Genomic DNA, 55,150 nt, shown 5'->3' with positions numbered 1-55,150 from the left:
CCGCGGCCGGAAAGTGCACGCGTATGAAAAACTTCGGCGCCGCCAAGCTTCCGCAATGCAATCCGTGGTCTCGGGTTATTCCAGCCGGACGGCAACGCTGTCACTCGCTCCGGTTGAATCAAGGACGGAGATACGCGCGAAGCCGACCCCTTGGGGAAACCATTCGGCACGGCGACGCAGCGTTTGCGCGACTGGCTGACCATCGATCAGCCACGTCAGCGGTGGCACCCCGCCCAGCGCTTTGAGGGCGACGGCGTCGCCGTCTCGGCCATGCCCGCCTGGCGCCAGACCGAGGTCGATCCGTGCGCCATCGGGGGGATAAGCAATTCGCAAGGTCGGACCCCGTGCACCGGCCGCGTCGCGACCCAGCCGCTGCAGCGGCGGCGGCAGGCTGCTCGATCCGGCCATCAGGGTGTTGGCCGGCCGGGGAACCGGCTCGGACTCGCCGCCGAACCGCGCGAAGGCGTCGAACAGGATCGGCGCCGCGACGACCCTTCCGACGAGGCCTGGAACCGCCGCCCCGTCCGGACGTCCGACCCACACCGCCACCGTCACACGCCGGTCGAACCCGGCCGCCCAGGCGTCACGATAGCCATACGACGTGCCGGTCTTGTAGGCGATGCGGTTCGGGAGGGCGTTCTCGGGCGGCGGCGTCCCGCGCAGGATGTCGGCAATGTACCAAGCGGCTACGGGGCTCGCCACCTGGCGGCCGGATCCGGGCGCCCCCGCCTCGACGCGGCGCTGGATGCCGAGCAATGTGCCGCCGCGGGCGAACCCGGCATAGAGCCGCGCGAGGTCGGTGAGTGTGATGCCGAGCCCGCCGAGCGCCACCGGCAGGCCGGGCGCCGCTTCGCGCGGGAGTTGGATCCCGGCGCCGGCCGCGCGCAGCCGCGCGATGAAGCGGGCCGGGCCGACCGCCTCCATGAGCGCGACCGCGGGGACGTTGAGCGACAATTGCAGCGCGCGCCGGGCCGTGACCGTGCCCTGGAAAGACAAGTCGAAATTCTCCGGGGCGTAGCTCGCCGAGAAGCGCGTCGGGCGATCCTCCAGCAGCGTTTCCGGATGGGCCAAGCCATCCTCGAACGCCATGGCGTAGACGAACGGCTTCAGGGCGGAACCGGGGGAGCGGATCGCCAGGGTCATGTCGATGGCGCCGCGCCGGGTCGCATCCAGGTAGCCGGCGCTGCCCACCTGGGCGAGGACGCGCCCGTCCCGATTGTCGAGGACGAGGATCGCCGCCGAGAGGTCGGGTCCCGTTGCGGCGGCGCGCTCGGCTGCCAGCGCCTCCAGCCGCTCCTGCAGGGGGGCATCGATCGCGAGGCGGATCACCGGATTTGTTGGATCGGCTGCCACCGCTTCCTCGGCGGCGTGCGCGGCCAGCATCGGGAAGGGCTTTCGTGCGGTCGGAACCGGCTCCGCCTTCGCGGCCTCGGCCTCCGCCGCGGTCAGGACGCCCCGGGCGCTGGCGATGTCGAGAACGCGGTCGCGGGCGGCGCGGGCGCGCTCCGGGAACCGGTCCGGACGGCGGGCCTCGGGGGATTGCGGCAGGGCGACGAGCAGCGCGGCCTGCGCCGCTGTCAGCCGCGCGGGCTCCCGTCCGAAATACGCGAGGCTCGCCGCCCGGACGCCCTCCAGCGGACCGCCATAGGGGGCGAGCGCGAGATAGAGGTCGCGCATTCCGGCCTTGCCGAGGCGCCGTTCGAGGGTGACGGCCCGGACCATCTGACGGAGCTTCGCATTGAGGGAGCGTTCGCGCCGCGGCTCGATCAGACGGGCCACCTGCATCGACAGGGTCGAGCCGCCCGACACGATGCGCCCCCGCGCCAGCCACTGCCCCGCGGCGCGCAGCAGGGCCGCCGGATCGATGCCGAAGTGATGCGCGCAGCGGCGGTCCTCGTAGGCGAGCAGCATCGCCTGGAAGCGCGGATCGACCGCGTCCGCGATGACCGGCAGGCGCCACCGCCCGTCCGCGGTCGCGAAGGGGCGCAGCAGCGCTCCGGATCGATCGAGCACCACGGTGGAGCGTGTCGCCGCAGACGAGAGGTCCACGGGTGGCAGCGCCGCGGCATAGACCCCGGCGGCGCCAAGGCCGGCCGCCAACAGGCCCAGCCCCAACCCCACGGTCACGAGACCCGAGCGGACGGCCAGACGCCGCGCCGGGGGCGCTCCTCCGTCGGGGTCGAACCCGTCCTGCGGCACGTCTCCTCCGGGGTCCGGACCCGCCTTACGGCACGTAGGATTCCCGGTTCCCGCAGCGCAGGCAAGCCCGTCCTTGCGCGGCCCCGGCTACGCGATGCCGATGCTGCGCTGATCCGCGAAGTTCGGTCGCTCGGGCCGATCGAACCGGATCGGGAACGGCACCACGTTCGATGCGAGCGGTGCGACCGCAGCGTCGTAAGTCGAACCGGTCCCGCGAGCCTTGCCAGGCTTCAACCAGCGCCCGACGCGCCTGAAATACGTCCGCCTCGCCAACCAAGCCGGAACTTGCCCGTCCTTCGACATGATCTGCCTCTCTCGATGCAACCCGCGGCGACGATATCCAGCCCGGTCGCTCGATCGCGTCATCGGACCGAATCGGAGCTGTATTCGTGATACGAATTCATACCGGGAGTCGTTGCATCCTCCGTTTGGGTGATGCCGCCCCACGGCTCTGAGGCAGTCGGGCAAAACCGTCAGAGCGCTCTCCGCCGAAGTAGATGCCGGTTCGGCGCGAGAGAGCGCGTCACGACAAAGGCTTAGGGCCGTGCCCGATCGCAATGCGCCCAGTACACGACAGTCGTCTGTCGACAGGGTTGGCAAGCGCGACCTGCCCCCTCTCCCGCACGGGAGAGGGGACCCGTGTCCAATTCGGCGGCGGTGGCGTCACTGTCGTGTACTGTGCGCAATGCGATGGGCACGGCCCTAAGCGGCAGCGGTTTCCTTCGCCCGCTCCAGCGCCAGCTTGGTGACCGCTATTTGATCGACCTTGCCGGTGCCGAGCATCGGGATCGCCTCCAGCACCACCACCTCGGCAGGGATCGCGACGTCGGAGGCGCCGCGATCCTTGGCGAAGCTCTGGTAGGTTGATCGCGTCGCGTCCTTCGCCTGCGTGAACAGGATCAGCCGCTCGCCCTTGCGCGGATCCGGCACCGCGGCCACCGCGCTCAGGTGGTCGGGCCAGAGTTCGGCGGCCAGCGACTCGATGCCCGCGAGAGACACCATCTCGCCCGCGATCTTGGCGAAGCGCTTGGCCCGGCCCTTGATCGTGACGAAGCCCATCGCGTCGATCGCCACGATGTCGCCGGTGTCGTGCCAGCCCCCCGGCGGCGGCTCCAGCACCCCCGGCGTCTCGGCGCGCAGGTAGCCCAGCATGATGTTGGGCCCCTTCACGGACAGTCGGCCGCCGTCGTCGATCCCCGGTACCGCCTCGAGCCGCGTCTCGATGCCCGGCAGCATCCGCCCGACCGTGCCGAAGCGGTTGAACATCGGCGTGTTGAGCGCGACCACAGGCCCGCACTCGGTGACGCCGTAGCCTTCTAGGATGCGCAGGCCGAATTTTTCCGCCCAGGTCTTCCGGGTGGCCTCCTTCACGGCCTCGGCGCCGGCCACGACGTAGCGCAGCGAGCGCAGGTCGTAGGAATGGGCGGACCGGGCATAGCCGGTCAGGAACGTGTCGGTCCCGAACAGCACGGTGCTGTTCGAGCCGTAGATCAGCTCCGGCACGATCCGGTAGTGCAGCGGTGACGGGTAGAGGTAGACCGGTACGCCCGAGACCAGGGGCAGCACCAGCCCGGCCGTGAGGCCGAAGGCGTGGAACACCGGCAAGACGTTGAACACCTTGTCCATCGGGCCGAAATCGATCCGTGCCGCCACCTGGGCCACGTTGGCGAGCATGCAGCGATTGGCCAGAACCACGCCCTTCGGCGTGCCCTCGCTGCCCGAGGTGAACAGCACCGCCCCCGGATCCTCGCCGGAGCGCGCCACAAGGGGCCGGCGGGGCGCCAGCAGGCCCCGGATCTTGTCCCCGGTCGTGATGCCGGCGCGCACGTCCTCCAGGTAGATCAGCTCGACCGATCCGCGGATCGCCTCCACGAGCGGCCCGAGCCGCCCCTTCTCGATGAAGGCCCGGGAGGTGAGAACCTTGCTCACCTCGGCGGCCCGGCAGGCCGAGAGGACGTTGGCGGGACCGGCGGAAAAGTTGATCATCGCCGGCACCCGGCCCGCGGAGGCCAGCGCGAACAGCGTGACGGCGGCACCGTTGGCGTTCGGCAGCATCACCCCTATCCGGCCGCCCACGGGGGCCAGCGGCATGAGCTTGCGGCCCAGGATGTTGGCGCCCATCACGAGCCGGCTGTAGGAGAGCCGACCGCCGACAGGGTCCTCCAAGGCGTTGCGACGCCAGCCGTGAAGATCGCCCGCCTCGATCAGAGCCGCCATCAGGCCACGGTCGATATCGGCGGTGCGGAACACGAGGTCGGACATGATCCCGTAGAGGGCCGCGCCCGCCGCCTGCCGCCGCGCCTTGCCCTTGAGGGCGGGATCGACGGTCAGGCGCACCGGCGGCATCACCGTCACGATCACCTTCGGCCACCACGTGCGGCTGACCTGCCTGCGCGACAGGCGCGAGAAGATCGTGCGCTCCAGCCCGTCGATCTTGACCGGCACGACCATGGCGCCGGACTTGTCGGCGATCAGCCCGGCGCCGTCATAGACCTTCATCAGGCTGCCGGTGACGGTGAGCCGGCCCTCGGGGAAGATGATCAGGGTCTCGCCGCTTTTCACGGCGTTGATCAGCGTCCGCGTCGCGAGCGGGCGCGTCGGGTCCAGCGGCATCGCCTTGGTGACCCGCAGGAACGGCCGCACCCACCAGCGCTGCGCGATCCCGCTGTCGATCGCGAAGACCGGCTCCTGCTCCAGCAGGGACAAAGCAAGCGGCGCATCGAGGAACGACACGTGGTTGAGCGCCACGATGGCGTTCGGTCCGGCGGCCGCGACGTTGTCGAGACCGCGGACCTCAAGCCGGTAGAAGGCCCGGAACAGGATCGACAGGGCGTCCCGGAACGGGCTGGTCGGCAGGGTCATGAACACGATGGCGCCGACGATCAGGTTCAGCACCGCGACGACGGCGAGCAGGCTCGCGATCGACAGGCCTGCCCCCTGTAGAGCCGCGAGCGCCAGGGTGCCGGCCACCATGAAGGCCGCCGTCACCACATTGACGGCGCCGATGATGCGCGCGCGCATCGCCTTCTCGGCCCAGGCCTGCACGGCCGCGAAGGACGGGACGATGTAGAGGCCGCCCGCCATGGCGAGACCCAGGAAGCCGATGGCGACGCGCAGGCCGTCGCCGGTCCGCAGGAAGTCGAACGGACCGATCGCCTCGGCGGATGGCGGCGGCAGGTGGCCGATCGTCCAGGCGAGGTCGAGGCCGAACAGGCCCATCAGCACGGCGCCGACCGGCGTCGGCAGCAGAACGATCCGGCCGCTGGCGAGCCATGAGGCCAGCCCGGAGCCCAGCGCGATGCCGATGGAGAACAGCGCCAGCAGCAGCGTGATCACCGTCTCGGTGCCGTTGAAGGCGCCGCGCACCAGAACAGGCAGGAGCGACAGCACCACGACGCCGACCAGCCAGAACCAGCTCACGATCAGCGAGCCGCGCCACAGGCGCGTGTCGGCCCAGAGGTCGCGCAGCAGCGACAGGGTCGAGCGGGCGATGTTGGGATCGACCCGCAGGTCCGGCGCCCCCTCCCCGGTCGCCGGGATCATGCGGGCCGAGAGCCAGCACAGGATCGCGAAGCCCATCACCAGGGCGCCGAACAGGACGCCCGAGCCGCCCAGCGCCGAAGCCGCGCCGGCCGCGATCGTGCCGAGCAGGATCGCCAGGAAGGTCGCGGCCTCGACCAGCGCGTTGCCGGCGGGCAGCTCCTCGCGGCGCAGGTGATCGGGCAGGATGCCGTACTTGATCGGGCCGAACAGGGCCGCGATCGTCCCGAACAGGCCGAGCGCAACGAACAGCACTGGCACGGACTGCAGCAGGAAGCCCAGCACCGCGGTGCCGGCCGCGAAGATCTCCGCGAATTTGAGCCGCCGCGCCATCAGCGCCTTGTCGTACCGGTCGGCCCATTGGCCGCCGAGGCCCGACAGGAGGAAGAACGGCCCGATGAACACGGCGCTCGCCAGCGTCACCAGCACGCCCGCATGGGCATCGGCCTCCCCGCCGATCCCGAACAGGATCAGGAAGGCGAGCGCGTTCTTCAGGAAATTGTCGTTGAAGGCCGAGAAGAACTGGCACCAGAACAGCGGCGCGAAGCGCCGCGCGGTCATCAGGTTACGGAACATGGCGGTCTCTCGTTCCGAACCTGACTGGCCCACCCGGCATGGTCAGGTCAAATCGGAGCGCGGACAACGCACAGCGAACACGGCGGCGAGGATAGCTCGCCGTGCGGGTCCGCACCGCTGTGCGAGGTTCACGCATCCGGTCTCGAAGGCCGCGAAGCCCTCCTCTCCCCGCGTGCGGGGCTACCGGATTCACAGATCGGAGTTGGATAGGGCTGAGGGGCGGCCGCGCATCTCCCTCCCCCCTCCGCGGAGGGGGGAGGGTGGGCGCGTGTCTCAGTCGGACTGCGATCTGTGAACATCGAAGCCCCCAAGCGGGGCGAGGGGTTTTCAGCGGCCATTGATGGCGGAGCGGGCGAATTCTGAACCCGCAAACGACTGCGCCGGAGGTGTCCTGCGCGCCGGGTGGATATTCAGACCTTCCGGACCACCCGGCCACGACGGCCCGGGATGACAGCGTGCCGGACGATGACGCCGCGCAGGGCGGCGCCGAGGTCGTAGGACCAGGAGATGTACATCGCGACCACGGCGATCACGAACAGCGCCGCCCCGGCCGCGCAGGCCGGAAGTAGAAGCAGGAAGGTCAGCACCATCCCGACCGCCGTCCGCTCGGCCAGCGAGGCCTGGGGCCAGGGATCGATCGGCAGGGAGAAGCGTCGTCTGGAGCGCATGACTTCGACCTTCGGTGGTTCGGCATGACGCAACACAAGCGGTTAACAGCGGCCGGACTCGGTCGTTGCGTGGCGGAACGCGAAATCGTCGCCCCCCGTGACGTTCCGGCCCGATGCCGCAGGGCAACCGACCGGCGCGATCCGGGTTGCCGTTCGAATTCCTGACGACGATGAGGTGGATATGGCTCGGGTTGCGGTCGTGACCGGCGGTACGGCCGGGATCGGACTGGCGGCGGCGCATGCCCTCGCCGAGCGTGGATGGTCGGTGGCGGTGATCGCGCGCGATCCCGACCGGCTCTCCGCGGCCGAGCGGGCGCTGGCGGCCTACGGGCAGCCGGTGCTGGCGATCAGCGCCGACGTCGCCGATTCGAAGGCCGTGGACGCCGCCGCCGCGCGGATCGAGGCCGAGCTTGGGCCGATCCGCGCCTGGGTGAACAACGCGATGTCGACCGTGGTGAACCCGGCCGACCAGATCACCCCGGACGAGTACCGGCGGGTCACCGAGACGACCTATCTGAGCCAGGTCTACGGGACGCTCGCCGCGCTGCGCTACATGAAGCGGCGCAACCGGGGCGCGATCATCCAGGTTTCGTCCGGCCTCGCGGTCCGGGCCGCGCCGCTGCAGGCGCCTTACTGCGCAGCGAAGTTCGCGGTCTCGGGCTTCACCGACGCCCTGCGCTGCGAATTGCTGCACGACCGGGTGAATGTCAGCCTCAGCGTCATCTACCTGCCGGCGGTCAACACGCCCCAGTTCAACTGGGCGCGCAACCGGACCGGGCACCGGCAATACGCGCCGGATCCGGTCTTCGACCCGCGGCTCTGCGCCGAGGCGATCGCGTACGCCGTCGAGAATCCGCGCCGGGAGGTCTGGGTCGGGCGCTCGTCGATGATGATGGCGGCCGCGCAGGCCCTGGCTCCGGCGCTCGCCGACCGCAAGGCCGCCTCCATGTGGTCGGCCCAGCTCTCGGACGAGACCATCCCCGAGATGAAGGGGAACCTGTTCGAACCTGTGCCGGGCCCGGTCGGGATCGACGGCCGTTTCTCCGGTCGGACCAAGGCGAGCCGCAGCGAATTCGTCACGAGCCGCACCCGCGACCTCGTGGTCGGCGGGCTCGCCGGGCTGGCGCTGATCGGGCTCGCCGGTACCGTCCACGCCGCCCGCTCGGCTCGCCGGCTGCCGGATCGGACATAGGCGGCTGCACCCCGTCGCGCCGCCTGCTCCAGCCGCCCCGAAGAAGGTTCAAGAAAATGCCCGGCTATCTGCCCTTCGCGGGCGCCCTGAAGCTGCCCGCCTACACCTGCGACAATTGCGGGTTCTGGCAGCGCCATTTCGAGACCCCGGCCGCCTGCCCGATGTGTCTCGATGCCCGCCACGTCGTGCCGCAGGACGGCTGGCGCTTCCGCACGGCGCGGGAGGCACAGGATGCCTTTCCGTGCCACTGGCAGGAACTGGAGCCGGGCGTGTGGCGGTTCTGGAACGATCCGGTCTCGGGCATCGGCCCGTCCGCCTACCTGATCCAGACCGAGCGCGGGAACATGGGTTTCGAGGGCTGCCCGGTGTTCAGCGAGGCCGCCCTCGACCAGATCGAACGCCTCGGCGGCATTGCGGTGCTCTCCGCCTCGCATCCGCACGCCTACGGGGCATTGCCGCAATTGCAGGACCGGTTCGACCCGGAACTCTGCCTGGCCGCGGCCGACTTCACGTGGAGCGCGGCGCTGCAGGTGAGCTGGCCCTACGACGATTTCCTGGAGCCGCTGCCGGGGCTGGAGCTGCATCGGACCGCGGGTCATTTCGACGGCCACGCGGTTCTCTACGATCGATCGCGAAAAATCTGCTTCTGCGGCGACGCCCTGAAGTTCGAGCTCGATCCGACCGATTTCCGCCGGGCGACCACGATCTCGGCGCACAAGGCCTTCGTGCGCGGCGTTCCGCTCACCCCGAACGAATTGCGCCGCTACCGCGACGTGTTCGAGCGCCTCGATTTCGTGCAGACCTGGACGCCGTTCGAGCCGGCGCGCAATTGCGGCCGGCCGGAGGTGCTGGCGCTCCTCGATCAGCTGATGACCGGCCGGTCGCATGCCGCCCCGGTGCCGCTCGAGAGCCTGCGTGGTCAGGGTCGGTAGAGCGGGTCATTCTCCAGGCGGATCGGCTCGCCGTGCGGCGTGGCCTCGGCGGCCCGCCGGAAGGCCTCCGTCCGCGCCGCGACGGTCTCGGGGCCGGCCACGCGGCGCTCGGCGAGGATGCCCTCCAGGGTGGCCAGCCACGCGCCGTAATCGGCGGCGCGCTCGGGCGCGCCCGCCGGGCGGATGCCCTGGCCGAGACGCTCCGCCCATTCCGACCACGTGAACAGCCCGGCCTCGCGCAGGCTGACCACCATGGCGAAGACCTGGGCCTCCCAGGGGGCCGAAAAGGGGCTGGGCGATAAGTCGGTCACGCGGGTTCCAGATAGGGTTCGAAGGCCGCCACCGTGACGGTCCCGCCGGGATCGCCGCTCTCGCCCCACAGGTCCTGCGCGCTGAACGCAACCGTGTAGAGCCAGACCGGGTTCTCGCCCGTCTGATAGGCGTTGGTGTCGGGAAAGACGAAAGCTCCGTCGACGCGTACGATCCGCCCGCGCTTCCCGCGGACGTAGCGCGGCAGCCGAGTATGCGTGGTCGGGTGGATGTTGCGGGCCCGGACCGCGTCGCCGAGCGCGAAGCGGGCCGGGGCGTCGGTCGCCCGGCTGCTCGGGAAGCCCGCCCGGAAACGTTGCTCCAGGCCGTCGCGCGCCAGGGTCCGCGCCACGGGCTTGGCCGGCTCTGCAGCCCGGCCGGCCTCCATCTCGGCAGGCGTGGCCAGCCCGGTGGCGGCGAGCTGCTTCTCCAGGGCCTTCAGCCAGATCGCGTAGTAGCTCGACGCGAGGTATTCGGCCGGGGGCAGCGACTCGCGGGCGGCGCGGCTGCCGTCGAGGTTCCAGGCGCCGGTGTAGCCCATGGCGAGCGCCATCGCGAAGACGCGCCGCTCCCACGCGGCGTGGAACACCGGCTCGTCCGGCTCCGGCACCACCGGCCCGAAGCCGTGCGCGCCGCCGAGATCCTGGGCACCGTTCATACCGGCATCTCCGCGGGTTCGACCGGCAGGGCCCTGGGCAGCCCGGTGCCGATCATGGAATCGCGCGTGACGAGGGCAGCCAAGGCCTCTTCGGAAAAGCCCTCCGTCCCCGCGGGGCGCATCGGCAGGACCATGTAGCGGGTCTCGGCGGTCGAATCCCAGACCGTGATGCGGGTGGTCTCCGGCAGCGTCACCCCGAACTCCGCCAGCACGCCGCGCGGATCGATCACGGCCCGGGCCCGGTAGGGCGGCGCCTTGTACCAGACCGGTGGCAGGCCCAGCACCGGCCAGGGATAGCAGGAGCACAACGTGCAGACGACGAGGTTGTGCATCTCGGGCGTGTTCTCCACCACCACCATATGCTCGCCGCCGCGCCCGCCGATGCCCAGTTCCGCGATCGCCGGCGTGGCCTCGGTCAGCAGCCGCGTCCGGAATGCGGGATCGACCCAGGCCCGGGCCACCACCCGGGCGCCCAGATGCGGACCGACCTCGGTCTCGTAGAGTTCGACCAGCGCGTCGAGGGCGGCCGGGTCGAGATACCCCTTCTCGGTCAGCAGCGATTCCAGCGCCCGCACACGGGCTTCGACCGGCGAGATTTCGCTGCCGTGATGCACATGATCGTGATCCCCGTGGTGCTGATTCATCGCGCGCTCCTCACGATGCGCAGTCTGCACCGCCGGACAGGCCGCTTCCAGCTCAGAAGCACGGATGGATTAACCTCGGCCGTTAGGCGCCCGTTGCCTCTACCCCCCGATACCGCTGGGAGCGTTTGGTATCGGTTCATATTTCCACCGGTACGGATGTTAGAGCAGTTCCAGTATACAAGTAACGGGATCCGGATACGTCCATGATCGAAGACGCCACGAAGCCGTCGAGCAGGGCCGAAATCGACCGCAAGGCCGATGGCTACGCCACGGCCATCGGGCAGCACCTCGCCCTGCCGATCCGCGACTATTTCAAGCTCGTCGAGCTGGAGCCTCTGCCGGCGCAACTCGGAGATCTGGTTGCGCGGTTCGAGGTCGCGGTCGCCGCCCACGGCCAGCTTGTGCCCTTCGATTTCCGGGGCGACATCATCAAGGCGCTGCCGGCGCTGCGGACCTTCGCGCTGTCCCTGGCGGGGGACGTCAACCGGGCCGACGATCTCGTCCAGGAGACCTTCGTCAAGGCCTGGGCCAACCAGACACGGTTCCGCCCCGGCACGAACTTCACCGCGTGGCTGTTCACGATCCTGCGCAATCAATTCTACTCGGAGTTGCGCAAGACCCGGCGCGAGATCGAGGATGTCGACGGAACGCATGCGGGCCAGATGACCAGCCTCGCCGATCAGGAGGATGCCAGCACCCTCAAGGTCGTATGGGCGCGCCTCGAAGGATTGCCGGTGGCGCAGCGGCAGGCGTTGCTGCTGGTCGGCGCCGAAGGCCATACCTACGAGGAGGCGGCGAGCAAGCTCGGGTGTCAGGTCGGCACCGTGAAGAGCCGGGTGAGCCGCGCCCGATCCTCGCTGCTCGGCACCCTCGGCGTCGTCGTCGCCGGGCAGGCTCCGGCAGCCTGAGCAGCGCCTCCGAAGGACGGCGGCGAGGCGCGAAGATCATCAGTGCTGGGCCGCACAGGCGTCCGCGGTCATGCCTGTCGCCAAGAGGACGGACAGTCGCAATCCCGTATGATCGGCCCCGCTCATCGATTCGGGTGGGGGCATGGACGGGTCATCTCAGAATAACCAGGCCGTGGCCCAATGGTGCGCGGCACACCCCGCCCTTCTCGCCTTGGGTTTATGCCTGTTCGGTCTAGCCACCGTCACGGGGGCGTGGTGGATCGGCATCCTGTCGGACGCCACGGCCAGCGTGATCGGGGTCATTGACGTAGGCTGCCTGTACGCCTTCCTGATGGTCCATTTCGGCGTCAATGCTGTCATCAGCAACGTGACGCTCGTCTGGTGGTGCCTCGCGTCGATCAGGGGGTTGTTCAACCGCTGACGCGCAACCCCGCATCCTGATCGCGTCCGCCGCCGCAGGCCTCGATCCTTACGGGGATGGCTGACGCAGATGCCAGTCGGTGGCCTGCTGGAAGGCCTGCCCGATCCGCAGCGCCATCGCTTCCTCGTAGCCGCCGCAAACGACTTGCAGCGAAAGCGGAAGGCCCTCGGCCGTGAAGCCGTTCGGCAGCGCCAGGGCGCAGAGATCGAGCAGGTTGCCGAACCGGGTGAAGCGCGAGGGCAGGTGCGCCTCGTCGACCGCGGCGAGCGCCACGGCAGCCGATTCTGTGGTCGGCGTCAGCAGGGCGTCGATCCCCGCCAACGCCTCGGCATAGGCCTGCTTCATCGCGGCACGGCGGTGAAGCGTGCCGAGATACGCCTGCGCCGAGACCGTGGCGCCGGCCAGGATCCGGGCCCGCACGGCGTCGCCGAGTTGCGCGGACGGGTCCTCCGCCAACGTCCCGTTGACGAAGTAGGCTTCGGCGTTGGTGATCGCGCTCATCGCCACGCAGTCGCTGAACCGGAACGGCAGGGCCACGTCCACGATCTCGGCGCCCTGCCGGGCGAGCCGGTCGAGGGCGTCGTCGTAGGCGGCCAGCATGTCGGCGGCGACGCCCTCCCGCTCGACCACGGGCATGCGGCCGAGGCGCAGGCCGCGCACGCCGCGGTCGAGCGTGGGCCAGGGTGCCTCCGGCTGGATGCCGCGGGTGGTCGGATCCAGGGGATCCGGCCCGGAGATCGCTTCGTAGAGGAGCGCAGCGTCCTCCACCGTGCGGGCGAGCGGCCCGGGCGAATCGAGGGTCGTCGAGAGCGGCACGATCCCCCAGGTCGAGACCCGCCCGACCGTCACCTTGAGCCCCGTCAGCCCGCAGAAGGCAGCCGGCAGGCGCACGGAGCCGCCGGTATCGGTGCCGATGCCCCAGGGCGCCATCCGGGCCGCCACCGCGACGCCGGTGCCGCTGCTCGATCCGCCGGGCGTGCGCGGAACCTCCGTGTCCCAGGGGTTCCAGGGCGTGCCGAGATGCTGGTTGGTACCCCAGCCGCCATAGGCGAATTCCACCGTGTGGGTCTTGCCCAGCACGATCATCCCCTGCGCGATCAGGCGGCGGGCGACGGTCGCGGTGCGCTCGGCCCTGCGGGCGCGGTGGGCGGCCGAGCCGCCCATGGTGATCCGGCCCTCCAGATCGATCAGGTCCTTGAGCACCACCGGCACGCCGTGGAGCGGCCCCACCGCGTGGCCCGACCGGATCGCCCGGTCGGCCCCCTCGGCGGCGAGGCGCGCATCGGCGGAGAACACCTCCGTGAAAGCCTGAAGCTTCGGCTCCAGTTGCGTGATGCGCCCGAGCAGCGCGTCCACCGCGTCGACCGGCGAGAGGCTGCGCGCGCGGATCGACCGGGCGAGTTCGGCCGCGGAGGCGTGGACGGGATCGAGATCGGGCATCGGCTTATTTCACGCTGACGAGGGTGAGGTCGACGAACCAGGATTGCGGCGAGACGAAGCCGTGGACCGTCTTCGCCATCCCGCGCGGGTTGAGGTCGTGGACGATGAACAGCCAGGGCGGGTTGTCCACGAGGCGCTCGTGCGCGGCCTTGGTCTGGGCGTCGACCACCTTGGCGTCGGTGGTCTCGGCCAGCGCCTTGAGGGCGGCGTCGAACGCGTCGTCCTTCCAGTTCGGGAAGTTGAAGCCGGCCGGGGGGAAGCGGTCGCTCCCGAAGTAGCGCGCCATCACGGCGGCGTCCGAAGAGGGCGAGGAGACGTTGAGCGCCAACGAGCCCTGCAGGCTCTGCGCATCCGGCAGCGCGCGGCTGGAGTTCAACAGCACCTGCCACTCGACCACGTTGAAGCTGAGATCGACGTTGCAGGCCTGCTTCAGGTTCTCCTGCAGGTACTCGTTCATCGGCATGGGCAGCATCTGTCCCGAGCCGGACGACGAGATCATGATCTTGAGTTTCAGGGGTTTCGTATCCGAATACCCGGCCTCGGCCAGCAGCGCCTTCCCCTTGGCGGCGTCGAACGTGTAGCGGTTCTTCGGGGACCCGAAATTCGGGTCCTTGTCGTTGAGCCATCCCGAGGCCGGTTCGGCCGTTCCGTTGAGCAGCTCCACCAGGGCGGACCGGTCGACGCAGTAGTTCAGCGCCTGCCGGACACGCACGTCCTTCAGGGGGCTGTCTTTCGCGCCCATGTTGTAGATGTAGGGCCAGACATGCGGGTACGAGCCCGTGGTGATGGTGAACCCGGCCTGCTTCAGGGACGGGATCGCGTCGGGCGCCGGCACCTCGATCCAGTCGACCTGTCCGGACCGCAGGGCCGCGACCCGGGCATTCGCCTCCGGGATCGGCAGCAGCCGGACCCGGTCGACCTTGGCCATCCGGTCCGGGTCCCAGTAGCCGTCGAACTTGGCGAGATCGACCGCCTCCCGCGGGGCGACGCGGGTGATCTTGAACGGCCCCGTCCCGGCCGCCGGTAGCGCGGCGACCTTGCTCCAGTCGCGCCCCGCCTTCTCGAAGGATTGGGGTGAGGTGAACAGCAGGTAGACCGCCATGTAGGGGAAGTACGACGCCACCTGCGTGGTGGTGATCTGAACCGTCGCGTCGTCGATCTTCTTGTAAGATCCGACCAGCGGCGCCCGGGCCCGGGAAATGCCCGCGCCCTGCGGCTCGAATTGCGGGCTGTCGTTCTTGAAGTAGCGGTCCAGATTCCAGATCACCGCGTCGGCATTGAACGCGGTACCGTCATGGAACTTGACGCCCTGGCGCAGGTGGAAGGTCCAGACCGCCTTGTCGTTCGGGTCCTGCTCCCAGCGCTCGGCCAGGGCCGGGACGATGCCGGCGAGCTTGGTGGTGCTCTTGAGGTCCCATTGCACCAGCCCCTCGAAGATCGGGTAGCCGAGGAAGCGCATACCCTCGAAGCCGTTGTTGGGCATCCCCGTCGTGGTCGGAATGTCGGTGGCCGTCATGGCGATGCGCAGCACGCTCTCGGCGCTGGCAGGCCCCGCCAGGACGACGGGTCCAGTCGAGGCGACGGAACAGGCCAGGGCGGCGGCAATCAGGCGGCGCGTTTTCATCGGACCCCACGGGTGGAAGGTGCGGCTCGCCTCCGGCAAGTCCCGCGCCAGACCGTGCCATGATGCCAGCGTTTGGCGAACGGGAGATGTCACCCGCCGCCCCTTGCGCTGGACCGCCACGGCGTCACGATAATACAGAATCCATGGCGCCGCCGAGGCCGCCAGCGAGAGGGAGAGCTGCCCGTGAGCGATGGGATGCCGGCTGCGATGAATGGGGCCGAGAGCCTCGTCCGGACCCTCGTGGAGGGCGGGGTCGAGGTCTGCTTCACCAATCCCGGCACCTCGGAGATGCATTTCGTGGCCGCCCTGGACCGGGTCGAGGGGATGCGCTGCGTGCTGTTCCTGTTCGAGGGCGGGGCGACCGGCGCTGCCGACGGCTACGCCCGCATGGCCGACAAGCCGGCCTCGACCCTGCTTCACCTGGGGCCGGGCCTCGCCAACGGGCTGGCCAACCTCCACAACGCCAAGAAGGCGCGCACCCCGGTCGTCAACATCGTCGGCGAGCACGCGACCTACCACCGGGAATACAACGCGCCGCTGACCTCCGACATCGAAGGTCTGGCCTGGCCGATGTCGTCCTGGGTGCGGACCGGCATGAGCGCCGCCGAGATCGGCTCGGACGGCGCCGCCGCCATCGCGGCCGCCCGCACCGCGCCCGGTCAGGTCGCGACCCTGATTCTGCCCGCGAATACCGCCTGGGATCCCGGGACCGGGCCCGCGCCGGTGCCGGCGATCCCGGAGCGGGCCAAGGCCGGAGACGCCGCGATCGCGGCCGCGGTGAGCGCGCTGCAGAGCGGTGAGCCGGTGCTCCTGCATCTCGGCGATTGGGCGGTGCGGAACGAAGGCCGGGTCATCGCCGCCCGGATCGCCCGCAAGACCGGCGCGCAGCTGATGGCGATGACGTCGAATTCCCGGATCGATCGCGGTGCCGGCACCGTGCCGATCGAGCGCCTGCCCTACCCGATCGACCAGGGCATCGACGCCCTGAAGGGTTTCCGCCATATCATCCTGATCGGCGCGACCCCGCCGGTGGGCTTCTTCGCCTATCCGGGCAAGCCGAGCCTGCTGGCGCCGGACGGCTCCTCCACCATCACATTGGCCACCCCCGAGGAAGACCAGATCGACGCCCTGGGGCGGCTGGCCGAGGCTGTCGGCGCCCCGCCCGCCGAGCCGGTCGCCGCCGCACCGCGCCCGAAGCTCCCGACCTCGGGGCCGCTCGATCAGGACACGATCGGGCAGGTGCTTGGCGCGCTGATCCCCGAGGGCGCGGTGATCTGCGACGAGTCGATCACCACGGGCCGCAACTTCTTCGCCCTGACTCGGGACGCGGCGCCCCACACGTGGTTGCAGCTCAGCGGCGGCTCGATCGGGCTTGGAATCCCGATGGCGACTGGCGCCGCCATCGCCTGCCCCGACCGCAAGGTGATCAACCTCCAGGCCGATGGCAGCGGGCTCTACACGGTGCAGGCGCTCTGGACTCAGGCACGGGAACGCCTCGACGTGGTGACGCTGGTCTGGTCGAACCGCTCCTACGCGATCCTGCGGGCGGAGCTGACCAATGTCGGCGCGCTCAATCCCGGCCCGAAGGCGATCGGCATGCTGAGCCTCGACGATCCGGCTTTGGATTGGGTGAGCCTCGCCAGGGGCTTCGGCGTGGAGGGACGGCGCGTCGAAACCCTGTCGGACTTCATCGCGGCGTTCCAGCACGCGCTCGCCAACGCGGGGCCGCACCTGATCGAAGTCGCCCTGTGAGCGGGGCCGCGTACCCCCTCCCCGGGCTCGACGGCCCGGTCGAGATCCGGGTCGACCGCTGGGGGCTGGCGCATATCCGGGCCGGCTCGACGCGCGACGCCTTCCGGGCGCAGGGCTTCAACGCGGCGCGGGATCGGCTCTGGCAGCTCGACCTCTGGCGCAAGCGCGGCCTCGGCCTGCTGGCGGCGAATTTCGGACCCGGATACCTCGCGCAGGACCGCGCCGCCCGGCTGTTCCTGTTCCGGGGCGATATGGCGGCCGAATGGGCTGCGTACGGGCCGCAGGACACGCACGCCATCGTCACGGCCTTCGTGGACGGGCTCAACGCCTACGTGGCGCTCACCGAGGCGCGGCCCGAACTGCTGCCGCCGGAATTCGCCCTCACCGACACGCGCCCGGCCCGCTGGCAGCCGGAGGATGTGGTGCGGATCCGCAGCCACGGTCTGGTGCGCAACGTGCTCTCGGAGGTCGCCCGCGCCCGCGTTCTGGCCCGCGCCGAATCCCGGGCGGCCGGGCTCGCCGCGGACGACCTGCGCAAGCGGATCAGCCCGCCGCACGACCCGGTTGTGCAGGACCGGCTCGATGCCGCCGACTGGCCGGACGATCTCCTCGACGATTTTCGCCTCGCCACTGCGACGGTGGGCGTCTCGCCCGAACGCCTGGCGGCACCCCGCGACGAGGCCTGGACCTGGAGCAAGGTCGACGCGCACGGCGCCGTCACGCGGGGACCCCGCGCCGCCCCGAAGGAGCCGGCGGAAGGCTCGAACAACTGGGTGGTGGGGGCCGCCCGCACCGAGACCGGCCGTCCGATCCTGGCGAGCGACCCGCACCGGGTCTACCTGCAGCCGTCCCTGCGCTACGCGGTCCATCTGACAGCGCCGGGGCTCGACGTGATCGGGGCCGGCGAGCCGGCGCTGCCGGGCATCTCGATCGGCCATAACGGCCACGCGGCCTTCAGCCTGACCATCGCGCCGATGGATCAGGAGGATCTGTTCGTGTGCGAGACCGACCCGGCCGATCCGGATCGCTACCGCTACGGCGAGGGTTGGGAGCCGATCGAGCGCGTCGTGGAGACAATCCCGGTGCGCGGTGGGCCGGACGAGACCGTATTGCTCGGCTACACTCGGCACGGCCCGGTGATCCGCGATGCCGCGGGCCGCGCCTTCGCGCTGCGGACCGTCTGGTCCGAGCCGGGTGCTGCCGCCTATCTCGGCAGCCTCGCCTATCTCGGCGCCACCACCCCGGAAGCCTTCGGCGAAGCCCTGCGCCACTGGTCGGCGCCGTCCGTGAACCAGCTCTACGCCGACGCCACGGGGCGGATCGCGTGGTTCATGGCCGGCAAGGCGCCGGTGCGGCCGGCCCATGACGGGCTGCTGCCGGCGCCGGGCGACGGCCGCTACGACTGGGCCGGGTTCCACGATCCCGGCACCCTGCCCCGCAGTCTCGACCCGGAGGCGGGCTGGCTGGCCACCGCCAACGCGATGAACCTGCCGCCGGATTTTCCCGCGGAGGCGCACAAGGTCGGGTTCGAGTGGGCCGAGCCCTGGCGCGCCCGGCGTATCCGGGCGGTACTCGGCGGCCAGACCCGGCACAGCCTGGAGGATTCGCGCGCGCTTCAGGGCGACACGTTTTCCGAGCCCTCCCGCCGGCTTGCGGATCTGGTCCGGGCCATGTCGCCCGCCTCCGACCCCGATATCGCCTCGGCCCAGGCGCTGCTGGCGTCGTTCGAGGGCCGTCTGGATCCGGATTCCGCGGCGGCCGCCCTCATCGAGGTGTGCTGGGTCCACCATCTGCGGCCGGCCCTGCTCGAGACGCTGGTGCCCGATGCCGGCACCCGGCGCCTGCTGCCGCCCGGTGACACGCAAAGCCTGATCGAGCGGCTGGACGGTGGTCTCGACGTCGTGACACGCGAGAAGCTGCTGGCGAACGCCCTCGGGGCCGCGTTCCGGGACTGCCTGGAGCGGATGGGGTCGGACCCGATGGGAAGGCTCACGCCGGAGGTAGAAGGCCCTCTCCCTCCCCCCTCTGCGGGGGGAGGGAGTGATGCGGAGACGATCGCGCTTCGCGAGCCCCGCATCGGCTGGTCCTGGGGCCGTCTGCACCACACCCTGTTCGCCCATCCCCTCACCGGCCTGAGGCCCGATCAAGCCTGGGATGTCGGCCCGCTGCCGGTCGGCGGGTCCGCGGCATCGGTCATGCACGCGGAGTACCGGACCGACACGTTCCGGCTCACCCACGGCGCCTCGTTCCGCATGATCGTGGACGTGGGCGACTGGGACCGATCGGTCTTCATCAACGTGCCGGGCCAGTCCGGGGACCCGGGCAGCCCGCATTACGCCGACCTGGCCCCGATCTGGGGCCGCCAGGACCATGTGCCGATGCTCTACAGCCGCGAGGCTGTCGACGCCGCCACCGAGACGATCATCACCTTGAGCCCCCCCTGACCGGGCGGCCGGGACGGAGTGGGACGGAACCTTGAAGATCTTCATCGCGGGCCTCGCCACCGAGACCAACACCTTCGCGCCGCTGCCGACGGGCCGCGCGGCCTTCCACGCCGACTATGCCCGCCGGGACGGCACCCGGAACCCGCCGAGTCTCAGCAATATCGGCCTCAAGGCGTGGCGCGAACTGGCCGAGGCCGACGGCCATACGGTCGTCGAGAGCCTCTCGACCTTCGCGCAGCCCGGCGGGATCACGCTCCGGGCCGTCTATGAGGAGCTGCGCGACGCCCTGCTGGACGACCTCAAGGCCGCGCTGCCGGTCGATGCGGTGCTGCTGTTCATGCACGGCGCCATGGTGGCCGAGGGTTATGACGATTGCGAGGGCGACACCCTGGAGCGTGTCCGCGCCATCGTGGGGCCGGACGCGGTGATCGGCGTCGAGCTCGACCTGCACTGCCACCTGACCGAGACGATGCGGCAGAGCGCCGACCTCATCGTGATCTACAAGGAATACCCCCACACCGATATCGTCGACCGCGCCCGCGATCTCTATCCGCTCGTGATGCGGTCGGTCGCAAAAGAGATCCGGCCGGTGATGGCCTATGCCGATTGCCGGATCATCAACATGTGGCGCACCAGCCGCGAGCCGGTCGCGGGCTTCGTGCGCCGGATGGAAACGCTCGAGGGGCGGGACGGCATCCTGTCGGTGTCCTTCGGGCACGGCTTCCCGTGGGGCGACGTGGCCGATGTCGGCGCAAAGATACTCGTGGTCGCCGACGGCGATCCCGGCAAGGCGCAGGCGCTGGCCAACGAACTCGCCGCCGCCGTCTGGGCGATGCGCCAGGAGGCGGCGAGCCGCTGCGACACGATCGATGCGGCCATCGATGCGGCGCTGGCTTCCGACGACCCGCGCCCGACGGTGCTCGCCGATTTCGCCGACAATGCCGGCGCGGGCGCGCCCTCGGACAACACCGCGATCCTTGCGCGCTTGGCCGAGCGCGGGGTGCGGGACGTGGCCCTCGGCCTGATCTGGGATCCCGGCGCGGTCGGGATCTGTCACGAGGCCGGGCTCGGGGCGCGCTTCACGCTCCGGATCGGCGGCAAGTGCGGCGTGACCTCGGGCGATCCCGTGGACCTGCGCGTCACCGTGCGCGGCCTCTCCGAGGACCACAGCCAGACCGGGCTGAGTGGCGGCCGGGCCCATCTCGGCCCCGCCGCCTGGGTCGAGGCCGACAGGCTCCACGTGGTGCTGACCCACAAGCGCCAGCAGGCCTTCGCGCCGGACGCCTTCACGGGGCTCGGGCTCAGCCTCGACGACAAGCGGATCGTCGTGGTGAAGTCGATGCAGCATTTCTATGCCGCCTTCGCGCCCATCGCGAGCGCGGTTCGCTACGTGGCGGCGCCCGGGGCGGTCCCGCCGGATTACGGCGCGATCCCCTACACGAAGCGCTCGGGCCGCTACTGGCCCCGAGTCGCCGACCCCTTCGCCGCGGAGGCCGCCCGATGATCCCGGACCTGCACCTCGACGCGGGTGAGATCCTCGCGACGTTGCGCCCCTGGGTCGAATGCGAGAGCCCGACCTATGACGCGGCCGCGGTCAACCGGATGATGGGTGTGGCCGCCCGGGACCTCGCCCTCCTGGGCGCGCGGGTCGAGACGATCCCGGGGCGGATGGGCCTGAGCGATTGCGTCCGCGCGCGCTTCGCGCATCCGCGCCGGGACGAACCGGGGATCCTGATCCTCGGTCATCTCGACACTGTCCACCCGGTGGGGACGCTCGGCGCCCTGCCCTGGCGGATCGCGGGTGATCGCGCCTACGGACCGGGCATCCTGGACATGAAGGGCGGCAACGTGATCGCGCTGGCGGCGATCCGTGCGCTCGCGGCGGCCGGGATCGAGACGCCGCTGCCGATCACCGTGCTGTTCACCGGCGACGAGGAGATCGGCAGCCCCTCGACCCGCGACCTGATCGAGGCCGAGGCCGCCCGCCACGCCTTCGTGCTGGTGCCCGAGCCCGGCCAGCCGGAGAATGGCGTGGTCACGGGCCGCTACGCCATCGCGCGGTTCGACCTGGAGGCGACCGGCCGCCCAAGTCATGCGGGTGCCTCGCCCCACGAGGGGCGCTCGGCGATCCGCGCCATGGCGCGCAAGATCCTCGCGATCGATGCCCTGTCGGATGCCGATTGCACCTTCTCCACCGGCATCGTCTCGGGCGGGCAATGGGTCAATTGCGTGCCGACGCTCTGCCGCGGCCAAGCGCTCAGCATGGCCAAGCGACAGGCCGATCTCGACCACGGCGTCACGCGGATGCTGGCTCTGGCGGGGGAAGAGGACGGCGTCCGCTTCACCGTGACCCGCGGCGTGACCCGGCCGGTCTGGGAGCCCGATGCCGGCTGCATGGCCCTCTACGAGACGGCGCGGGGCTTGAGCGAGACGCTCGGCCATTCTCTGCCCCACCGCAGCGCCGGCGGCGGCTCGGACGGCAATTTCACGGGCGCCAACGGCATTCCGACGCTGGACGGGCTCGGTCCCCTCGGTCAGGGCTATCACACCTTGGAGGAGCACGTGCTGATCGAGACGCTGCCGCAGCGGGCACGGCTGTTCGCGGCGCTGCTGGCGAGCCTCGGGGCTGCGTGAGTCGTGGTTTCGAAAGGTCGAGACCTTGCGCGGGTCCAGGGCAGAGCCCTGGAGACCATCTCAGGGTTCTGCCCTGAGAACCCGCCAAAGGGCTCAGCCCTTTGGAAACCCAGGTCGAAGGGGTCTCAGGCCGGATCGACCGGCATCTCCGGTACCCCGGCCGCCTCGATCGCGGCACCGGCCGCGAGGCACAGGTCCTCCCGGTAGCGGGCGGCCACGAGCTGCACGCCCACGGGCGTGCGCCCGACGAGGCCGGTGGTCACCGTCAGCGCCGGGATCCCGAGCGGCGCCAGCCCGACCTGAAGGAGGTTCGCCTCGAAGGCCCGGGCGACGCCGGCCTCCGTCCGGTCGAGCCCGTCCGGGAACGGCAGCTCGGCCGAGACCGGCACGAGCAGCACCGGGTTCTCGGCCAGGAACAGCGACCAGTCCCGGACGAGCGTGAGGCGACGCGTCAGCGCCCGGGCGATCGCGTCCGGTGGCATCGCCTCGGCCCGCGCCCGGAAGCTCGCTAGGAGGCCGATCGCCGCCGGGTCACCCTCGCGCTCGGCCGCTTCACGGACAGCCGCGTAGCCGTCGCCCAGCCAGAGCTGCAGCTGCAGCTCGCTCGCCTCACGGATCGGCGGCGTGTCGGCGATCTCGGTGACCGTCCAGCCGGCTTCCGACAGTCGGCGGGCCGAATCCCGCAGGGCGTTCTCGACCTCCGGCACGGTGGCGAGACCGCCCGGCCGCACGCACAGGGCGACCCGGCGCGGGACTTCCGGGCCCACGAGCGGCGCCGGCACCCACCAGGGATCGCGCGGATCGGGCGCCGCCATGGCTTCCAGGCCGAGGCGCACATCCGCGATGCTGCGGGCCAGCGGCCCCGATACGGCCATGAGCTGCGGTCCGATCCCGCGCTCGGGGGAAGACGGGTTCCAGGCCGGGATGCGGCCGAGGCTCGGGCGCAGGCCGTGCACCCCGCAGGCATAGGCCGGGTAGCGCACCGAGCCGGCGATGTCGGTGCCGTGGGCGATCGCCCCGATCCCGGCCGCCACCGCGGCGCCGGCCCCGCCCGACGAGCCGCCCGGCGTCAGAGCCGGATCGCGCGGGTTCTTGGTGTCGCCGTGGAGCTGGTTGGTGGTGAACCAGCGCAGCGAGAAGGCTGGCGTGTTCGTCCGCCCGAGCAGCACCGCGCCGGCCCTGCGGAGATTGGCGACCACGGGATTGTCGTCCCCGGCCATGAGATCGCGTTGGAGCCGTAGCCCGTTGGTGGTCGCGAAGCCGCGCTGGTCGGCGTTCACCTTCACGGTCACGGGCACGCCCGCCAGCGGCCCAAGGGCCTCGCCGCGGCCGCGGGCGGCGTCGATCGCATCCGCCTGCGCCAGCACTTCCTCCGGGCGATGCTCGACCACGGCGTTGATCCGGCGGTTGACGGTGTCGAGCCGGTCCAGGGCCGCCTGCGCGACCTCTCGGGCCGAGACCTGACCGGTCCGAATCAAAGCCGACAGGTCGGTCGCCGTCAGACGCCAAAGCTGCATCGAAATTCCTCTCGCGCGCCCCAAGGGGCCAAAATCCGCCCCTGATTCGCGTCGCTGGGCGGCGTCGCATAGTTGCATTCAATATGCAGGCCAGCCGCCGCTTTTTTGCGCAGCCCGGGATCGTCAGTCCGTACAAGGATTTGCCGCGCCGCAGCAGAAATACCTAAGCATTCGTCCGTATCCGACCCTTGCCACGAGGGGTCTGATCGATAACGTGCTCAGTGTCCGCGCGTTCAACAGAATCATTCACGAGGGAGGGACGATCTCCTCGGTCCACGGCAAGTAACCTCCAACACAGGACAAGACCCATGGCAGAGGTGATTCGCGTCAAGCCGACGCATGACGGCACGTACACCGTGTATCGCGGTACATTGGCCCTGATCTGCGGCCTGACACGGCTCCAGGCCGAGCGCTACGAGGCTAGCCTGACCGGGCAGAAGCTCGCAGCCGTCGTCTGATCGGCTCAGGCCACATCAACGGGCCCGAGGTCGCACATCGTGCCCTCGGCGCCCAGTCCGCGGCGCCGGGCCGCGAGCGCGTAGCCGTCTCCCGCCTGGGCGACTTCGTACACGATGTAAGAGGCCCGGCGCGCCGCGACGGCCCCATGCCCATCGGGCCGGGCCGACGCTGAGGACGCACCCACGACCGGCACGCCGCGCCCGTCGGGGCCCGGGATGCGGGCGGTGCTGGTCACGTGGTTGTGGCCGTGCAGGATCAGGTCCGCACCCGCGCGTCCGATCATCGCCGTGAAGGCCGCCGCGTCGAGCAATTCGCGGCCCGCCGTTGCGCCGCCCGGCTGCGGCGGGTGATGGATCATCACGACCCGGAATGGACGGCCCGGCTCGGTGGCGAGCGCCCGGAGCAGGGATTCAGCGGCCGCCAGCTGCGGCGCGCCCAGGCGTCCCGTAGCCACGAAGGGTTTCGTCGGGATCGCGCTCGACAGGCCGACCAGGGCAAGCGGCCCGCGCCGCCGCAGATACGGGAAGCGGCCGACGGATCCGGAATCGTCGCCCGTGTAGGCGCCACAGGCTTCGAGCAGCCCCTCCAGGGAGCCGCGGACGTAGGCGTCGTGATTGCCCGGCACGAAGCTCACCGCATCCGGTGAGCCCAACGCCTCGAGGAAGGTGCGCGCCGTCGCCCACTCGCTCGGCAGGCCGATGTTGCACAGGTCGCCCGTGCAGGCGACGTGCCCGGCCCCCTGCCCTTTCAGATCGGCGACCAGCCTCTCCAGTACGGTCATGTCGTGGCTGCGCGACCGGCCGCGCCGCCAATTGGCGTAGCCGGTGGCCCGCTTGCCGATGAGCTGATGCAGACGCACCCGGCCCAGGGGGCCGACATGCGGATCGCTGAGGTGGACGAGGCGGAAGGTCAACGCCGGGAATCACGCGCGGGACGGCCCGGGAGCGGCCGAGGAGCGACCCTCGCATCGCGGGCGCGGGCGCCGCCGTCAAGCGGCACCTGTCACGCGCTGCCGATCAGCATCCCCACGGCCAGAACCAGGGCGCCGCCGAGCATGACCTGCAGGGCTGCGCGCGGGAACGGCGTGGCCATGTAGCGGGTGCGGATCGCCGCGATCGCCACGAGCTCCACGATGACGACCACTACCGCGAGGCTCGTGGCAAGCCAGAAGGGATTCGGCCAGCCGGCCGGCAGGGTGTCGGGGATCGCGTAGGGCAGCGTGTGGCCGAGGCCGCCGAGCGTCGTCATCGCGCCGCAGACGAGGCCACGGATCCAGGGGTCGCCGCGGCCGGTGATGCTGCCGTCGTCCGACAGGGCCTCGGTGAAGCCCATGCTGATCCCTGCCCCGACCGAGGCCGCGAGGCCCACCAGGAACGTCGCGTGGTTGTGACCCGTGGCGAAGGCCGCCGCGAAGATCGGCGCCAGCGTCGAGACCGAGCCATCGATCAGACCGGCGAGGCCGGGTTGCACGTAACGCAGGACGAAGGCGCGGCGGGCTTCTGCAGCCAGCGCCGCGGAGCTTTCGAGGACGGCGGCCATAGCGGCTCTCCTTTTCTAGATCGATTCCAATCTATAGTCTGGAATAAATCTAAACAAGCCGGCTCGCCGTGTTTTCGCCGTGCCGCAGGAGCATCCGCGTCACCCCGGGGCAGCAGCTTAGCCGGCGCTTCGCGCGCAGGTTGTGATCTGGGCCGATTGTTTCGTCTGATGCGCGGGGGCTAGAGCATGCGCTGTCGATTCCGATCCGGAACTGATCGGGTGGCGCTCCGGCCACCCCAGGCGTGACATGAGCCTCGGCAAACGTTTCCTTCGTCAGCCCGGCGTGCAGCGCCTGCTCGGCCGCTTCGCGGCGGCCTACCTGCGGCTGGTGCAGCGGACCAACCCTTTCGTGGTCCAGGCCGGCGGCGCGTCGGCCGGGCAGGCCAATGCCTGGATCGACGCGCACACGCCGATGATCGCCGGCATGTGGCACGGCCAGCACATCATGATGCCCCTGATGCGCCGGTCCCACGACAGGGTCGCCACGATCATCTCGCGCAACACGGACGGCAACATCAACACCATCGCGCTGGAGCGACTCGGCGTCCGGGTGATGCGGGCCTCGGGCGCCCGCGGCCGGAATCGGGCCACGGATGCGCGCGCCAAGGGTGGGGCCGAAGGGCTGCGGGCCATGCTGCGGGCGCTCAAGGACGGCGAGTCCGTGGCGTTCAGCGCGGACGTGCCGAAGGTCTCGCGCCGGTGCGACGCCGGCATCCTGACGCTGGCCCGCCTCTCGGGCCGGCCCATCATCCCGGCGGCCGTCGTGACGAGCCGGCATCTGCGCTTCAAGTCCTGGGATCGCGCCTGTCTGGGCCTGCCGTTCGGGCGCGGCGCGATCGTGCTGGGCGATCCGATCTATGTGCCGCGCGACAGCGCGGGCGAAGCCTTCGAGACGCTCCGCCGCTTCGTCGAGGCCGAGATGAACCGGGTCCATGCCCGCGCCTACACCCTGGTCGGGCGCGCCGACCGGGCGGCGCTCTACCGCGATGCGCCCTCGGTCGAGGCCGCCGCGCCGGTGGGAGACGCCGCATGAGGCGTCCCTCCGTGACCCTGCCGCTGCGGGCCTACCGGGTCGGCCTGTGGGTCGGCGAGCCGGCCCTGTCCGGGCTCCTCGCGTGGCGGGCGCAGCGCGGCAAGGAGGATCCGCTGCGTCTCCCCGAGCGGCGCGGCCTGCCCGGGCGGGCCCGCCCGGTCGGTCCCCTGGTGTGGATGCACGGCGCCAGCGTCGGCGAGGCCCTGTCGCTGATCGGCCTCGTGGAAGGCATGATCGCCCGCGGGTTCTCGGTTCTGGTCACCACGGGCACCCGCGCGGCCGCCGACCTGATCGGCGCCCGCCTGCCGGTCGGCGCCGTCCATCAGTACATGCCCCTCGACGCGCCGCGCTGGATGGCGCGCTTCCTCGATCACTGGCAGCCGAACCTCGCGGTCGTCGCTGAATCGGAGATCTGGCCCAACATGATTCTGGCGCTCGATGAGCGCGAGATCCCGCTGATCCTGGTCAACGGCCGCATGTCGGAACGCTCGTTCCGCGGTTGGGAGCGTTGCCCGCGCACCGCCAAGGCACTCCTGTCGCGGATCGCGATCTGCCTCAGCCAGACCCAGGACGATGCGGCCCGCTTCGCCCAGCTCGGCGCGCCGCGGGTGAGCATTTCCGGCAACCTGAAATTCGATGCGTCGGTGCCCCCGGTCGACCCGCAGCAACTCGCGTATCTGGGGTCCATGGTGGCCGCACGGCCGATCTGGATCGCGGCCAGCACACATGCGGGCGAGGATTCCACCATCGCGTACGCGCACGCCTTGTTGAAGGAGCGCTTCCCCCAACTCCTCACGCTCATTGCCCCGCGGCATCCGTCCCGGGGCGCGGAGGTCGTCGAGTGCGCAGCAGCCCTGGGGCTGCGGAGCGCCCGGCGCTCCGCCGGTGGGCGCCCCCATCCATCCGTGGACGTCTACGTCGCCGACACGATCGGCGAGCTGGGCCTGTTCTACCGCCTCGCTCCCCTGGGGTTCCTGGGTGGCTCGCTGGTGAGCCGGGGCGGCCAGAACCCGATCGAGCCGGTGCGTCTCGGCACGGCGGTGCTGCATGGACCGCATGTCGAGAATTTCGGCATGGTCTACCAAGCGCTCGATCGGGCCGGCGGGGCCGTTGCGGTGCAGGACGGCGTCGAACTGGCCGCGGTTGCGGGCGAGCTCCTGGGGAATCAGGCCCGGCTCGCCACCATGGCGCAGGCGGGACAGCGCGCCCTTCAGCCCTTCGAGGGAGCGGTGGCCCGCACGCTCGCGGTGCTCGACCCGTTCGTCGCACAAATGAAGCTGCAACGCCTCGACCGGGGCGGTCGCGTGCGCCCGCTCGCGCGGGCCTGATGCGGCCTCCCGGATTCTGGGCTTCCGGACCGGATCATCCGTTGGCGCGCGTCCTGGCACCCGCGGGGGCAGCCTACGGGGCGCTGGTGGCCCGGCGCATGGATCGGACGGGCGTGCGGGCGGGCTGTCCTGTCCTGTGCCTGGGCAACTTCACGCTCGGTGGGGCAGGCAAGACGCCCGCCGCGCTCACCGTCGCGGCCCTGCTCGCCGAACTCGGGCGTGCGCCCGCCTTCCTGTCCCGCGGCCATGGCGGCCGGACGGCCGGTCCGATGCAGGTCGATCCGCGCCGGCACAGCGCCGGGGAGGTCGGCGACGAGCCGTTGCTGCTCGCCCGCCGGGCGCCGACGATCGTCGCGCGCGATCGGCCGGGAGGAGCCGCCCTGTGCCGGCGACTGGGTGCCGACGCCATCGTGATGGATGACGGGCTGCAGAACCCGTCGCTCGTGAAGGATCTCAGCCTCGTGGTCGTGGATGCGCCCGTCGGCGTGGGCAACGGCCTGCCCGTTCCGGCGGGGCCGCTGCGGGCGCCACTCGCCCGGCAATGGCCCCATGTCGGCGGCTTGATCGTCATCGGTGAGGGGGCGCCGGGCGACACCATCGCCCGGGCCGCCGCGGACCGGGGCGTTCCGGTCCACCGGGCACGCCTCGTCCGGGAGACGGACGATTGGGCAGGCCGGCGCTGCCTCGCCTTCGCGGGCATCGGGCGCCCGGAAAAATTCTTCGCCACCCTGGTTGAGACAGGGGCCACGCTCGCCGCGCAGCGCGCCTTCCCGGATCACCATGCCTATCGGGACGGCGAACTGGCCGCCCTGCTCGAGGCGGCGCGGCGACTCGATGCCGAGCTTGTCACGACCGAAAAGGACGCCGTGCGCCTGCCCGCTTCCTTCGTGGCCCGGGTGCGGGTGCTGCGCGTGCGCCTCGTGTTCGACGATCCGGACGCTGTGCGCCGCCAACTGCAACAGGTGCTCGACGCCGCTCCCTGACGATCAGGGCCGGCCGGTCTCCTTCAACCGCTTCAGGATCGCCTCGGGGGAGGAATAGGCTTCCTGGCGCAGCGCACTCCAGTAGCGCAACCCATCGAGGGGAATCGGCTCGCCGGTCACCGCGCAACGCACGAAGCTGCCGGGCTTGATCACCCGCATGGTGCCGTCGCCGTACTCGACCACCGCTTCGCCGTTGTTCGCGCGCTCGTAACGACCCAGCACGTCCGCCTCCTGCTTGATGCCGCCTTTCTACACGATCGGCGCGGCCGGCGATCCCCCCGGGACCTCAGTCCAGCATCGACCGGGTTGCATCGCGCGCCAGCAGGGATCGCGCCGCGTCGGCGTCGATGTGCATCCGTTCGACCAGCGCCTCGGCGCTGGCGAACCGCTCCTCCCCGCGGATATAGCCCACAAACTCCACGGCGATCTCCTGGCCGTAGAGATCGCCGGAGAAATCGAACAGGTAGGTCTCGAGGAGCGGCGCCCCATCGTCGAAGGTCGGGCGGCGGCCGTAGCTAGCGACACCATCGCGGAACCGGCCCGATGCCATGCGCACCCGCACCGCGTAGATCCCATGCGCGAGACCGCAATCGGGCACCATCACGTTGGCGGTGGGGAAGCCGAGCTGCCGGCCGCGCTTGTCGCCGTGGCGGACGGGGCCCAGCACGAACCAGCGGTAGCCCAGCAGGGCGTTGGCCCGGGCGATGTCCCCCGCGGCGAGCGCCGCGCGGATCGCGCTCGATGAGACCGGGTCTGCCTCGTCGCCGAGGGCGACCGGCGCCACGATGCGGCAGCTCAGGCCCGCCTCCCGGCACAGATCGGCCAGGACCGCGGGTGTGCCCTCACGGCCACGGCCGAAATGAAAATCGTGGCCGACCACCACGCCGGACAGGCCGAGCGATCCCTTCAGGAAGTCGATCACGAAGGCGTGCGCCCCCGTGGCGGCAAGCGCCCCGTCGAACCGGCGCACGATCAGCCCGTCGAGCCCGAGGCGCGCGAACACGACCTCCTTGGCGGCCAGGCTGGTGAGGCGGAACATCGGCGCGTCGGGGGTGAAATAGGCCCGCGGATGCGGCTCGAAGGTCAGCACGACGGCCGGCCGGCCGGCGTCCCGAGCCGCCGCCCGCACGCTCTCCACGAGGACGCGATGGCCGAGATGGACGCCGTCGAAATTGCCGATCGCCGCCACGGCCCCCGCAAGGTCCGGCGGAACCGGCGCGTCAGGACGGCCGATGGTGAAGGACCGCGCCGCCGTCTCGTCGCCTGAGGCCATTGTGTCGGGGTCGGATACGCGAAAGGTCGGGTTCGGATCGCAGGTCATGCCCGCATGGGGCCGACGCGACCGGACCCTGCCGAAAGGCGCCCGGAGGGTCAAGCGAGGGGCGGATGCCGCGGTGCAACACTTTGGTATGCCATGCGCCGCCGGCTGCAATTAACGGCTTCGCAATGCGCAGGCCCTATTCAAAATCACGTGCGGCGCAGCTAAATTGCAGCCATAGCGAAGCGTTAATCTTTCCGGGAGCCGCCGCGGCCTCCCGCCGGGCAATTACGGAGTAGTGGTTCGATGGCTCTCGACTTGAGCATGCCGATCCTCGTTGTCGACGATTATCAGACGATGGTCCGCATTATTCGAAATCTTCTGAAGCAGCTCGGCTTCGAAGAGGTTGATGACGCTTCTGACGGTACCGAGGCACTGGCCCGTCTCAAGGACCGCAAGTACGGCCTTGTGATCTCGGACTGGAACATGGAGCCGATGACGGGGTACGAGCTGCTCCGGCACGTGCGCGCCGACGAAAATCTTCGCACGACGCCGTTCATCATGGTGACGGCCGAATCGAAGACCGAGAACGTCATCGCCGCCAAGAAGGCCGGCGTGAACAACTACATCGTCAAGCCGTTCAACGCCGCCACCCTGAAATCGAAGATCGAAGCCGTCTGCGGCAGCTGATTGAGATCGATGACACGCGCCCCGCGCCGTCCGCCCGGCTCCCCGATCCTTCGGAAGACGCCCGTACACGGCGCGGATGGTCCGGACGGAGGCCGATCTCAGGAGAACAGCATGTCGTTAGCCGTCCCCCGGCAGTCCGAAGTGCGGTTCCGGGAACCGCAGGCCGTCATCGCCGAGTTGAGCGAGATCGCCGAGTACATCTCCCATCTCCGCGAGGAGATCGGGGCCCTCCGCGCGAACGAGATGAGTCGCGATCGGATCCCCATGGCGCACGAGGAGCTCGGCAGCGTCGTCGTGGCGACGGCCGGCGCCACCAACACGATCATGGAAGCCGCCGAAGCCATGCTCGGCCTGCCCGACGGGCCGGGCTACCGCGAGGCGGTCGAAGAGCGCATCAACACGATCTTCGAGGCCTGCGCGTTCCAGGACATCACCGGGCAGCGGATCGCCAAGGTCGTCGAATCGCTGCGGCTGTTCGAGCAGCGCCTGGCCCGGTTCGTAGGCGCCGTGAAGGCGCGCGACACCGCGTCCACGGACCCGGCCGAGCGTACCCGCCGGGCCCGGGCCGAGGATCTGATGCTCAACGGCCCCCAGGCCGACGGAGCCGTGCCGTCCCAGGACGATATCGACGCGCTGTTCGGCTGAGTCGATTCACTCGGCGGCCTGTCGACTCGCCGGCCCCGCACCGTCTAGAGGGGCCGGTGACCTGTCGCCGCCCGGCGCAGGCGGAGGTCCCGGCAGGCATGGCGGCGCGGCTCTGGTCCGACTTCACCACGGATGACCTGGCGAGCCGCGACATGCGGCGTGCCATTGCGGTGCTGCCGGTGGCCGCCATCGAGCAGCACGGCCCGCATCTGCCGCTCGCGACCGATACGATCATCGCGGAGGGCTACCTCGCTGGCGTGTGCGCGTGCGCACCGGCTGATCTCGACGTGCTGATTTTGCCCGTGCAGGCGATCGGCAAGTCCGACGAGCACGATGCCTTTCCGGGCACGCTCTCGCTGGACACCGGGACGGCGCTGGCCGCCTGGACGGGGATCGGCACCGCCCTCCACCGGGCTGGCTGTCGCAAGCTCGTGATGGTTTCGAGCCACGGCGGCAACAGCGCGATCATCGATCTCGCGGCGGCCGAGCTGCGCGCCCGGCACAGGATGGTGGCGGTGACGACCGCCTGGGCGCGGTTCGGCTACCCGGAGGGCCTGTTTCCGGCCGGTGAGATCGCCCACGGCATCCATGCCGGCGGGGTCGAGACCGCGTTGATGCTGGCGCTGCGGCCGGACCTCGTGCGGACCGACCGGATCGCCGATTTCCCGCCGCGGACGCGCGCGATGGTCCGCGATTTCACCCATCTGCGTGCCGGCCGACCCGCGGCCTTCGCCTGGAAGGCGGGCGACCTTCATCCTTCCGGCGCCATCGGCGACGCGCGCCTCGGCACTGCGGAGGCCGGGCGCGCGGCCCTGGCGCATGGGGCTGAAGCCTTCGTGGCGCTGCTGCGCGACGTGGACGCGTTCGAACTCGACGGGTCGGACCCGGGGTAACCGCCGCCGCCGCGGGGCGAAGGGAAAGGTGCGCCGGATCGATCCACCGGCGCGCAGGAATCTCGTCCATGCGCCCTGTCGTCTCGATCGCCCTCGCCCTCCTCGGTGCCGCCCTCGGCCCGGCCGCGGCCGCAGAACGCCCCGTCGTCGTCGAGCTCTTCACCTCGCAGAGCTGCTCCTCCTGCCCGCCCGCAGAGGCGCTGATCGGGCGCCTCGCGCATGAAGGCGCCGCAATCCTGCCGCTGGCGTTCCACGTCACCTACTGGAACCATCTGAATTGGCGTGACCCCTACGCGCTGCCGGCCGCGACCGCGCGGCAGGAGGCCTATGCGGCCCGGCTCGGCGGGCCCACCTACACGCCGCAGGCCGTGATCGACGGAACGGTCGGCCTCGTCGGATCCGACGAGGCGGCTGTGCGCGGCGCCATCGCGCGGGCCCGGGCGGCCGGACCCGGCATCCCGCTGGCTCTGACCCGCGAAGGCGATCAACTGGTCGTACGGGTCGGCACCGGGAACGGCGCCGCGAAGGTGGTGCTGGTCGGGTTCGATCCGAGCCACACCACCCGGGTACTGCGCGGCGAGAATGCAGGGCGCACCCTGGAGCAGGCCAACGTCGTCCGCGCGATCCGCGATCTCGGCCGCTGGTCCGGGGGCGCTGCGACCTTCGCGGCGGCGCGTCCGGAGGGCGAGGCGGCGGCCGCTCTGCTCCAGGCGGAGGACGGGCGCATCCTCGCTGCCGCCCGCCTCGATCAGGATGGGGTGCAGCGGGAGGCGCTGCGATGATCCTCGCCGTGCAGGCCGGGCTCGCAACGTGCGGCTGGTCGCTGGCGCCGGGCTCCGAGGCCGGGCAAGATGCGGCACGAGCCAGGGGGCGGAACGGCGGCGGGGCCCGGATGGTGCTCGAAGAGGAACTCGCGGGTCTGATGGCGTCGGCGCAACGCGGCGATGCCGCTGCCTATCGCGCGCTGCTGAAGGCCTGCCTGCCCGTCGTCTCGGCGATCGCCCGGTCGCAGGGCGTCCGCGGCGAGGCGGTGGACGACGTCGTGCAGGACACGCTGATGACCGTCCACCGGGCGCGGGCGAGCTACGATCCCGCCCGTCCGTTCATGCCCTGGCTGCGGGCCATCACGCAGCGGCGGGCGATCGATCGGCTGCGCCGGTCGGGCCGCCGCCCCCGGGAGGTCAACGATCCCCTCGCCTACGAGGCCGAGGTCGATCCCGGCCCGGCGCCCGGCCAGAGCCTCGAGGCGCGGGACCGTGCCGCAGCGCTCGCCCGCGCGGTGGCGTCCCTGCCCGATGGGCAGCGGCAGGCGGTCGAGCAGCTCGGCCTGCGCGAGTTGTCGCTCGACGAGGCCGCGGCGCTCACCGGCCGCAGCAAGGGCGCATTGAAGGTCAATCTGCATCGGGCGCTGAAGGCGCTCCGGACCAGCCTGACGCGGGAGGCGGAGTGATGGCTGAGCGTGCCGGCTGCGAAGCCACCCGTCACGACCGGCTCGTCGAGGCACTGGCCGGCGAGCTGGAGCCGGTCCGGCCGCTGCCGGCGCCGGGGATCCGCACGGCTGTGTGGCTCGGCGCGGCGCTGCTGGCCGGGCTGCTGCTGGTGGCCGAGGCCGGCATGACGGGCTTCATGCTGCGCATGCACGTGCCGGATCTCGCCCTGGCGGCCATCGGCGCCGTGCTGACGGCGATCACCGCGGCCTACGCGGCCTTCGCCACGAGCGTTCCGGGCCGCTCGGGCCGGTGGGCGCTGCTGCCGCTGCCGCCCCTCGCCCTCTGGATCGGTGCCAGCGGGTTGGGCTGCCTGCGGGAGTGGATCGCCCCCGGAACCGACCTCCCGGGGGCCCATACGGTCGCGGACTGCTTCAGCTTCCTGATCTGCGCCTCGGTGCCGCTGTCGGTGCTGATCGTGACGATGCTGCGCCGCGCCTGCCCGCTGCGGCCGAACCTGACGGCGGCGCTCGGCGGCCTCGCCGTGTCGGCGGCTGCGGCGGCTCTGCTGATGCCGGTCCACCCGCATGACGCCACCGCGACGGATCTCCTGATGCATGCGGCGGCGGTCGCCATCGTGATCGCGGTGAACGGCCTGGCCGGGGGACGGCTGCTCGCCCCGTCATCGCGCACGGAGCCTGTCTGATCCGGGATCCCGGGTTTCCGAAGGGCTTCAGCCCTTTGGTGGGTTGTCAGGGCGAAGTCCTGACGGATTCCCGGGCTCTGCCCTGGACCCGCGAAAGGTCTCGACCTTTCGAATCCAGGACTTTTCAGCCCGCCTGCGGATCGAGTGCCGGCCAGTCCACGATCCGGTCCGGGTATTCCTCTTCCGAAAACTCCTCCTCGTTGCCGGACAGACGGCCGCGCACCGAGATGCCGGCCTCGTGTACGCTCGCGGCCCGACCCGAGATCAGCGGGTGCCAGGGATAGAGCGGCTCCCCGTCCCGCAAGAGGCGGTAGGCACAGGTCTGCGGCAGCCAAGCGATGGCCCGCACCGCCTCGGGCGTCAGCCGGACGCAATCGGGCACCCGCTTCTGGCGGCGGACATAGTCGCGGCACCGGCAGGTCAGACCGTCGAGCAGCGTGCAGCCGATATCGGTGTGGTGGACCTCGCCCGTGTCCTCATCCTCGAGCTTCAGGAGGCAGCACCGGCCACAGCCGTCGCACAGGCTCTCCCACTCGGCTGGGGTCATGGCTTCGAGCGTCTTGGTGCGCCAGAACGGCTCGGCCGCCCCGTGGCGCACCGCCTCGGGCTTGGGCATCGATGTGGTCTCTCGATCGGAAGGGCGTCTCTCTGCCCGAGCCGGGGCGGCGGAGCAAGCGTGGCCGCAATCCTGCGATTGGGTCAGGTCCCCGCGCGTTATGCCCAAGCGCGTCCGCGGCGATTCGCGAGACTGCGCAGAGCCTCGCCCGCGGTTCCGGATCCTGCTATGGAGGAGGATGCCGTGCGGTGGCCCGGCCGCAGCTCCCGTGTCTGCGGTTCAGACGCTCCACGCCCCGCCGCAGAGGCGCTCGACAAGCCGGGTTCGACATCGTGCGCCTGCCGACGCTCACCGAGATCAAGGTTCGCCTGGAACGGGCCGCCCTCGCCTTCGACGCCTGGGTCAACGCCAGCCTGTACGACAGCGGCCGGTCGACTGGCGAAGCCTATGAGCGCTTCAGGCGGGTCATGGGCCGCTTCGCCGTGCGCGGCTGGAAGCGCGCCGTGCTGGATCTCACCAGCGAGGGCGTCACCATCGGCACCGGCGGCGCCGTGCTGATGCTGGCGTTCGCGCAGCCTGCCTTCCAGCTCACCAGCGAGAACTGGCTGAAGCAGCAGGATCTCGCGGTCACCTTCCTCGACCGCTACGGCACCGAGGTCGGTCGGCGCGGCATCAAGCACGACGACTCGCTCAAGCTCGACGAGTTTCCCGACATCATGATCAAGGCGCTGGTCTCGACCGAGGATCGGCGCTTCTACGAGCACTGGGGCATCGACCCGATCGGCACCCTGCGGGCGCTGGTCAACAACTCGAAGGGCGGCAACGGCACGCAGGGCGGCTCGTCCATCACCCAGCAGCTCGCCAAGAATCTTTTTTTGACGAACGAGCGTTCCCTCGAGCGCAAGATCAACGAGGCCTTCCTCGCACTTTGGCTGGAGAGTCATCTCACCAAGAACGAGATCCTGAAGCTCTACCTCGACCGCGCCTATATGGGCGGCGGCACTTTCGGCGCCGTGGCGGCGGCGGATTACTATTTCGGCAAGCCGCTCAAGGACATCAGCCTCGCCGAGGCCGCCATGCTGGCGGGCCTGTTCAAGGCGCCGACCAAGTACGCGCCGCACGTCAACCTGCCCGCCGCCCGCGCCCGGGCGGCGGACGTGCTGCACAACATGGTGGAGGCGGGCTTCGTCACCGAGGGGCAGATCCAGACGGCTTTGCGCAACCCGGCGACGCCGGTCACCCGAACCCGCGACATCACAGCCGACTACTACCTCGACTGGGCCTTCGGCGAGATCAAGGGCATGGCCGACGCCGGCAAGCTGCGCAACGACCGCGTGCTGACGGTGAAGACGCCGCTCGACCTCGCGATCCAGAAGCGGGCCGACGAGGTGGTGGCCGACACCCTGCGCAAGTCCGGCGACGCCATGGATGTCGACGAGGCCGCCATGGTGATCCTCGATCCTGATGGCGCTCTGCGCGCCATGGTGGGCGGCGCCGATTACGGCGAGAGCCAGTTCAACCGCGCCACCGACGCGCTGCGCCAGCCCGGCTCGTCGTTCAAGCCCTACGTCTACTCGGCCGCGCTCAATTCGGGCCTGTTCAAGCCCGAAACGGTGGTGGTCGACAGCCCGGTCTGCATCGGCAACTGGTGCCCGCAGAACTACGGCCGCTCCTATGCCGGCCGCGTGCCGATGTGGCTCGCGGTGGCGAAGTCGATCAACACGATCCCGATCAAGATCTCGATCGCGCTCGGCAAGGGGATGGGCATCACCCACGAAGCCAAGGCCGCCAAGGCCGGCCGCACCAAGATCATCGACCTCGCCCACAAGATGGGCATCACCTCGAACCTGATCGATACGGTCTCGATGCCGATCGGCTCGGACGAGGTGACGGTGATCGACCAAGCCGCGGGCTACGCGGTGTTCGCCAATGGCGGCTTCCGCGCAAAGCCCTACGCCGCCATGGAGGTGAAGAACTCCTCCGGCGAGGTGATCTACCGCCACGCCGACGAGGCACCCGAGCGGGTGCTCGCGCCCCAGGTCGTGGCCGACATGAACTTCATGCTGAACAAAGTGGTCGAGGAGGGCACCGGCAAGCGGGCGCAGCTCGAGGGCGTGAAGGTCGCGGGCAAGTCCGGCACCACGAACGCCTACCGGGACGCGTGGTTCGTGGGCTACACCGGCAATTACGTCGGCGCCGTCTGGTTCGGCAACGACGACCACACCTCGACCAACAAGCTGACCGGCGGCTCGCTCCCGGCCCAGACCTGGCACGACGTGATGGAGCCGGCCCACCAGGGTATCGAGATCAAGCCCCTGCCGGGGCTGAAGGAAAGCCCCCGTGCCGCCCAGCAGCAGGCCTCCGGTGGTCCCACCGCGCCGATCGATCCCAATGCCAGCGCCTACGGCAAGCTTTCGCGCCGCTCCTTCGAGGTGATCAACGGCCTGAACGGGCTGTTCCGCACGGTCGAGCGTGTGCCCGCCGGCGCAGGCGACGCCCAGAAGGGCGCCCGCAAGCCCGACGACCGCGCCTCGGCCGGCCCCCTCGACAGGGCGCGGGCGATGGCCGAGGGCAGCCGTGCGCCCGGCGGCTTCGTCGAGGTCCGGTGAGCGCATGAGGGACGCGATTCCGGTGTCCGGCGGCCACGCGGCCGCATCCGGGCAGGCCCCGCGTGGCGGCGTGATCCGCTTCATCCGGCGCCTGTGGCGGAAGAGTTCGGTGACCGGGCTCGCCGTCTACGCTTTGGCGCTCGGCGGCGCGCTCGGTCTCGCCAGCGCCGACTGGGCGACCAGTGGCGGTTACCCCTTCGGCGGCGTGCAGGTCGGTGCCTGGACTGCCTGGCCCCGGGCCGGTGCAGCGAATGCCGATCCCTACACCCGCGCGGTCAACGCGCGCCGGGGCGAGATCCCCCTCGCGGTGGGTGAGGGCCTGCTTCTGACGGCGGCTGCGGACGATGCCGGCCAGGCGCTCGATGCCGCCTGCACCTATCGGATCGGCGGCGGGACGCCCCCGGCCCGGGCCTGGACCATCACGGTGGCCGGCCGTGGGTCCCGGGAACCCGGCCGACCGACGCTACGCGAGGGCTTCACCTCCACCGAGGTCCTCCGATCGGCCGAAGGCCGGTTCGCCGTGGTGCTCGCGCCCGATGTTCAGCCGGGCAACTGGCTTCCGAGCCCCCGGGCGAGCGGGCCGGTGCGGCTGGCGCTGCGCCTCTACGACACGCCGGCCGCCGCCAGCGCCGGATCCCTCGACCGGTCCTCGGTGCCGGCCATCACCCGCCTGGGATGCGCATCGTGAGCCTGCGCGTCGTCTACGCCACGCTGGTCGGTCTCGTGCTGGCCGGGATCGTCCATGTCGCGGCGGTGCTGGCCATCCCCGTCCTGTCGGAGAAGGATGCCGTCTCGCGCGCCCGGGCCAGCGAGAACCTGGACCATCCGCAGCCGATCTACACGGTGGCGACGGGCGACGACCCCTCCCCGCCCGAGGCGTGGCTGCCGATTCCGGATCCCGCCGTGGCTGTGGGCGTCTGTGCCTACGATCTGGCCGACGGGCCGATGCGCGTCTCGGCGCGGACCGGGGCGCTGTCCCTGTCGCTCGCCGCCCATGCCCGGCGCGGTGCCTTCTACGCGGTGACCGATCAGGCGGCAGTGCGCGGCGCCCTCGACCTCGTAATCCTCACCCGTGCTCAGTACGACGAGGCGCTGGCCGACGACGACGAGAACGATCCGAGCCGCGACGTGCGGATCGTCGCGCCGGATACGCGTGGCTTTGTGGTGGTGCGCGTGATCGCCGGCCTGCCGAGCCAGCGCCCGGCCGCGAACGCCGCGATCCAGGGTGTCTCCTGCACCACCGACACGGCCACGGACGATGCGCCGGCGGGCAAGGATCCGTCCGGCAAGGGCGCGGGGCGGTAGCGGATCGGGCACCGATCCGTCCGCGCGTTGCGAAGGCTGTGTTGCGTCCGCAGACCGGCACGTTCGACGTGCCGCGGAGAGCCGACGACTTGTCGGTCCAGGAACGCCGACGCGCTTTTCCGACGCGCAGCGGACAGCTGATCGGCGCACCGTCGCGCTCAGCGGATGCCTCGGGGCACCTCATCCGGACCGGAGCGGGAACCCGCGCCTCACCCCGGAAGACGGCTATGTCGTGTGCCGTGCCGCATGGCGACCGGGAGCGGCTCTCCATGCCGCGCCGTTCGATTTTGGGGGCCGACGCGCGCAGGGACACATCGCTTCGGTGGATGCCCGCCCACGATGCCGCCGCGATATCGCCGACGGGGATGCCGATTGCCGGCGGCAACCCGTTGCAGGCTGTGTTTCAGCCCAAAATGGGCTGGAGCGTGAGAGGCGACAGACCCGCCGACGCTCTGCCGGTTTGACCCGCGGATGCGGCCGTGAACGTGCATCCGTTGTCGCAGAACATGCGCAGCGTGCGCCGATCCAGGCCGATGTCGCAGAGCATGGCGTCGTCGAGTGCCGACAGGATCCGATAGTTGCGCGCCGCCGTGCGCGCTTTCCGAGCGGATGTCAGATATGAAAAGATCATGGTCTATACTCCATACGAGCAAAGACGTGCTGTTTGGTCAAACTGCGACCTTGATCATCATTACTATTTCGGTTGATATCGACATCACCCATTCGAATTAAGGGCCAAAAATATTGAAATCAGTCAGGCGATAAGTCTTGCCTGGCGGCGATCGGTTGCGGGCAAAGCAGGAGCAGCCGCATCAGTTCCGCCTGTCGGCGCGTGCCGGTCTTCTCGAAGATGTGCCGGAGGTGGACCTTCGCCGTGTTCGGTTTAATGCCCCGGCGCACCGCGCTGGTGGCCAGGTCGTGCCCGGCCAGGACATCGGCAGCCAGAGCTGCCTCGGCGGGCGTCAAGCCGAACTGGCTCTGCAGGACAGACGTGTCCGGGGGCCGAACCGAGGCCGGATCGGTGAAGCGCAGGAGCACGGTCGATGTGGCGATCGAGCCGACCGGCGCGGGGATCGCACACGCGGCGACGAGGAGCACGCCGTGCTCGCTCACGAGGCGGGCCGATCTCCCGCCGCCGGCAGCACATCCCGCGATGACGCTGCGAAGGGTGACGCCTTGGCTGGGTGACGGGCCGCGCAGATGGCCGCCTTCGAGACGCAGAAGCCCGGCGCGGACCAGGGCGTGCCCGGCGCGATTCAGGAAATGGACCCGCGCGGAGGGGTCTGTCACCGCCACCCCCTGTTCGAAGTTGTCGATGAAGGTGCCGAGCGCGATGTCCACGAGTGTCGGGCCTGCGCAGGAGTGTTCGGCTTTGGCGATGCCTCGACTGCGAAACGCCGCGCCGTTGCCCGGTTCGTGCACAGCATCGGATCCGCCCGCCCAACCTCTGTCCGTCCCCTGCGGGAAGCGATCTGCGATGGCGATCACGCGCGGCCCCTCGATGTCTGGGTAGAACGACATCATTGGAAACCCGGCAAGCCGCGGACTTATTCCCGGGCGCGCGCAGGATCGCTCACCCCTGTCGCGTAATCCGCGACTGGAACAGGTCGATGAAGCTTCGCAGCGCGCGTGCGTTGAGATCGGACACCACCCAGTAGGTCAGGTCGCCGGCGTTCCACCGCAGGATCGTGGACCCCTCCCGGCGCTCCTCACCCTCCGGCGGGCCGGCGGTGGCTGGGACGACGGTGACGCTGATGACGTGGCGGTCGTGTCGATAGACGAGGGTCGGGACGAGCTTGCCTGCGACGATGTCGATCCGACCGCCGATGAGGGGGAAACCCTGGTCCGCCAGATCGGGTGCGTCCGGCGCGAGGAGTGTGCGCCCGTTGAACCAGGGCTTGACGACGTGCCCGTCGGAGGAGGCGATGTCGAACGGCTGCGGCGCGGCGAGCCCTCTCAGGTGGCTGGCGAGCACGGCCTCGCTCGTGGTCGGCGCGGCACCGTGTTGGTCGAGGTAGACGGCGCCTCCGCCGATCGACGCGCCGACGGCGATGCCGAACACCAGAGTCGCGGCGAGCATGCGCCAGGACCCGGACCAGTTGCGGCTCGGGGCGGCGTCAACGAAGCCGATTGTCTGCACCACGCGTCCACGCAGCGATTCCGGCGCTGGCGCGCCCGGCAGCGTTCCGCGCAGGCTGGCCGAGAGGTCACGGAGCCGGTCGGCCGTCGCCCGCAATTCAGGCTCCGCCGCGAGCCGGCGCTCCATGGCGAGCACCTCGCCGGGCGACAACTCGCCGTCGCAATAGGCGCTGAGGAGGAGGAGCGTCTCGTCGTCGCCGGTCATCGTTGATCTCGCGGGAATTGTTCGAGCAGCCTCTGCCGGGCGCGTCCGAGGCGGGACATCACGGTCCCGACCGGCACCCCCGTCACCTCGGCGATCTCCCGGTAGCCGAGGCCGTGGTACTCGCGCAGCACCAGCGCCTCTCGGAATGGGACCGGCAGCGTTTCGATCGCCCGGGTGAGATGCCGCGCGTCGTCGTGCGCGATGAGGGCCGCCTCGGGCGTCTCTGGGGCCTGAATCGAGGGGCCGCCCGTGTCCAGCTCGGCGCGGGCGACCGGATCCAGGTCGTCGGCGAAGACCACCGTGCGGGGCCGGTGCCGCTGCAGCCAGGAGTACCCGGTGTTGCGGACGATGGTCAGGAACCACGCGCGCGCGTTGCCCTCGGCGAAGGTCTCGATCGCCCGGTAGGCCCGGAGACACGCCTCCTGCATTACGTCCTCGGCGTCGGTCGCGTCGCCGGTGAGCCAGCGCGCGAGCCGGTAGCCTTCGTCGAGCCGCGGGAGGATGAGCTGGCTGAAGCGTGCGCGGGCGAGCGGCGTCATCCGGCGCGCCCGGCAGCACCCGTCCCGACAATGTCTTGCGCAGCCATGGATGCGTTGCCTTGCCGTCGTGCGCCCCGATCATCGGACTCGGCAATCCGACCGTCTATTCCCGTAACGGAGGTTGAGCGCTGCAATGTCGTGCGCTGCCTCGGATCCGGATGTCGGTCGTCGTTGGCCGTCCCTGACCGTGCCGGCTCCGGCCGGTCCTCAATTCTTGACGACGAGTGGCGCGGCCTGCGCCACCGGCAGCGGCACCGCTTCGAGCCCGCATCGTGCGGCGGCATCTACGGGCAGGAGCGGGTCCAAGAGGTTACGCCGGGCCGCCAGCATCATGATGGACCGCTCGGCCGTGACCGATTCGGGCGCCGGCGCCGCGGCGAACAGGTGCTCCAGGGCGAAGCGGTAGCGGGCCAGCCGCAGGCCGGCCTCGATCCGCACCCAGGCGATCACGCAACGATTCTCGGCGACGCGCCGGGCCGCGTCCTGAACGTCGGCGACGTCGAGTGTCTTGGCGAAGGGCAGACTGCGCAGGCGCGCGGCATCCGCGTCGATCACCCGGGCGGCCAGCGCCGTGAAGAGCGGGATCAGCCGGGCATCCGCGGTCGCATCGTCACCGAGCTGCCGGTACCGGGAGACCGGCGAGCGCGAGGGCTCGGCGGTCAGAGCGTCGTAGTAGGCGCCGATCTCGTCGTACCGCCAGGTCGGCGGCATCGCGTGGGCGCTGGCGAGGCCCAGGAGCAGATCCTGGAAGGCCGAGAAGGTGCTGGCGGGCTGCACGAACCGCCATGCGCGATCACGCAGGGCCTGCTCGTCGTCGGTCAGCCCGGAATCGAGCAGGAGCCGCCCGCGGTCGTGGGTGCTGAAGCTGCCGGTGGTATCGATCAGCCCGTTCCAGACGCCCGTCCGCGGCCGGCCGAAATCACCGCTCTGCGTGCAGGCGGCGAGCAGCGCCAGCGCCACACAGGCGGGCAGGAGGCGGGCTGGCGCGGGCACGTCGCGGCGCGGCTCTGGCATCCCCCGGATGCCGTCAGGACGCGAGGCGCTCGTAGCGCACGCCGAGGAACAGCAAGATCTCGCCCCGGGGCTCACCCGAGCGCGGGATCCGGCGGGCCCGTCGTGCCTCGGGCCCGGGGAAGGGAATCACGCGGGCGTACGTGGCGGGGGTAGGTTCGCTTATCGCGCCGAACCGGATGCTCGGGCGGTCGGCGGTCTCCAGCGGTTTGAAAGGCGTCATGGTCTCCGGCTCCTGTCGGCGGTCCGAGCGTCCGGCCCGGGCCCTCTGAGGGCGTCGGCAAGGGCTACGACGGCAATCCATCACGGGGTGGTTAACGGACTCTTTCGGCCCGATTGACCGGTAACGAAATCCTTAGACCGGTTGGCCCGCGATTTGCGAAGTCTCATCTGCCCATGGCGGGCGTTTCCTCCCTTCGACTTGCGGCCCTGCCCGAAACCGGGTGGGGCCCTTTCTTATGTGCGCCTCCGCGGAGGCGCCGATCCGGCGCTGCGGCCCAGAGGCCACACTCCGGCGAGCCGGCACCACGTGGCACTCCGTCGAACCGCCGGCGCTTGCCTAGCGCCCGGCGCGACCGATATGCCGGATGCGGGTGGAGGGGGGACCGTCGCATCGGTTCTCCGCCCGATCGAGATTTGAGGACACCGCTGAATGCGACTGGTTCCGGAACGATCCCTGCGCGCCGTCCGCCGCCGTGGGCTGCCTGCGCTGGCACTGCTCGTGCTCGCTGCCGGCCCCGCCTACGCCCAGCGCGAGGACCAGGGCCTGCAGCTCGGTTGCGCCAACGACTATTTCCGTCTCTGCGCCGGCGTCGACCCGAACAGCCCGGACGCGGAAAAATGCATGACGCGCAATCGCAAGCGCCTGTCGCCCGAGTGTCGCGCGGCGATCGGCGACTACGACAAGCGCACGGGCGGCAAGTCGATGTCCGACGAGTGAGACGAACGGCGATCATGATGCGCGGCGTTGGCAAGGGGCGTTTCGGATGGGCCTGACCGTCGCCGTCCAGATGGACCCCATCCAGAATATCCGGATCGCGGGGGACACGACCTTTGCCTTGCTGCTGGAAGCCCAGCGGCGGGGGCATTCCCTGCTGTATTACGCGCCGGACCGGCTCTCGATGCAGGGCCGCCGGGTGACCGCGCGGGTCGAGCGGCTGACCGTGCAGGATGTCGAGGGTGCGCATTTCACCTTGACGCCGCCGGAGCGGATCGACCTCGCCGAGGCCGACGTGGTGCTGATGCGCCAGGATCCGCCGTTCGACATGGCCTACATCACGGCCACCCACATGCTGGAGCGGATCCACCCGGAGACGCTCGTGGTGAACGACCCCTTCGAGGTGCGCAACGCCCCGGAGAAGCTGTTCGTCCTCGACTTCCCCGAGTTGATGCCGCCGACCCTGATCAGCCGCGACAAGGCGGAGATCGAGGCGTTCCGGCTGGAGCACGGCACGGTGGCGATGAAGCCGCTGCACGGCCACGGCGGCGCGGCGGTGTTTAAGGTGACCGAGAAGGACCCGAACTTCGGCTCGATGTTCGACTTGTTCGCCACGACCTTCCGGGAGGCGTGGGTGGTCCAGCGCTATCTCGACCGGGTGACCGAGGGCGACAAGCGCATCATCCTGGTGGACGGCGTCGCCATGGGCGCGGTCAACCGCGTGCCGGCGGCGAACGACATCCGCTCCAATATGGTTCGGGGTGGCGCCGCCTCGGCTTCCGAGCTGACCGAGCGCGAGCGCGAGATCTGCGCCACGATCGGCCCGGAACTGGCGCGGCGGGGTCTGATCCTCGTGGGGATCGATGTGATCGACGGCCATCTGACCGAGATCAACGTCACCTCCCCCACCGGCATCCGGGCGATCCAGCGGCTCGGCGGGCCGGATCTGTCCGTGGCGGTCTGGGACGCGATCGAGGCGAGGGTCGCCGTGCGCAAGGGCGTGTAACCGAGCGCCCTTACGTCTCCGCCTTCGGCGTGGCGCTGAGTTCGGCCCAGTCGAACTCCTCCTCCAGCAGGTAATAGGCGTCGTCGCCGATCCGGCCGCGGTGGCGGAGGGTCAGGACCGCGTCGCGGGCCGCCTCGACGGCCCGGCGCCGGGCCGCATCGGCCGGCAGGCTCTCCGGGGCGCGGCCCTCCTCGTGCTCCTCGGCCTCTGCGAGCGCCGCGCGGAACTCGGCGCGCAGGGCGTCGGTCGCCGGCTCGTCCTCGGCCTCCGCGAGGGAATCCAGCGCCGCCTTGTAGGCGGCCGCCCGGGCGCGTCCGGTCTCGCGCCCCACGGGGTCGTCGTCCTCCAGCTTCAGATGCGCCAGCAGCGGGCGCAGGGTCAGGCCCTGCACGACCAAAGTGCCCAGCACGGTGACGAAGGCTGCGACCACAACGAGATCCCGGCGCGGGAAATCGGCGGGCAGCGCCAAGGCAGCGGCCACCGTCACGATGCCGCGCATCCCCGCCCAGGAGAGCGCCAGCCCCGGGCCGAGCCGGGCTTGCGCCCCCGCCTGCCGCAGGCCGAAACCGCGCAGGCCGGTGGTCGGCATCACCCAGGCGAGCCGGGTCACCACGACGGTCGTGAAGGTCGCCCCGGCCAGGATCAGCGCCTGCTGCGCATCCGCGCCGGACAACCGCTCCTGGATCGGGCCGATCTGGATCCCGATCAGCACGAAGGCCAGGACGTTGAGCACGAACACCGCCGTGTCCCAGACCGCGTAGGAGATCACCCGGGCCCGGGGCGCCGTGATCCCCGGCGCCCGGCGGGCGACCGTGACCGCGAAGGTCACGATCGTCAGCACCCCCGACAGTTCGAGCCGCTCGGCCGCCAGCCAGATCCCGAAGGCGGTGACGAACTGCATCACGATGGCGCTCGCCGGGTCGGTGACCCGCCGGGTCAAGGCGACGAACAGCAGGCCGAGTCCGGGTCCGACCAGGAGGCTCGCCACGACACCGAGCAGGAAGGCCGGCGCCACCTCGGCCGGGTGGAAGCTGCCCGCCGTCGCGGCGGCAACCGCGAGCCGGTAGATCAACAGGGAGGCGGCGTCGTTCAGCAGGCTCTCGCCGCGCAGGATCGTGGCGAGCCGATGGGGCATCGGCGCGTGCTTGAGCACCGCCAGCGCCGCCACCGCGTCGGGAGGCGCCACCACCGCGCCGAGGACGATGCAGGCGGAGAACGGCATGTCGGGCACGATCAGGTGCGCCACGATCGCCACGGCCAGCGTCACCACCACCACGGCGCCGACCGCGAGCCCGAGGATCGGACGCCAGTTCACCGTCATGTCCCGCACGGAGGCGTCGAAGCCGGCATCCAGCAGGACGGGGGCCAGGAACAGCGCGAGGGCGAGTTCGGGATCGAGCCGCAGGTTCGGCACGCCGGGCACGAAGGCGAGGCCGATGCCCCCCAGCGCCAGGAAGGCCGGATAGGGCGCACCCAGGCGACGCGCCAGACCAGCCAGGAGGACGGCGCCGAACAGGACGCCGACGACCCACTCGAAGATCAACATGCTCGTGAAAGAGGCTGGGCAGCGGGACCGTTTCCGGTGCCACCGTCGCAGGGCGGGTCAGTACTGCACGGTGGCGCGCAGCCCGAGCACCGCCGCGTTGCGCAGCCGGCGGCCGTCCGGACCGGCGACGCCCGCGCCCGGGCGGATGATGTACTGCGCGTCCGGCTGCACCGTGAAGCCCGGCACGACCACCGCCTGATAGGTCGCCTCCAGCACCCTCTCGGCGCGGCGCCGGGGACTCGGCAGGCCGGTGTAGAGGATCGTGTCCCGGTCGGCGCGCTGGGCCTCGTCGCTGATCCGCGCATAGGCGAAGCCGATGCCCAGCGTATCGTCGTCGCGGCCCTCGAACAGGCCCTTGTAGGCGAGACCGGTATCCACGTAGGCGTCGATCAGGCTGGACCGGGTCGGCGACCACGCGGCGCGCACGAAGAAGCCGAGACCCTCGTCGTCCTTGCCCGATTCCCGGTACAGGGTCTGATCGTAGATCGCGTAGATCCCGGCATTGCCGCGCACCGGCCGGCCGATGCCGGTGGCGTTCGGGTCGGCCAGCGGCACGCCGGTGATGTCGAAGCGCAGGCTGTCGAACCGGCCGAAATGCTGCCAGCCGCCGAGGGTGATGTCGCCGGGCAGGCCCCTGGACCCCGGTGCGATATTGTAGGCGTAGGTCGCCTCCGCGATGAACAGGGCCGGATCGTTGAGGCGGAAATTCGTGCCGGTCCGGTCGAGGCGCTGCGCCTCCGGATCCTGGCCCGGCCGGTTCGCCCCGGCCGGATCGCCGTCATACAGCCCGACCTGCAGGGAGAAGCCGTTGCCGGGCACGTACTTGGCCCGGATCGCCGGGGCCGCCAGCGGGTAGGCCGGGCCGCCGCTCGGCAGGTCGAGCCCGGTGATCGCAGGCCAGCCGAAGGTGGAATTCACGAACAGGGTCGCGGTCTGGCTGACGAAAAACTCGGTGTCGGCGGCCTGTTGGCCGATGCGGATGCCGAGCTGGCCGTCCATCAGGCTCTGGTCGAACCAGAGCACGTAGAGCCGCGACGCGGGCAGCGCCTCGATGACGCTCGTGGTCAGCAGGTTGCCGACATAATAGCGCGACAGGCCGGTGCCGTGGATGAAGTAGGCGTTGGCATGGACCGTGGCCCCCTGCCAGCCCGCCAGCCGGTCGAGGTCGAGATTGAGCCGCAGGTTCAGGCGATCCTCGACGATCGCGCCCTGGCGGAGCCCGCCGACCGGGTTGCCGAGGACGTCGACGATATAGGTCAGGCTGTATTCGATGCCGCGCGCCTTCAGCACCGGCCGGATCCCGAGGGGATCGGCGAGCGGCCCGAGATAGGGCTCGACCGAGCGGACGAAGCCCCCCGACGCCTGGCTGGTCGTCTCCGGCTGCGAGACCGAGATGCGCGGATCCCCGCCCGCGCCCTCGAAGACGCGCGGCACCTGCTGCTGCGCCGCGGCCGGTGCGGCCGCAAGGCCGAGGCCGATCGCGAGACGGGGCGTGAACTTCCGGAGCATCGGCCGCTTCTGCGGGATGGGATCGGCGCAGCATAGCATGGCGAAGATCTTGTACCTGCACGCCCTTTGCAGGATCCGCGCGCTCGCCTAACCCTGCGGCCCGGACACCACAGGACCCGCGATGCCCGAGACCCCCGTCTTCACCGCCGCCGCCGTCGCGGCGCCCCATCATCTCGCCGCGCAGGCCGGCCAGACCGTGCTGGCCCAGGGCGGCAACGCGATCGAGGCGATGGTGGCGATGGCCGCCTCCATCGCGGTGGTCTACCCGCACATGAACGGCATCGGCGGCGACGGCTTCTGGCTGGTGCGCGAGCGCGGCGGCCGGGTGCGCGGCATCGAGGCCTGCGGCCCGGCCGGGCGGCTCGCCACGATCCAGCGCTACCGCGAGAAGGACTACGAGGCGATCCCCGCGCGGGGGCCGGACGCGATGGTGACGGTGGCGGGCGCCGTCGGCGGCTGGCGCCTCGCCCTGGAACTGGCGCGAGCGCTGGGCGGCCGCCTGCCCCTGGAGAGCCTGCTGGCGGATGCGATCAAGCAGGCGCGGGAGGGCGTGCCGGTCTCGCCCTCGGAGGCGCGCTACGTGCCCCAGGAACTCGACACGCTCCACGACGTCCCGAATTTTTCGAAAACCTTCCTGAAGGACGGAAAACCTTACCCGGCCGGCGAGATCAGGGCCCTGCCCAGGCTCGCCGCCACCCTGGAGCAGCTCGCCCATGCGGGGCTCGGCGATTTCTACCGCGGCGATATCGGCCGGGAGATCGCCGCCGATCTGGAGCGCCTGGGCGCGCCGGTGACCCGGGCGGATCTCGAAGCGTTTGCCGCGGTCGAGCGGGCGCCCCTGTCGATCCGCCGCCGCGACGCGACGCTCTACAACTTCCCGCCCCCGACCCAGGGGCTCGCGGCGCTGCTGATCCTCGGGATCTTCGACCGGCTGAACATCGCCGAGGCCGAGACCACCGCCCATTACCACGGGCTGATCGAGGCGACGAAGCGGGCCTTCGCGATCCGTGATCGGGTGGTGACCGACTTCAACCGCCTGCGGCACGACCCCGCCGGCTTCCTGACGCCGGAGCGCCTCGCCCGTGAAGCCGCGCAGGTGGACATGCGCCGCGCCGCCCAGGTGCCCCTGCCCGATCCGGGCCACGGCGACACGGTCTGGATGGGGGCGATCGACGGCGACGGGCTTGCGGTCTCCTACATCCAGTCGGTCTATTGGGAATACGGCTCCGGCACGGTTCTGCCGGCGACCGGGATCTGCTGGCAGAACCGGGGCATGTCGTTCTCCCTCGACCCGCAGGCCGTGAACCCGCTTGAGCCGGGCCGGCGCCCGTTCCACACCCTGATCCCGGCGCTGGCCGCCTTCGACGATGGAAGGGTGATGAGCTACGGCAGCATGGGCGGCGACGGGCAGCCGCAATTCCAGGCCCAGATCTTCAGCCGCTACGCCGATTACGGGCTCTCCGTGGCGGGCGCCGTCGATGCCCCGCGGCTGCTCTATGGCCGGACCTGGGGGGCGCCCTCGCTCAGCGTGAAGGTGGAGGATCGTTTCGATCCGGCCTGCATCGCGGCTCTGGGCCGGCTCGGCCACGAGATCGAGGAACTCGGCGGGCCCTACATCGATTCGCTGGGCCATGCCGGGATGCTGGTGCGCCACCCCCGCAACGGCCGGATCGAGGCCACGCACGATCCGCGCTCGGATGGCGGTGCGCTGGGGCTTTGAGGAAAGGACAGGAGCCGCTTCGCGGCGCGTCCTCTACCGGCTCCCGGATTGGTGCAGCGCCAGCGGAATGCGGCCCGGGACCCAGCGCAGGAATGGCCGCGACGCGGCTCGAAACCGAGCCGGACGCCGTCCTTCACCCGGCCTGGACGAGCCAGCACGCCGCGCGCAGGCGTACCGCGCCGCCCGACGCGTGCCGGATCAGGGCCTCCGTCACCACAGCCTCGGCCCGCGCCCGGAGATCCGGTTCGGCCTCGCGGACGAGGTGCGAGGTCGGGCCGAGGTTCAGCGCCACATGCGCTGCCGCCGCGGCGGCCTCCGCGTCGGTGTCGCCCCGGCCGAGGATGACGTCCCGGTCGAGCGCCGCACAGGAGACGGTCCCGAACCCGGCGTTCCGCAGCAAGGCCCCGAGCCCGTCCGCATCCGCGAAGCGGAACGGCCCTGGCGTATCGGGTGCCGGGGGCGGCGGCACCTCCGACAGCAATGGCATCACGGCCTCGCGCGGCACCTGAACCCACAGGTTCTCGGGCAGCGCGCGCCAGCAGAGGAAGGTCAGCTGCCCGGCAGGCCGCAGCATCCGGCGGATATTGGCGAAGGCGCGCAGCGAATCCGGGAAGAACATCACGCCGAACCGGGACAGGGCGGCGTCGAACGTGCCGAGATCCGCCTGCTCGACGTCGGCTTCGACGAAGGTGACCGGGGCGGCGCCGGGGGCTTCGCGGCCGACCCGGGCCCGGGCGACCGCGAGGAGCGGCGCCGAGATATCCGCACCCGTGACGCGGCCGGCGGCCCCGACCCGGCGCGCAGCCTCGACCGTTGTCGCCCCCGAGCCGCAGCCGATATCGAGCACCGTGGCACCGAGATTCAGCCCCGCGCGGTCGAACAGCGCCTCGGTCAGCGGCGCGAACACCGCGTCGAGCACCGTTTGGTTGCGGGCCCAGCGCGCGCCGACCTCGCCGTTCCAGTATTCGGTCTGGGTGATGCCGCCGCTCATGATCCCCTCCCCGTCATGCCGTCGTGACGGCCACCGACAACGCGGGCTTGTGGTTGAGCGTCTGGAACACGACGCAGTAGCGCTCGGTGAGCTTCAGGAGCTGCGCCAGCTTCTCTTCCGAGGCATCCGTATCGAGCTTAAAGAACAGGCGGATGTTGCGGAAGCCGACCGGCGCCTCCTTGTCGACGCCGAGCGTGCCGCGGAAATCGAGATCGCCCTCGGCGCTGACCGTGCCGGCCCGCAGCGGGATTTCCAGCGCGGTTGCCACCGCCTTGAGCGTCACGCCTGCGCAGGCGACCAGAGCCTCCAGTAGCATGTCGCCCGAGCACAGCTCCGCGCCCGAGCCGCCGGTCGCCGGGTGCAGCCCGGCCTCCGCGATGGCGCGGCCGGTCTCGACCTTGCAGGCGATCTTGGTGTCGTCCAGCGTGCCCTTCGCCTTCAGGGTGATCATCGCGGCGTCCGGCGCGTTGCGGTACGTGTCCTTGATCGGAGCCTGAAGGGCTCGCAGCGCGCTGGCGTCCATGGGCGTCGTCCTCTTGATCCCGGGTCTCGCCCGCTCGTCGGCGACGGGCGTTGCGGAGCGCCGCGCGCCCCGTCCGGGCCTCGTATAAGTGCGCGCGCGGCGGACGGAAAGCGCGGTCAGAGACGCCCGGTCAGAGACGCCCGGTCAGTCGTGCCACCGCATCGGCCAGCGCATCGACCTGCGCTTCCGCGTGGGCGGCCGAGAAGGCGACCCGCAGCCGCGCGGTCCCGGCCGGCACGGTCGGCGGGCGGATCGCCACCACGAGGTAGCCCTGCGCCTCCAAGGCCGCCGAGATGTCGAGCGCCCGTTGCGCCTCGCCGATCAGCACCGGCACGACGGCGCTCTCCGCCTCGGGCAGGCCGAGGCGGGCGGTGAAGCGCCGGGCGAGGTCGAGGGGCCGGGCGCGCCGCTCCGGCTCGTCTTCCAGGATCGCCAGCGCCGCCAGCGCGGCGGCGGCCGAGGCCGGCGGCAGGCCGGTGGTGTAGACGAAGCTGCGGGCGCGGCTCACCATCAGGTCGATCACCGCTTGCGAGGCGCAGAGATAGCCGCCGTAAGAACCCAGCGCCTTCGACAGGGTGCCCATCTCCAGGGGCGCCCGTGGCCCGTCCTCGACGACGCCGATCCCGTGGGCATCGTCCACCAGCGTCCAGGCATCGTGGTCCTGCGCGACGGCCAGGATGTCGGCCAGCGGCGCCCGGTCGCCGTCCATGCTGAACACCCGCTCGGTGAGCACCAGCGCGCGTCCGTGCCGGGCGCGGTTCGCCGCCAAAATCGCCGCGAGGTCGGCGGGATCGTTGTGGCGGAAGGTCAGCACCTGCGCGCCGGACAGCCGCGCCCCGGCCCACATGCAGGCGTGGGACAGTTCGTCGAGGAGGATGAGGTCGGAGCGTCCCGCGAGCGCCGGCGTGATGCCGAGATTGGCGAGGTAGCCGCTGCCGAAGACCAGCGCGGCCTCCTGGCCCTTGTGGCGCGCGAGCCGCGCTTCCAGCGCGCCGAGATTCGGATGATCGCCGGTCACGAGCCGGGACCCGCCGGCCCCCGCGCCGTAGGTCGCCGCGGCGTCCTGTGCGGCCGCGATCACGCGCGGATGGTGGGAAAGGCCGAGATAATCGTTGCAGGAGAACGACACGAGCGCCCTGCCCTGCCGACTCGCGGCGGCGCCGGAGCCCCGCTCGGTCGGCACCAGCCGCCGCCGCAGGCTGCCGGCCTCCAGGGCATCGAGTTTCGTGCGGGCGAAGGCGTCGAGGCTGTCCATGCAGGGTGATGGGCCAAGCCGGTCGGTCGATGTCAAGGCAACCGGCGCGATACCCGGGCCGGCGCCCGCTTGACCGATGCCGCCTCGGCCGCGCATCCCCCGTGGCATGACGCTCGACCCGTCTCGCACCCACCTCTGGCGCCCCTACACCCAGATGCGCGGGGCCGCTCCGCCCCTGGAGGCGGTGGCGACCCAGGGCAGCCGCATTATCCTCGCCGACGGCCGCGAGCTCGTGGACGGCATCGCGTCCTGGTGGACGGCGGTCCACGGCTACAACCATCCCCACATCGCCCAGGCCGTCGCCGACCAGCTGGCGCGGATGCCCCACGTGATGTTCGGCGGCCTCACCCATCAGTCGGCCGAGCGGCTGGCGGCCCGGCTCGCCGCCCTGCTGCCGGGGGACCTCGACCACGTTTTTTTCAGCGATTCGGGCTCGGTCGCCGTGGAGGTCGCTCTCAAGATGGCCGCGCAGATGTGGCTCAACCGCGGGGTGAGCGGCCGGACGCAGGTGCTGGCCTTCCGCGGCGGCTATCACGGCGACACGATGGGGGCGATGTCGGTCTGCGATCCCGAGGAGGGCATGCACCGCCGCTTCGGCGCCTACCTGCCCACCCAGATTTTCTGCGATCTGCCGCGGACCGCCGCCGAGACCGAGGCCCTCGACGCGGCGCTGGCGAGGCACCGCGACACGCTGGCGGCGGTGATCGTCGAGCCGCTGGTCCAGGGGGCGGGCGGCATGCGCATGCACCCGCCGGAGGTGTTGGCGACCGTCGCCGATCTCGCCCGCCGCTACGGCGTGCCGCTGATCGCCGACGAGATCTTCACCGGCTTCGGGCGCACCGGCACCCTGTTCGCCTGCGAACAGGCCGGGATCGTGCCCGACATCCTGTGCCTGTCGAAGGCGCTGACCGGCGGCACGATGGCGCTCGCCGCCACCATCGCCCGCACGGAGGTGTTCGAGGCGTTCTGGTCCGAGGATCCCGCGGCCGCGCTGATGCACGGCCCGACCTTCATGGCCAATCCGCTCGCCTGCGCGGCCGCCAATGCCAGCCTCGACCTGTTCGAGACTGAGCCGCGCCTCGCCCAGGCCCACGCCATCGCGGCACGGTTCACGGATGGGCTCGAAATCCTGCGGCGCGTGCCCGGCGTGGTCGACGTCCGGGTGCTCGGCGCGATCGGAGCGGTCCAGTTCGCCGAGGCCCCCGATCTCGCCGCCCTCAAGGCGCGGCTGCTCGCCCGGGGCGTCTGGGTCCGGCCGTTCGGCGACATCGTCTACCTGACGCCGGCGCTGACGATCGGAGCGGCGGATCTCGATCGCCTGATCGAGGCGGTCACCGCGGTCGTGACCCAGCAGGCATCCGTGACAGCCTGAGCACAGGAACCGGCCGCCTGTCAGCGGCGACCGCGTCAAGCTGCAACCCGGAACCGTTTCTGGTGTTGGACCTCAGGCTGATGACGCGTGCGGCGGCCCTCGCAGTCGCACGTTGCCGGAGGGAGTACACAGTGGCGAGTGAGCAGACGGGTTCGGGTGGCGATCGGCCGGTGATCCTCCTCGTCGAGGACGAGGCGCTGACGATCATGGACCTCGGCGACGTGCTGGAGGAAGGCGGCTTCGAGACCGTTCAATGTGCGTCCGCCGAGCGGGCGCTCAGCATACTTCAGGCGCGCCCGGACATCTGTGGGCTCGTCACCGACGTCCAGCTCTCGGGCAAGACGGACGGATTCGACCTCGCCAGCTCGGTCGCGGAGGCGCGGCCGACACTGCCGATTCTGATAGTCTCCGGTCGGGCGGCCCCCGACCCGGCCCGCATGCCCAGGCATGCCGACTTCATCGCGCGGCCCTGCACCGGCCAGGATATCCTCGATCGCCTGCAACGCCTCATGCACTGCTGAGCGATCGTCAGTGTGAACTCGTCATCTCAGCGTCACCGGCCAGCGCCACAGGGTCCTGGGCGGCCGGTGACGGAGATGGATCGTGCAGACTCTGGATCTTCCGGCGGCCGCCGGCACAGACGCGGGCGCTCCGGTGGGCGACAAGCAGAAACGTGATCGACACGACAGCGAGACGGCGGCTCAAGAGCTATCGTCCAAGGAGCTGTCGTCCAAGAAGATGCGACCGCCCGGTGTGCGGAGCGTCGGGTGGGCCCTCGTGCAGGCGGCGCGCCTGCACCGCGCCCGCACGGGCGACCGTCTGGCCAAGCTGGGCCTGTTCGCCGGGCAGGAGCAGGTGGTGCAGGCGCTCGCCAGCGCCGGGACCATGACGATGGGCGATCTCGCCGCGCTCCTCCGGGTCCGGCCGCCCACGGCGTCGAAGACCGTGACCCGGCTCGCCGCCCTTGGGATCGTCGAGCGCCGTGCCGAATCGGGCGATGGCCGCGTGGTCCGGGTCCAGTTGACCCCGGCGGGTTTGGCCAAGGCCGAGGCCATCGAGCAGATCCAGGAGGAGGTCGAGGCCGAGTTGCTCGACCATCTCGACAAAACCGACCGTCGTCGGCTCCGCAAACTCCTGCGCAAGGCCGCGCGCGGCCTGGCCGAAGCGGCGGGCGCCGCCGGCGAATCCACCGACGTCGATGCCGAGATCGAGGCCGAGGTGGACGACGAGGTCGAGGGTCTGCCGACCTGATCGGCGCTCGCTGGAGCGCAAGGTCCCACGCGTCGCGCGGCCGGATCACGTCCTGGTTTCGAAAGGTCGAGACCCAGCCCTTTTAAGGTGTTTGGGCTAGGCGCAGGTATCCCACCTATGGCCCTTCTCAATCATCGATAGAGCAAGCGTATTTCCCCTCCCCCTTGCGGGGAGGGGTCAGGGGTGGGGGTGGTGCAGAAGGCACCGCAGCGCTCGATCCTGAGCCACCCCCACCTCCAACTCCTCCCCGCAAGGGG

General features: G+C 70.8%; 52 protein-coding genes and 1 pseudogene. 27 read left to right on the top strand and 26 right to left on the bottom strand.

The window, feature by feature from the left end:
* Positions 1-75: 75 nt before the first annotated feature.
* The 4 genes from pbpC to MKK63_RS21890 form a co-directional block, all read right to left on the bottom strand.
* Complete coding sequence (gene pbpC, locus MKK63_RS21905; RefSeq protein WP_409564539.1) at positions 76-2,199, bottom strand: penicillin-binding protein 1C; 2,124 nt, start codon at positions 2,197-2,199, stop codon at positions 76-78.
* Between the two features lie 87 nt (positions 2,200-2,286).
* Positions 2,287-2,502 carry a hypothetical protein gene (locus MKK63_RS21900; protein ID WP_244005559.1) on the bottom strand — a complete coding sequence of 72 codons (216 nt, stop codon included), beginning with the start codon at positions 2,500-2,502 and terminating at the stop codon, positions 2,287-2,289.
* Positions 2,503-2,901: 399 nt separating this feature from the next.
* On the bottom strand, positions 2,902-6,315 hold the full coding sequence (locus tag MKK63_RS21895; RefSeq protein ID WP_244005557.1) for an acyl-[ACP]--phospholipid O-acyltransferase: 3,414 nt from the start codon (positions 6,313-6,315) through the stop codon (positions 2,902-2,904).
* Between the two features lie 410 nt (positions 6,316-6,725).
* On the bottom strand, positions 6,726-6,983 hold the full coding sequence (locus MKK63_RS21890) for a hypothetical protein (RefSeq protein WP_244005555.1): 258 nt from the start codon (positions 6,981-6,983) through the stop codon (positions 6,726-6,728).
* Between the two features lie 181 nt (positions 6,984-7,164).
* On the opposite strand from MKK63_RS21890, the gene MKK63_RS21885 reads away from it, so the two are divergent.
* Entirely contained in the window at positions 7,165-8,175 is a 1,011-nt protein-coding gene (locus MKK63_RS21885) for an SDR family oxidoreductase (RefSeq protein ID WP_244005553.1), read from the top strand.
* Positions 8,176-8,231: 56 nt separating this feature from the next.
* A complete protein-coding gene (locus MKK63_RS21880; protein ID WP_244005551.1) occupies positions 8,232-9,107 on the top strand; it encodes an MBL fold metallo-hydrolase in 876 nt (291 codons plus the stop codon).
* On the opposite strand, the gene MKK63_RS21875 is transcribed toward MKK63_RS21880, so the two are convergent.
* From MKK63_RS21875 to nthA, 3 genes are read right to left on the bottom strand one after another with little or no spacing between them, the layout of a single operon-like run.
* Positions 9,095-9,418: a nitrile hydratase accessory protein gene (locus MKK63_RS21875; protein WP_244005549.1), complete on the bottom strand. Its 324-nt coding sequence runs from the start codon at positions 9,416-9,418 to the stop codon at positions 9,095-9,097. The genes MKK63_RS21880 and MKK63_RS21875 overlap by 13 nt on opposite strands.
* Positions 9,415-10,074: a nitrile hydratase subunit beta gene (gene nthB, locus MKK63_RS21870; protein WP_244005547.1), complete on the bottom strand. Its 660-nt coding sequence runs from the start codon at positions 10,072-10,074 to the stop codon at positions 9,415-9,417. Before nthB ends, MKK63_RS21875 begins: the two co-directional genes overlap by 4 nt.
* On the bottom strand, positions 10,071-10,718 hold the full coding sequence (gene nthA, locus MKK63_RS21865) for a nitrile hydratase subunit alpha (RefSeq protein ID WP_244005546.1): 648 nt from the start codon (positions 10,716-10,718) through the stop codon (positions 10,071-10,073). Before nthA ends, nthB begins: the two co-directional genes overlap by 4 nt.
* Positions 10,719-10,921: 203 nt before the next feature.
* Between nthA and MKK63_RS21860 the strand changes: the two genes are divergently transcribed.
* Together MKK63_RS21860 and MKK63_RS21855 are read left to right on the top strand one after the other, a co-directional pair.
* Positions 10,922-11,626 (top strand): sigma-70 family RNA polymerase sigma factor, encoded by a 705-nt coding sequence (locus MKK63_RS21860; RefSeq protein ID WP_244005544.1) that lies wholly within the window; start codon positions 10,922-10,924, stop codon positions 11,624-11,626.
* 142 nt (positions 11,627-11,768) lie between these two features.
* A complete protein-coding gene (locus MKK63_RS21855; protein ID WP_244005542.1) occupies positions 11,769-12,047 on the top strand; it encodes a hypothetical protein in 279 nt (92 codons plus the stop codon).
* Between the two features lie 48 nt (positions 12,048-12,095).
* On the opposite strand, the gene MKK63_RS21850 is transcribed toward MKK63_RS21855, so the two are convergent.
* Both MKK63_RS21850 and MKK63_RS21845 read right to left on the bottom strand, forming a co-directional pair.
* Positions 12,096-13,487 (bottom strand): amidase, encoded by a 1,392-nt coding sequence (locus tag MKK63_RS21850; RefSeq protein ID WP_244005540.1) that lies wholly within the window; start codon positions 13,485-13,487, stop codon positions 12,096-12,098.
* 4 nt (positions 13,488-13,491) lie between these two features.
* Positions 13,492-15,111, bottom strand: coding sequence for an ABC transporter substrate-binding protein (locus tag MKK63_RS21845; RefSeq protein ID WP_244005538.1), 1,620 nt, complete (start codon positions 15,109-15,111; stop codon positions 13,492-13,494).
* A 207-nt stretch (positions 15,112-15,318) separates the two neighbouring features.
* Between MKK63_RS21845 and MKK63_RS21840 the strand changes: the two genes are divergently transcribed.
* From MKK63_RS21840 to MKK63_RS21825, 4 genes are read left to right on the top strand one after another with little or no spacing between them, the layout of a single operon-like run.
* Positions 15,319-16,863: an acetolactate synthase large subunit gene (locus tag MKK63_RS21840; RefSeq protein WP_244005606.1), complete on the top strand. Its 1,545-nt coding sequence runs from the start codon at positions 15,319-15,321 to the stop codon at positions 16,861-16,863.
* Positions 16,860-19,307, top strand: a complete 2,448-nt coding sequence (locus tag MKK63_RS21835; RefSeq protein ID WP_244005536.1) for a penicillin acylase family protein — start codon at positions 16,860-16,862, stop codon at positions 19,305-19,307. The genes MKK63_RS21840 and MKK63_RS21835 overlap by 4 nt, the downstream gene beginning before the upstream one ends.
* Before the next feature lie 31 nt (positions 19,308-19,338).
* Entirely contained in the window at positions 19,339-20,811 is a 1,473-nt protein-coding gene (locus MKK63_RS21830; RefSeq protein ID WP_244005534.1) for a M81 family metallopeptidase, read from the top strand.
* On the top strand, positions 20,808-21,941 hold the full coding sequence (locus MKK63_RS21825; RefSeq protein WP_244005531.1) for a M20/M25/M40 family metallo-hydrolase: 1,134 nt from the start codon (positions 20,808-20,810) through the stop codon (positions 21,939-21,941). The genes MKK63_RS21830 and MKK63_RS21825 overlap by 4 nt, the downstream gene beginning before the upstream one ends.
* 125 nt (positions 21,942-22,066) lie before the next feature.
* Here the strand turns inward: MKK63_RS21825 and MKK63_RS21820 are convergent, their stop codons facing one another.
* On the bottom strand, positions 22,067-23,458 hold the full coding sequence (locus tag MKK63_RS21820; RefSeq protein WP_244005530.1) for an amidase family protein: 1,392 nt from the start codon (positions 23,456-23,458) through the stop codon (positions 22,067-22,069).
* A gap of 308 nt (positions 23,459-23,766) precedes the next feature.
* Here MKK63_RS21820 and MKK63_RS21815 point away from each other — a divergent pair, with 308 nt between their 5' ends.
* The gene (locus MKK63_RS21815; protein ID WP_244005528.1) at positions 23,767-23,916 is read left to right on the top strand and encodes a hypothetical protein; all 150 of its coding nucleotides are present in this window, start codon (positions 23,767-23,769) and stop codon (positions 23,914-23,916) included.
* 5 nt (positions 23,917-23,921) lie between these two features.
* Here the strand turns inward: MKK63_RS21815 and MKK63_RS21810 are convergent, their stop codons facing one another.
* Positions 23,922-24,830 carry a metallophosphoesterase family protein gene (locus MKK63_RS21810; RefSeq protein ID WP_244005526.1) on the bottom strand — a complete coding sequence of 303 codons (909 nt, stop codon included), beginning with the start codon at positions 24,828-24,830 and terminating at the stop codon, positions 23,922-23,924.
* 89 nt (positions 24,831-24,919) lie between these two features.
* A pseudogene (locus MKK63_RS21805) lies at positions 24,920-25,411 on the bottom strand (VIT family protein); the annotation flags it as partial.
* Between the two features lie 292 nt (positions 25,412-25,703).
* Here MKK63_RS21805 and MKK63_RS21800 point away from each other — a divergent pair.
* From MKK63_RS21800 to lpxK, 3 genes are read left to right on the top strand one after another with little or no spacing between them, the layout of a single operon-like run.
* On the top strand, positions 25,704-26,489 hold the full coding sequence (locus MKK63_RS21800) for a lysophospholipid acyltransferase family protein (protein WP_244005525.1): 786 nt from the start codon (positions 25,704-25,706) through the stop codon (positions 26,487-26,489).
* On the top strand, positions 26,486-27,817 hold the full coding sequence (locus MKK63_RS21795) for a 3-deoxy-D-manno-octulosonic acid transferase (protein WP_244005523.1): 1,332 nt from the start codon (positions 26,486-26,488) through the stop codon (positions 27,815-27,817). Before MKK63_RS21800 ends, MKK63_RS21795 begins: the two co-directional genes overlap by 4 nt.
* Entirely contained in the window at positions 27,817-28,800 is a 984-nt protein-coding gene (gene lpxK / locus MKK63_RS21790; RefSeq protein ID WP_244005520.1) for a tetraacyldisaccharide 4'-kinase, read from the top strand. Before MKK63_RS21795 ends, lpxK begins: the two co-directional genes overlap by 1 nt.
* Positions 28,801-28,803: 3 nt before the next feature.
* Here the strand turns inward: lpxK and MKK63_RS21785 are convergent, their stop codons facing one another.
* Together MKK63_RS21785 and MKK63_RS21780 are read right to left on the bottom strand one after the other, a co-directional pair.
* Positions 28,804-29,022, bottom strand: a complete 219-nt coding sequence (locus MKK63_RS21785) for a DUF2093 domain-containing protein (RefSeq protein WP_244005518.1) — start codon at positions 29,020-29,022, stop codon at positions 28,804-28,806.
* Between the two features lie 64 nt (positions 29,023-29,086).
* Complete coding sequence (locus MKK63_RS21780) at positions 29,087-30,073, bottom strand: bifunctional riboflavin kinase/FAD synthetase (RefSeq protein WP_244005516.1); 987 nt, start codon at positions 30,071-30,073, stop codon at positions 29,087-29,089.
* Positions 30,074-30,364: 291 nt separating this feature from the next.
* Between MKK63_RS21780 and MKK63_RS21775 the strand changes: the two genes are divergently transcribed.
* The 6 genes from MKK63_RS21775 to MKK63_RS21750 all read left to right on the top strand — a co-directional run bounded on the left by MKK63_RS21775 (position 30,365) and on the right by MKK63_RS21750 (position 34,419).
* Complete coding sequence (locus tag MKK63_RS21775; protein WP_091719055.1) at positions 30,365-30,748, top strand: response regulator; 384 nt, start codon at positions 30,365-30,367, stop codon at positions 30,746-30,748.
* A gap of 111 nt (positions 30,749-30,859) precedes the next feature.
* Positions 30,860-31,393, top strand: a complete 534-nt coding sequence (locus tag MKK63_RS21770; protein WP_244005514.1) for a protein phosphatase CheZ — start codon at positions 30,860-30,862, stop codon at positions 31,391-31,393.
* A 98-nt stretch (positions 31,394-31,491) separates the two neighbouring features.
* Positions 31,492-32,286, top strand: a complete 795-nt coding sequence (locus tag MKK63_RS21765) for a creatininase family protein (RefSeq protein ID WP_244005604.1) — start codon at positions 31,492-31,494, stop codon at positions 32,284-32,286.
* A 68-nt stretch (positions 32,287-32,354) separates the two neighbouring features.
* The gene (locus tag MKK63_RS21760) at positions 32,355-33,068 is read left to right on the top strand and encodes a DUF1223 domain-containing protein (protein ID WP_244005512.1); all 714 of its coding nucleotides are present in this window, start codon (positions 32,355-32,357) and stop codon (positions 33,066-33,068) included.
* Positions 33,069-33,178: 110 nt separating this feature from the next.
* On the top strand, positions 33,179-33,736 hold the full coding sequence (locus MKK63_RS21755; RefSeq protein WP_409564541.1) for a sigma-70 family RNA polymerase sigma factor: 558 nt from the start codon (positions 33,179-33,181) through the stop codon (positions 33,734-33,736).
* Positions 33,736-34,419 carry an NrsF family protein gene (locus MKK63_RS21750; RefSeq protein ID WP_244005509.1) on the top strand — a complete coding sequence of 228 codons (684 nt, stop codon included), beginning with the start codon at positions 33,736-33,738 and terminating at the stop codon, positions 34,417-34,419. Before MKK63_RS21755 ends, MKK63_RS21750 begins: the two co-directional genes overlap by 1 nt.
* Positions 34,420-34,543: 124 nt before the next feature.
* On the opposite strand, the gene MKK63_RS21745 is transcribed toward MKK63_RS21750, so the two are convergent.
* Entirely contained in the window at positions 34,544-35,035 is a 492-nt protein-coding gene (locus tag MKK63_RS21745; protein ID WP_244005508.1) for a YcgN family cysteine cluster protein, read from the bottom strand.
* Positions 35,036-35,307: 272 nt separating this feature from the next.
* On the opposite strand from MKK63_RS21745, the gene MKK63_RS21740 reads away from it, so the two are divergent.
* Genes MKK63_RS21740 through MKK63_RS21730 form a run of 3 tightly spaced genes read left to right on the top strand, consistent with a single transcriptional unit; the run spans position 35,308 to position 38,889 of the window.
* A complete protein-coding gene (locus MKK63_RS21740; RefSeq protein WP_244005507.1) occupies positions 35,308-37,584 on the top strand; it encodes a transglycosylase domain-containing protein in 2,277 nt (758 codons plus the stop codon).
* A 4-nt stretch (positions 37,585-37,588) separates the two neighbouring features.
* A complete protein-coding gene (locus MKK63_RS21735; RefSeq protein WP_244005506.1) occupies positions 37,589-38,272 on the top strand; it encodes a DUF1214 domain-containing protein in 684 nt (227 codons plus the stop codon).
* Entirely contained in the window at positions 38,260-38,889 is a 630-nt protein-coding gene (locus MKK63_RS21730) for a hypothetical protein (protein WP_244005505.1), read from the top strand. The genes MKK63_RS21735 and MKK63_RS21730 overlap by 13 nt, the downstream gene beginning before the upstream one ends.
* 403 nt (positions 38,890-39,292) lie before the next feature.
* Here MKK63_RS21730 and MKK63_RS21725 read toward each other — a convergent pair whose 3' ends face one another.
* The 6 genes from MKK63_RS21725 to MKK63_RS21700 all read right to left on the bottom strand — a co-directional run bounded on the left by MKK63_RS21725 (position 39,293) and on the right by MKK63_RS21700 (position 43,006).
* Complete coding sequence (locus MKK63_RS21725; RefSeq protein ID WP_244005504.1) at positions 39,293-39,520, bottom strand: DUF1127 domain-containing protein; 228 nt, start codon at positions 39,518-39,520, stop codon at positions 39,293-39,295.
* Positions 39,521-39,639: 119 nt separating this feature from the next.
* Positions 39,640-40,413 carry a helix-turn-helix transcriptional regulator gene (locus tag MKK63_RS21720; RefSeq protein WP_244005503.1) on the bottom strand — a complete coding sequence of 258 codons (774 nt, stop codon included), beginning with the start codon at positions 40,411-40,413 and terminating at the stop codon, positions 39,640-39,642.
* Between the two features lie 49 nt (positions 40,414-40,462).
* Complete coding sequence (locus MKK63_RS21715; protein ID WP_244005502.1) at positions 40,463-41,233, bottom strand: anti-sigma factor family protein; 771 nt, start codon at positions 41,231-41,233, stop codon at positions 40,463-40,465.
* The gene (locus MKK63_RS21710) at positions 41,230-41,772 is read right to left on the bottom strand and encodes a sigma-70 family RNA polymerase sigma factor (protein WP_244005501.1); all 543 of its coding nucleotides are present in this window, start codon (positions 41,770-41,772) and stop codon (positions 41,230-41,232) included. Before MKK63_RS21710 ends, MKK63_RS21715 begins: the two co-directional genes overlap by 4 nt.
* A 207-nt stretch (positions 41,773-41,979) precedes the next feature.
* Entirely contained in the window at positions 41,980-42,786 is an 807-nt protein-coding gene (locus MKK63_RS21705) for a hypothetical protein (RefSeq protein ID WP_409564538.1), read from the bottom strand.
* Positions 42,787-42,799: 13 nt separating this feature from the next.
* Positions 42,800-43,006 carry a hypothetical protein gene (locus MKK63_RS21700; protein ID WP_244005499.1) on the bottom strand — a complete coding sequence of 69 codons (207 nt, stop codon included), beginning with the start codon at positions 43,004-43,006 and terminating at the stop codon, positions 42,800-42,802.
* Positions 43,007-43,435: 429 nt separating this feature from the next.
* On the opposite strand from MKK63_RS21700, the gene MKK63_RS21695 reads away from it, so the two are divergent.
* Positions 43,436-43,723, top strand: a complete 288-nt coding sequence (locus MKK63_RS21695) for a hypothetical protein (RefSeq protein ID WP_244005498.1) — start codon at positions 43,436-43,438, stop codon at positions 43,721-43,723.
* Positions 43,724-43,769: 46 nt separating this feature from the next.
* Positions 43,770-44,726: a glutathione synthase gene (gene gshB / locus MKK63_RS21690; protein ID WP_244005497.1), complete on the top strand. Its 957-nt coding sequence runs from the start codon at positions 43,770-43,772 to the stop codon at positions 44,724-44,726.
* Between the two features lie 10 nt (positions 44,727-44,736).
* Here the strand turns inward: gshB and MKK63_RS21685 are convergent, their stop codons facing one another.
* Together MKK63_RS21685 and MKK63_RS21680 are read right to left on the bottom strand one after the other, a co-directional pair.
* Positions 44,737-46,272 (bottom strand): cation:proton antiporter, encoded by a 1,536-nt coding sequence (locus tag MKK63_RS21685; protein WP_244005496.1) that lies wholly within the window; start codon positions 46,270-46,272, stop codon positions 44,737-44,739.
* Between the two features lie 57 nt (positions 46,273-46,329).
* Positions 46,330-47,781 carry a carbohydrate porin gene (locus tag MKK63_RS21680; protein ID WP_244005495.1) on the bottom strand — a complete coding sequence of 484 codons (1,452 nt, stop codon included), beginning with the start codon at positions 47,779-47,781 and terminating at the stop codon, positions 46,330-46,332.
* Positions 47,782-47,902: 121 nt separating this feature from the next.
* Here MKK63_RS21680 and MKK63_RS21675 point away from each other — a divergent pair, with 121 nt between their 5' ends.
* Complete coding sequence (locus MKK63_RS21675) at positions 47,903-49,501, top strand: gamma-glutamyltransferase family protein (RefSeq protein ID WP_244005494.1); 1,599 nt, start codon at positions 47,903-47,905, stop codon at positions 49,499-49,501.
* Between the two features lie 133 nt (positions 49,502-49,634).
* Here the strand turns inward: MKK63_RS21675 and MKK63_RS21670 are convergent, their stop codons facing one another.
* The 3 genes from MKK63_RS21670 to MKK63_RS21660 form a co-directional block, all read right to left on the bottom strand.
* Positions 49,635-50,492, bottom strand: a complete 858-nt coding sequence (locus MKK63_RS21670) for a class I SAM-dependent methyltransferase (RefSeq protein WP_244005493.1) — start codon at positions 50,490-50,492, stop codon at positions 49,635-49,637.
* A gap of 13 nt (positions 50,493-50,505) precedes the next feature.
* Positions 50,506-51,015, bottom strand: coding sequence for an OsmC family protein (locus tag MKK63_RS21665; protein WP_244005492.1), 510 nt, complete (start codon positions 51,013-51,015; stop codon positions 50,506-50,508).
* Between the two features lie 130 nt (positions 51,016-51,145).
* Positions 51,146-52,270, bottom strand: a complete 1,125-nt coding sequence (locus MKK63_RS21660; protein WP_244005491.1) for an aminotransferase class I/II-fold pyridoxal phosphate-dependent enzyme — start codon at positions 52,268-52,270, stop codon at positions 51,146-51,148.
* A 106-nt stretch (positions 52,271-52,376) separates the two neighbouring features.
* Between MKK63_RS21660 and MKK63_RS21655 the strand changes: the two genes are divergently transcribed.
* From MKK63_RS21655 to MKK63_RS21645, 3 genes are all read left to right on the top strand, one after another.
* Positions 52,377-53,642, top strand: coding sequence for an adenosylmethionine--8-amino-7-oxononanoate transaminase (locus tag MKK63_RS21655; protein ID WP_244005490.1), 1,266 nt, complete (start codon positions 52,377-52,379; stop codon positions 53,640-53,642).
* Between the two features lie 131 nt (positions 53,643-53,773).
* A complete protein-coding gene (locus MKK63_RS21650) occupies positions 53,774-54,163 on the top strand; it encodes a response regulator (RefSeq protein WP_243916691.1) in 390 nt (129 codons plus the stop codon).
* Positions 54,164-54,245: 82 nt separating this feature from the next.
* Positions 54,246-54,893 carry a MarR family winged helix-turn-helix transcriptional regulator gene (locus MKK63_RS21645; protein WP_244005488.1) on the top strand — a complete coding sequence of 216 codons (648 nt, stop codon included), beginning with the start codon at positions 54,246-54,248 and terminating at the stop codon, positions 54,891-54,893.
* Positions 54,894-55,150: the final 257 nt, after the last annotated feature.

Origin of the sequence: Methylobacterium sp. J-088, assembly GCF_022829295.1 — a bacterium.
GTDB lineage: Bacteria > Pseudomonadota > Alphaproteobacteria > Rhizobiales > Beijerinckiaceae > Methylobacterium.
The sequence above is the reverse complement of the archived record's forward strand: the minus strand, read 5'-3'. Positions and strand labels throughout refer to the sequence as shown.

What these genes read in the sequence shown, in the direction of transcription:
- MKK63_RS21775 (WP_091719055.1), top strand. Translation starts at nt 30,365, where the DNA reads ATGGCTCTCGACTTGAGCATGCCGATCCTCGTTGTCGACGATTATCAG.
- MKK63_RS21700 (WP_244005499.1), bottom strand. Translation starts at nt 43,006, where the DNA reads ATGACGCCTTTCAAACCGCTGGAGACCGCCGACCGCCCGAGCATCCGG.
- MKK63_RS21890 (WP_244005555.1), bottom strand. Translation starts at nt 6,983, where the DNA reads ATGCGCTCCAGACGACGCTTCTCCCTGCCGATCGATCCCTGGCCCCAG.
- lpxK (WP_244005520.1), top strand. Translation starts at nt 27,817, where the DNA reads ATGCGGCCTCCCGGATTCTGGGCTTCCGGACCGGATCATCCGTTGGCG.
- MKK63_RS21780 (WP_244005516.1), bottom strand. Translation starts at nt 30,073, where the DNA reads ATGGCCTCAGGCGACGAGACGGCGGCGCGGTCCTTCACCATCGGCCGT.
- MKK63_RS21725 (WP_244005504.1), bottom strand. Translation starts at nt 39,520, where the DNA reads ATGATCTTTTCATATCTGACATCCGCTCGGAAAGCGCGCACGGCGGCG.
- MKK63_RS21815 (WP_244005528.1), top strand. Translation starts at nt 23,767, where the DNA reads ATGGCAGAGGTGATTCGCGTCAAGCCGACGCATGACGGCACGTACACC.
- MKK63_RS21705 (WP_409564538.1), bottom strand. Translation starts at nt 42,786, where the DNA reads ATGCCAGAGCCGCGCCGCGACGTGCCCGCGCCAGCCCGCCTCCTGCCC.
- MKK63_RS21655 (WP_244005490.1), top strand. Translation starts at nt 52,377, where the DNA reads ATGACGCTCGACCCGTCTCGCACCCACCTCTGGCGCCCCTACACCCAG.
- nthB (WP_244005547.1), bottom strand. Translation starts at nt 10,074, where the DNA reads ATGAACGGTGCCCAGGATCTCGGCGGCGCGCACGGCTTCGGGCCGGTG.
- MKK63_RS21715 (WP_244005502.1), bottom strand. Translation starts at nt 41,233, where the DNA reads ATGACCGGCGACGACGAGACGCTCCTCCTCCTCAGCGCCTATTGCGAC.
- MKK63_RS21730 (WP_244005505.1), top strand. Translation starts at nt 38,260, where the DNA reads ATGCGCATCGTGAGCCTGCGCGTCGTCTACGCCACGCTGGTCGGTCTC.
- MKK63_RS21855 (WP_244005542.1), top strand. Translation starts at nt 11,769, where the DNA reads ATGGACGGGTCATCTCAGAATAACCAGGCCGTGGCCCAATGGTGCGCG.
- MKK63_RS21745 (WP_244005508.1), bottom strand. Translation starts at nt 35,035, where the DNA reads ATGCCCAAGCCCGAGGCGGTGCGCCACGGGGCGGCCGAGCCGTTCTGG.
- MKK63_RS21845 (WP_244005538.1), bottom strand. Translation starts at nt 15,111, where the DNA reads ATGAAAACGCGCCGCCTGATTGCCGCCGCCCTGGCCTGTTCCGTCGCC.
- MKK63_RS21840 (WP_244005606.1), top strand. Translation starts at nt 15,319, where the DNA reads ATGAATGGGGCCGAGAGCCTCGTCCGGACCCTCGTGGAGGGCGGGGTC.
- MKK63_RS21825 (WP_244005531.1), top strand. Translation starts at nt 20,808, where the DNA reads ATGATCCCGGACCTGCACCTCGACGCGGGTGAGATCCTCGCGACGTTG.
- MKK63_RS21860 (WP_244005544.1), top strand. Translation starts at nt 10,922, where the DNA reads ATGATCGAAGACGCCACGAAGCCGTCGAGCAGGGCCGAAATCGACCGC.
- MKK63_RS21755 (WP_409564541.1), top strand. Translation starts at nt 33,179, where the DNA reads ATGGTGCTCGAAGAGGAACTCGCGGGTCTGATGGCGTCGGCGCAACGC.
- MKK63_RS21670 (WP_244005493.1), bottom strand. Translation starts at nt 50,492, where the DNA reads ATGAGCGGCGGCATCACCCAGACCGAATACTGGAACGGCGAGGTCGGC.
- MKK63_RS21800 (WP_244005525.1), top strand. Translation starts at nt 25,704, where the DNA reads ATGAGCCTCGGCAAACGTTTCCTTCGTCAGCCCGGCGTGCAGCGCCTG.
- MKK63_RS21680 (WP_244005495.1), bottom strand. Translation starts at nt 47,781, where the DNA reads ATGCTCCGGAAGTTCACGCCCCGTCTCGCGATCGGCCTCGGCCTTGCG.
- MKK63_RS21695 (WP_244005498.1), top strand. Translation starts at nt 43,436, where the DNA reads ATGCGACTGGTTCCGGAACGATCCCTGCGCGCCGTCCGCCGCCGTGGG.
- MKK63_RS21710 (WP_244005501.1), bottom strand. Translation starts at nt 41,772, where the DNA reads ATGACGCCGCTCGCCCGCGCACGCTTCAGCCAGCTCATCCTCCCGCGG.
- MKK63_RS21820 (WP_244005530.1), bottom strand. Translation starts at nt 23,458, where the DNA reads ATGCAGCTTTGGCGTCTGACGGCGACCGACCTGTCGGCTTTGATTCGG.
- MKK63_RS21885 (WP_244005553.1), top strand. Translation starts at nt 7,165, where the DNA reads ATGGCTCGGGTTGCGGTCGTGACCGGCGGTACGGCCGGGATCGGACTG.
- MKK63_RS21880 (WP_244005551.1), top strand. Translation starts at nt 8,232, where the DNA reads ATGCCCGGCTATCTGCCCTTCGCGGGCGCCCTGAAGCTGCCCGCCTAC.
- MKK63_RS21750 (WP_244005509.1), top strand. Translation starts at nt 33,736, where the DNA reads ATGGCTGAGCGTGCCGGCTGCGAAGCCACCCGTCACGACCGGCTCGTC.
- MKK63_RS21895 (WP_244005557.1), bottom strand. Translation starts at nt 6,315, where the DNA reads ATGTTCCGTAACCTGATGACCGCGCGGCGCTTCGCGCCGCTGTTCTGG.
- MKK63_RS21795 (WP_244005523.1), top strand. Translation starts at nt 26,486, where the DNA reads ATGAGGCGTCCCTCCGTGACCCTGCCGCTGCGGGCCTACCGGGTCGGC.
- MKK63_RS21765 (WP_244005604.1), top strand. Translation starts at nt 31,492, where the DNA reads ATGGCGGCGCGGCTCTGGTCCGACTTCACCACGGATGACCTGGCGAGC.
- gshB (WP_244005497.1), top strand. Translation starts at nt 43,770, where the DNA reads ATGGGCCTGACCGTCGCCGTCCAGATGGACCCCATCCAGAATATCCGG.
- MKK63_RS21720 (WP_244005503.1), bottom strand. Translation starts at nt 40,413, where the DNA reads ATGATGTCGTTCTACCCAGACATCGAGGGGCCGCGCGTGATCGCCATC.
- MKK63_RS21850 (WP_244005540.1), bottom strand. Translation starts at nt 13,487, where the DNA reads ATGCCCGATCTCGATCCCGTCCACGCCTCCGCGGCCGAACTCGCCCGG.
- MKK63_RS21760 (WP_244005512.1), top strand. Translation starts at nt 32,355, where the DNA reads ATGCGCCCTGTCGTCTCGATCGCCCTCGCCCTCCTCGGTGCCGCCCTC.
- MKK63_RS21665 (WP_244005492.1), bottom strand. Translation starts at nt 51,015, where the DNA reads ATGGACGCCAGCGCGCTGCGAGCCCTTCAGGCTCCGATCAAGGACACG.
- MKK63_RS21660 (WP_244005491.1), bottom strand. Translation starts at nt 52,270, where the DNA reads ATGGACAGCCTCGACGCCTTCGCCCGCACGAAACTCGATGCCCTGGAG.
- MKK63_RS21770 (WP_244005514.1), top strand. Translation starts at nt 30,860, where the DNA reads ATGTCGTTAGCCGTCCCCCGGCAGTCCGAAGTGCGGTTCCGGGAACCG.
- MKK63_RS21675 (WP_244005494.1), top strand. Translation starts at nt 47,903, where the DNA reads ATGCCCGAGACCCCCGTCTTCACCGCCGCCGCCGTCGCGGCGCCCCAT.
- MKK63_RS21735 (WP_244005506.1), top strand. Translation starts at nt 37,589, where the DNA reads ATGAGGGACGCGATTCCGGTGTCCGGCGGCCACGCGGCCGCATCCGGG.
- nthA (WP_244005546.1), bottom strand. Translation starts at nt 10,718, where the DNA reads ATGAATCAGCACCACGGGGATCACGATCATGTGCATCACGGCAGCGAA.
- MKK63_RS21900 (WP_244005559.1), bottom strand. Translation starts at nt 2,502, where the DNA reads ATGTCGAAGGACGGGCAAGTTCCGGCTTGGTTGGCGAGGCGGACGTAT.
- MKK63_RS21685 (WP_244005496.1), bottom strand. Translation starts at nt 46,272, where the DNA reads ATGTTGATCTTCGAGTGGGTCGTCGGCGTCCTGTTCGGCGCCGTCCTC.